Consider the following 51,755-nt stretch of genomic DNA (forward strand, 5'->3'; position numbering starts at 1 on the left):
CCAGAATTCTGGGTACATATCATTTCTACGAAATCACGATTTTTGAGTCACTCCCATTTATATTTTATAATTGGTAGACCTAAGTTCTGTAATTTTTAATGGCTATCTATGGACTAATTCATGAAAATTTTATACAATAGTATTTGCATGAATTATTTTAATCATGATAGGAAATATATGGCTGTTAGACTTTAATTTTTAATAGTTTAATAGTATAATTATAGTTGGAAAAAATTGTATAGATGAATGATTCGAATTTTAATCGAAAGGAATTTGATAATGAAAATAGGAATAGATAAAATTGGTTTTGCAATGCCAAATTATTATTTAGATATTCGTGATTTAGCCGCAGCGCGTGGAATAGAACCAGATAAATTTACAAAAGGTTTATTACAACTTGAAATGAGTATTCCACCGGTATCTCAAGATATCGTAACTCTTGGGGCACAAGCTGCATATGAAATATTAGATAAAGATGATTTAGAAAAAATTGACATGATTATCGTAGGAACTGAGTCTGGAATCGACCAAAGTAAAGCTTCTGCGGTATTTATTCATGGTTTACTAGATATTCAGCCATTTGTACGTGCTATTGAAGTAAAAGAAGCATGTTACGGAGCTACGGCGGCATTAGACTTTGCAAAAAATCATGTTAGAAACAATCCAGAATCAAAAGTACTAGTTATAGCTAGCGACATAGCGAAATATGGAGTTAAATCATCTGGTGAATCGACACAAGGTGCAGGAAGTTGTGCGATGTTAGTTAGCAGCAATCCTAGAATATTAGAGCTTAACAACGATAATGTTTGTTTAACTCGCGATGTTATGGACTTCTGGCGTCCTAATTACTCGCACTATGCTTTTGTAGAAGGAAGATTCTCTACAGAACAATACCTTGATTGTTTAACAACTACATGGGGAAGATTCTCTGAAAAATCAAAACAGAATCTTAATGATTTTTCTGCAGTATGTCTACACTTACCATATCCTAAATTAGGATTAAAAGGTCTAAGTTTATTATTAGAACAAGCTGAAGAAGATAAAAAAGAAGAATTACTTGCTCGCTTTAATGAGTCTATTTTATATAGTCAACGTGTAGGTAACATTTATACAGGATCACTATTCTTGGGACTGTTATCTTTACTTGAGAACAATGCTACTTTAGAAGCGGGTAATAAGATTGCATTATATAGCTACGGAAGTGGTGCTGTTGCCGAAGTATTTAGTATGACTTTAGTTGATGGTTATAGAGAACAACTAAGAAATAATCGTTTTGACGATTTTGACAGTAGAACACGTATTTCAATTGATGAATATGAGAAAATGTTCTTTAGAGATACTACAGTTGATGAAGAAGGAAACCTAGATATTTCTGATATTCAAGATGAAAGCAGATTTGTTTTAGAAAAAATTGAAAATCATAAGAGAGTTTATAAAAAACAATTTTAATAGAGGGAACTATGGAAAAAATTTGGAGTGGATTTTATAAAAAAAATATTGATGAACGCTTAGGAGTTATTGAACAAGCTGATATTTTAAGTGAAGAGCATCTTGAACTTCTTAAAAATAATGAGGTTTTGGACTTTGATACGGCTAATAACATGGTAGAGAATGTAATAGGAACTTTCTCATTACCTTTTAGCGTTGTGCCAAATTTTACTGTTGATGGAAAACAGTATGTAGTACCATTTGTTACAGAGGAACCATCGGTTGTTGCAGCTTGTAGTAACGCTGGGAAGATAGTAGCGAAATCTGGTGGTTTCAAAACAGAAATTCTTGATAGAAAAATGATTGGTCATGTTGCGTTATACGACATAGCAGATACTGCCGTAGCTGTAGAACGTATTCTTCAGAGTAAAGAACTTCTTATAAAAACAGCTAACGAAGCATATCCATCTATCGTAGCTCGTGGTGGTGGAGCTTGTGATATTGATGTCAAAGTTTTATCAGAAGAAGGTGTAGATTTTGTAGTTGTTTACCTTATCGTTGATACTTTAGAAGCGATGGGAGCAAATATGCTAAATACAATGCTAGAGGCCCTTAAAGTTTCGTTAGAATCATTAACTGAGAGTGTAGCTCTTATGGCGATTTTATCGAATTATGCGACACGTTCACTAGTTACAGCGAAATGTTCTATTCCATTTGAAGACTTAGGAGAAAATGGAGAGTATCTAGCTAAAAGAATTGAGCTTGCGAGTAAATTTGCTAAAGCAGATGTTTATAGAGCTGCTACACATAACAAAGGTATCTTTAACGGAATTGATAGTGTTGTAATAGCGAGTGGTAATGACTGGAGAGCTATAGAAGCGGCATGTCAAAGCTATGCAACTAAAGATGGTAATTATAAAGGGTTATCTACTTGGCGTTGTGATAAAGAGGCTAAGGAACTTGTTGGAGAAATCACGTTACCGATGCCTGTTGCTAGTGTAGGTGGATCTATCGGAATCAACCCTACTGTAAAAGTAGCGAGAGGACTATTGAACAATCCAGATGCGAAAACATTAGCGAGTATACTCGTTTCAGTAGGTTTAGCTCAAAACTTAGCAGCACTAAAAGCGTTAGTAGGAGACGGAATTCAAAAAGGTCATATGAAGTTACATGCTAAATCTTTAGCGATTTTAGCAGGGGCGACTAATGAAAATATTGAATTAGTTGTAGAAGAGTTAAGAAAAGAAAAACATATGAATTTAGCTAGTGCTAAAAAAATAGTAGAAAAATATAGTAAGTAAAAAATAAAAAGTGATTAGGATGAAAAATTACCCTAGTCACTTTTTTAGTATTGTTGAAATATTAAATTAAAAAACATCGCCATATGAAATGACGATGTTCCTATGTTCTTTTAATATAATTCGAATCTTTCTACGTAGTACATTGTTCTATTAGCTCCGCTAGTATAATTTTTATTGTTCAAGCGAAGTATCATCATACCTACAGGTTTTCTTGTAGCAACATTTACGTATGGGATAAGAACTCTATCACCTTTAATATCCCATTTTTCTACTGGTATAAAGATTGCATCAGTAGCACCACCGTAGCCAATATCACTTTTTGCTAGGAATACTTGATCTTTTGCGAAGTATACTACTTTATTTTTGTGATTCATTAATTTTTCTAAGTTTTCTTTATTGTAATCAGCAATATGATTGTTTAATTGTACAAATTCAATTTCTTTGTCATTTTGTAATCTTTGCAACACATCTTGTTTTTGGAATGTTTGAGCATTATATGTATTTAGTAAATCTAATACTTTAGTTAAGTTTATTTGTTTTACTACATTGTCGCTACCATCATTACTAGCGATGTATCTTACAACATTTGCAGTGCTGCTTCCTTGTAAGTTTAACATGCCATAAGCCATAGGTTGTAAAATTTCCCCAGCTTTAGCTAAATCATGTTTATAAGCTTGAGTATTATTGTTTTGAATAGTTTGTTTAGAAGGAGTAGTTACTTTTGGTGTAATTTTTTTATTTATACCATTATTAGTATTGTTATTATCTTTAATATTATTGTTATTGTTAACTTGAGCAACATGTTCAACTTCTTTTTGTAAATTAGCTAAAGAAGCTGGACTTTCTTCAGTAGTTTTTACCTCAGTAGTAATATTATCATTAGTATCTACTTTTTTTGCTACTTTATCTGTGCATCCTGTTAATAATCCAATTCCTAAAATAAATATACCTGTTGTTTTTAGAAGTTTGTTCATGTTATTCACCTTCTTTTTTATATAACTTCTTTATATTTATATTATACATTTAAAAATTACAAAAATCAATATTTTATTACAAAAATATTACATTTATATTACAAATAAATTTAAGAAGTATTACAAAATTAAATTTTCGATAAATATAGTCTTGTGTAGACAATATTTGAACAACGTTAGTTTTTATAGTAAAATATACTAGAAAATCAAATTAGGAGATAAAATACATGAATAGAGTTGCTATTGTAAGTGCAAAAAGAACTGCTATAGGAAGTTTTGGAGGGAGTTTAAAAGATGTTTCTGCTGCAAAAATCGGTGGAGAGCTTGTGAAACAATCATTAGAAAGTATAAATCTTAATCCAAATCTAGTTGATGAAATAATATTCGGTAATGTTTTGCAGACTGGTTTAGGACAAAATGTAGCACGTCAAATCGCAGTTAATGCAGGTATTCCAAAAGAAAAAAGCGCCTTTGTTGTAAATAAAGTTTGTGGATCAGGACTGAAAAGTGTTGTTCTTGGGGTACAATCAATATTATTAGGGGATAATGATGTAGTAGTTTGTGGTGGTGTTGAGAACATGAGTGCGGCACCTCATTATACAAAGAATGCTCGTTTCGGACAAAAATTAGGCAGTTTAGAATTAGAAGATACTATAATAAATGATGGTCTTACAGATGCGTTTGAAAACTATCATATGGGTATTACTGCTGAAAATATCGCAGAACAATACAATATAACAAGAGAAGAGCAAGATGAATTTGCTCTTTCAAGTCAGAATAAAGCGGCAGCAGCTATTGAAAATAATCAGTTTGCTAACGAAATAGCATCGATAGTTATTAAAACTAGACGAGAAGAAATTATTTTTGATACAGATGAATTTGTTCGTCCGAATACAACGTTAGAAAGTTTAGCTAAATTACGACCAGCTTTCAAAAAAGATGGAACTGTAACAGCAGGAAACGCATCAGGAATAAATGATGGTGCAGCCTGTGTTGTTTTAATGAGTGAAACTCGTGCTAAAGAACTAGGATTAGAAGTTCTTGCTTATATTGATGGTTATGCTTCGGCAGGATTAGACAATACGGTAATGGGATTAGGTCCAGTTCCAGCAACGCAAAAAGTACTAGAAAAATTAAGTTTAAACATAGAAGATATAGATTTATTTGAAATGAATGAAGCTTTTGCTGCACAATCTATAGCTGTAACTCGTCTACTAAATCTAGATCAAAACAAAGTAAACACACGTGGAGGAGCTATTTCGCTAGGACATCCAATCGGAGCTAGTGGATGCCGAGTTTTAGTTACTTTAGTTCACGCACTAATCAATGATAATAAAGAAAAAGGTGTCTGTTCCCTTTGTATAGGAGGAGGACAAGGGATAGCTATGGTGATTTCTAGAAAATAGTTATATGATTTATATAAATATATATTTATAAGAAAAGCTGAATATCTTATTAAAATTAAAGTTATTTATGAAAATAATTGTCTATTAGTAAAGAAAGTGTTAAAATAGATAAGTGATTATTTTTAAGGAGAAATATTGTGAATAAATTCATAAAAGAACATGGACAAGTTATTTTGTGGTTTATCTTTTTAGTGTTTATGCTAATATCACTTAGTATGGTTTTTACACATGGCATTAGATATGCAGTAATAGTCTTTGTACTAAGTTTTATATTATTATGTCCACCTATTGTAAAATTAATTCAGCGCAAAACGCGATTGAAAAAAGTAGTATTAGGTGTTGTAAGTGGGCTTGTAATGATGTTAACTATGTTAATGACGAATCATTTCAGTGAAGCTAGAAAAGAAGAACAAAGAAAAACTTTCCAAGAGAAAAAAGAAGAACGTGATAAAAAATTAGAAGAACAGTCTTCAGAAGAGAAAAAAGAAGATAATTCTGATGAGGATAAAGAACAACAACAAGTTCTTCCCCCTCCTGCTTCTAAGAAAAAAATTGACGAACAGGATGGAACAAAAAATGAGACTGTTCAATTAACTCAAACTCAACAAAATAAACAGCAACAACAACCTAAAAAAGTAGTTGTAAGAGCTAGTAAAAAGAGTGGAGTTTATTACACACCGACACATCCTTCTTATAACAATGTTGCAGCGAGAAATCTACTAGTCTTTAGTTCAGAAGAAGCCGCTCAAAGAGCAGGTTATAGAAGAGCTGCATAAAAAATCTCAGACATTTATGTCTGGGATTTTTTGTTTAAACATAGAAATAATATAAAATAAAAAAACGTGTTTGGGGAACACGTTTTTTTAGTGAACTAAATTAAGTTCTAAGCAATTTCTTGCTTGTTTATATCTAATCTTATATACAAATAACAAAAGAGTCTCTCAACTCTTTAAAAGGGAGAATGGCTTGCCTAGGGAGCGACAAGCCACATTATGAAAAAAATTAAAAAGTTTTATTATCTGTTAATATCATAAAGAATTAACCGAAATATTGGTTTAAACAAAAATAATTTCAAACTTAAAAGGGAGAAACGACAAGTGTCGTTAAGAATGAAATATTATTACTTTTGTTTAGATAATTATTATATACCTTAAACTTAAAATATACTTAAAATTTTTCATGTTTTTTAAAAAATGAAATTTGCTCGTTTGTTTTCATTTTTAATTCAAAATTTATAGTTTCTCTATCATTTTCAGCTAAATAACTGTTGATTTGAGAGAAGACTTTGCTTCCAAAAAAGCCACGGTATGTGGATAGTGGACTTGGATGAGCTGATTCGATAATTTTGTGTTTTGAAGAATCAATTAGTTTATTTTTGCTTCTTGCATAGGTTCCCCATAAAACAAAAACTATGTTTTCATTTTTTTCTGAAATTTTTTCAATTATGTAATCCGTAAAATCCTCCCATCCCATTTTACTATGACTTGCTGGAGAATTTTTTTCTACCGTTAGTACAGCGTTAAGTAAAAATACACCTTGCTTGAACCAAGATTCTAGGTTTCCTGTTTTTGCTGGTTTAATACCTAGGTCATCGTGTAGTTCTTTATAGATATTTATTAAACTTTTAGGTAGTGGTATGCCATCATTTACTGAAAAACTTAACCCACATGCTTGATCAGGATTATGATAAGGATCTTGTCCTAAAATTACGACTTTAATATCTTTTAATGGTAAGTCGAAAACTCTAAAAACCTGTTCCTTTGGCGGATAGATAGTTTTAGTAAGACGTTGTTCATCAATTTCTTTTATCATGTTATTTAATTCATCTATTCTTGGATAATTATTGAATATTTCTTCCCAACTGCTGTGCATATAAAACTCCTTTGAATAACTACTTGTTATAAAAGTATAACATAGTTAAATTGTTATTAAAATAGTTCTGATTGAACTTATCTAGGACATAAGTGTTTTGAGTATGATATAATGTTATTAACAAATACTCAGGAGGAATATGTATGAAATTAGGTTTTATCGGTGTAGGAAATATGGGAAAAGCTATCTTAGAAGGGCTACTTCGAAGTGATAAAGTTAGTAATATTGATGTTTTTGTGAGAAATTCTTCGGATAAAAGTACTAGAAATGTTGCTGAAGAAACAGGTGCTGTATTCTGTAAGAGTCTAGAACAAGTCGTAGAAAACAGTGATATTGTATTTTTAGGGGTGAAGCCATATTTAGTAGGAACAGTACTGGATCAAGTGAGCCTTAGTTTGAAGAATAAGATTGTTATTTCAATGGCAGCAGCTGTTGAAATAAATGATTTAGAAAAGAAACTTCCAAGGACTAAAATAGTTAGAATTATGCCGAATACACCCGTAAAAATAGGGAGTGGTGTAATAGGTGTTGTATTTAATTCTTTAGTAAATGCTGAAGAAAAAATATTAGTATTAGACCTCTTAAATAATTTAGGTATTGCCGAGGAAATATTGGAAAAAGATATGGCTGCTTTAACAGCTTTAAGTGGTTCAGGTCCTGCGTATGGATATTTATTTATAGAAGCATTAGCTGACGGTGCCGTACTAAATGGATTAAAACGTGATATAGCTTATAGACTCGCTGCAAGTACAGTTTTAGGTGCTGCGAAGATGGTTTTAGAGACTAAAGAACACCCAGGTAAGTTAAAAGATGATGTATGTTCACCAAGTGGAAGTACTATCGAAGCTGTGAGAGTTTTAGAAGAAAAGAATTTCCGCAGCGCAGTTATAGAATGTGAAAAAGCCTGTTTCGATAAATTAGATAGAATGAAATAGAATATAAGATTAAAGCTTCAACCAAAGAAATTTAGCTGAAGCTTTAAAATTTTCTATTTATTTAATTCATCTGTTAAGTTATAAAGTTCGTCTACTAGGTGACCAACATAAGCGATAGCTTCTTTAAGTGGCTCATCAGTACTTACATCACAACCTGCAAGTTTAGAAAGATCTAGTGCTGACATGCTGCTTCCTTTAGAAAGAACATTTAACCAAGTGTCGGCATAAGAACTGTCATTATCGATCTTATTAGCAATAGCTGTACCGATTGTTAATCCTGCAGAGTAAGTGTATGGATATAGTCCCATGTAGTAGTGAGGTTGTCTCATCCAAGTAAGTTCCGCACCTTCATTAACTACTAAACTATCTCCGAAGAACTCTTCCATAACATTGCGTTTAACTTTAGAAAGAACGTCAGCGTTAAGCATTTCGTTGTTATCAACCATTTTGTAGATTCTATCTTGGTAAACAGCTTCTAAGTAGTGTGTTACCATATTGTGGAAGTATGTTCTACTAATCATGTTGCTGATAACCCAACGTTTGAAACGAGCATCAGTGTTAGTTTTTAGTAGGTAGTTAGATACGATAACCTCGTTACAAGTTGATGGAGCTTCAACGAAGTAAAGTGGGCAATCGTTGTTTAACATTGTTTGGTGTTTACCTGTACTCATGAAGTGATATGCATGTCCAAGCTCGTGAGCAAGAACGAAAACTTCATTCATTTTTCCAGTCCAAGAAAGTAGGATAAACCCTGCTACATTAGGAACTGTTGCGCAGAATCCACCAGTGCTTTTCCCGATATTTTGAGGGAAGTCAGTCCAACGTTTGTCATAACTTTCATCGATCATTTTAACGTAGTCTTCACCAAGAACACCAAGTGCTTTTTTAAGGTAAGAACGAGATTCGTCGATAGTCATATCAACTTCGAAATCTGGATCAAGGTTAATTTTACAGTCTGCAAACTGCATATCTTCAATTTTGTGCTCGCGCGCTAGAAGTTTGATGTAACGGCGAATATGAGGTGCTAAATCTGTCATAAGAGTACGGATTTGACGGTCATATAATTCACGGTTACCATCTTGAGCAGCTAGTAGGTAGTCGATAACACTATCATAACCACGCATTGTAGCAAGCATTTTTTCTTTTTTGATTTGTGAAATATATTCATTTGCTGAAGTATTTTTATAAGTATTTAGAGTTTTATAAAAACTTTTCGCAGCATTGCGGCGTACCTCAGTATCATTATCCATTTCATGTAAGTTTTCGTATAGTACGAAGCTATTTTCGAAAGTTTTTCCATTTGCTTCGAAGCTATCGAATTGCATATCTTCGTGCTTAGTTACCTCATATAGATTGTAGTAACCAGGAAGACTCTCGTAGTTTGCGATTACCTGTTCAGCTTCTTTTGATAATGTGTGTTTTTTCTCCTGAACGATTTTTTCGAAGTAGTATTCTAAATCAGGACGATAGTTTTTTACGAAATCTTTAATGAATTGTTCATCTAGTTCTACAAGCTCAGTATCGAAGAAACTTAAATTCCCCGCCCATAAAGTAGAAACATCTTCAAAAAGTGTTACATTTTGTACTACATTGTCATTAAATCTATCCACCGCCATTGGTAACTCAGCGTAGTGAGACAGTTTATAGTATTCTTCATAAAGTTCTTCGTATTTTTTAACGGCAGTATCTAAAGTAACGTGATCCGTTAATTCCCCTTCGTAAGTAGCCTTGAAATCTAAGATCTCTTTTTTAATATTATCAAGGCTCGCTTTAAAATCTTCATCAGTTTTGTATAGAAGAGTCATATCCCAAGTATATTTCTCTTCGACTTCATTTCTTGGTATTAATTTCATTTCAGTCATAGTTTACCTCCTGTGTAATTTAGTCGAATTATATCGATTGATAGTTGCCTATGAGCAACTTAGTAATAATTATAATACATAAATGTGGTTTGGTAAATATAAAAAAATGGATATATTGCTAAAAAATCTAGCCAACTCAAAAGGTAAGCTAGATTTTGTTATTAATTAAATTTTATTTGATCTATTTTATCGATTTTTCTAATGATTGAAATCTCACCTTGTGTGTCTTTTAAAATTGATTCCATTAATGTTTTGGCAGTAGTGTATTCGAGTTGACTCATAGAGTCTTTTTCTTTTTCTAGTTGTTTTTTAGCCATATCTTCTATAAATGATTTTAAATCAAGGGTAATTGTTAAGACTTCATTTGTAGTAGTATCTATTGTTGCGATAAATGATAGAGGCATGTTTGAAAGGTCACCAGCTTCTTCACTAGAAAAAGTACCTGGATTTAGGTAAAATTTATTTCCGATGTCCGATAGTTTTATTTTTCCACTAAAAGTTAGTTTATTATCTGATTTTTCATAGTTTTTATCAGTTATAGTGTTAAAAAGTGTATTTCCATTGAAAAATACTTGGATTGCAGATAAAACTTCTAAATCGTCTGTAATTATATCGGGAACTAATTTTCCATTTTCAACATTGAATTTATCGTATCCAGAATTGTTTTTCTTAAGGAAAATATGTTCTTCTATTGTTGTAGTTTTGCCTAGTTCAGTTTCTTGCTCTGAAAATTTCTTTAAAACATTGCCACTATCGTCTATTTTAATATTAGATAATACGTTAACTGAGTAACCCTCTACCATAAGGTTAGATTTAATGTTAACCTTAGTATCTAATTCTAAATTTTTTTCTTTTGAAAAGTTGCTAAGGGATGTTTTAACAATTTCTTCATTTGATAATTCTTTTTTCGCTTCTTGTGATGTAGGTTGATTTGCATTTTTATTTTGAGAGCAGCCTAGTGTCGTTCCGGCAAGAACAGCAATTGCGAAAGTTAGTAGTAGTTGTTTTTTCATTTTATACCTCTTTAAGTTATCTTAGTTAATAATTATAACTTAAAAAGATTTTTATGTAAATAAAAGATCTAGGAAAATTCAGTATATACTATAAGAAGTTTACTAGTATTTTTTTTTGATGTATAATTTTAATTAGTAGATTTATTAAAAAAAGCGAGGTATCTTATGAAAATAGCAGTAGTAGGTGGGGGAATAGTAGGAGCTACATGTGCTTATTATTTGTCAAAAGAACAACGAAATGAAATAGTAGTTTTCGATTATGGTGTAGGTCAGGCTACTAAAGCGTCGGCTGGAATTATAAGTCCGTGGTTTTCTAAAAGGCGTAATAAACCGTGGTACAAGATGGCAAGACTAGGTGCTGATTTTTATTTGAAATTAGTTAAAGACTTAGAAGTTGATGGTTATAATACTGATTTTTATTCACAATGTGGAGTATATTTACTGAAAAAAAATGAAGATAAGTTACCTGAATTAAAAGAACTTGCTGAAAGTCGTAAAGAATTATCGCCGATGATAGGGGATTTAGAGATAATCTCAAAAGAAGAGGTTCAAAAAATTATTCCTAGCTTCGATAATAATGGAGACGTACTGTATGCGAGTGGTGGTGGACGATTAGAAGGGGAACGATTCGTTAATACTTTACTTTCTGCTTCAAAAGCTAATGTCGTTAAAGAAAAAGTTAGTTTAAAGGTTGTGGGAGATAAGTATGAGATTAATGGAACGATTTTTGATGTAGTCGTACTTGCGACTGGTGCGTGGTTAAAAGATATACTAGAGCCCCTTGGATTTGATGTTGATGTTCGCCCACAAAAAGGTCAACTAAGGGATTATAAAGTTTCTGATGAAAATACGGGATCTTATCCAGTTATTATGCCTGAGGGCGAATTGGATATTATTCCATTTGAAAAAGGTGTTGTTAGTGTTGGAGCGACACACGAAAATGATATGGGCTTTGATTTAACTGTTGATAAACATCAACTTGATGCTTTTGGTGAAGAAGCAGAGTACTTCTTAGGTGAATTAAAAACTGCACAGACAATAAATGAACGTGTTGGAATTAGGGCTTATACTAGTGATTATTCTCCGTTCTTTGGAGAGGTTCCAACATTGAAAAATGTTTATGCGATTAGTGGTCTTGGTTCTTCAGGTTTAACTACAGGTCCGATAATTGGCTATAGTGTAGCGAATATAATTTTAGGAAACGATATAGAACTAGACCCGCAAGATTACAATATTGCAAACTATATAGAAATTAAAGATAATTAGAGCATTTTTTAGTAGTATATTATTGATTTTTATAAAATCTGTAAATTAAATATAAGATATTTTACAATAATGATATTGTAATTTTGATATAAATAAAAGACTATGTAAAATAATAGTTCTAAAATTTCAGGAGATATTTATTGAAAATATCTTCTTTTTCTTTTGTAAAAAATAGCACAACGTTTGTATTTTATGATATAATTGAATGTGGACTATTGTACGCATTAGATGTTGTTTTGCGTGCTGATGATATTAATCAAAGGAAGGAGATTATTTATGATAGCTGAATACTTATCAGGAGTAAGTACTCTTACACTAATTATTCATTTATTGGATATATTATTAGTTTGGTTCTTAGTTTATAAATTGCTAAGTTTATTAAAAGGTACTCGTGGTATGCAACTTGTTAAAGGTATATTAATCGTTATTGGATTGAAAATATTCTTTAACTTTATTGGATTTAAAACGATGACATATATATTTGAACAAGTGGTTACTTGGGGAGTTCTAGGAATAATGATTATATTCCAACCAGAATTAAGACGCGCTCTTGAATATATAGGAAGGGTACAGCTATCGAATATCTTCAATATTAATTATAAAGATGTACAAAAAAACTCTACTGAACATATAATCAAAGCTGTTGTTGCTTCATCAAGACATATGGCACGCCGAAGAATAGGTGCACTTATAGTTTTAGAAAATAATACAGGACTTGATGAATATGTAGAGAGTGGTATTACAGTTAATGCTGAGGTTACAAATGAACTTATAATTAATATATTTATTCCGAATACACCGTTACATGATGGTGCAATGATAATTGATGAAAATAAAATTCGTGCTGCCAGTTGTGTGCTTCCTCTATCGGATAATAGATCTATAGCTAGTAGCTATGGGACAAGGCACCGTGCAGCTCTAGGGTTATCTGAAGTGACAGATGCTATAGTAATTGCTGTGTCAGAAGAAACAGGAAAAATTAGTGTATGTCAAAATGGTGTTTTAACTTCAGATTTTTCTACAGAAGATTTAGCGAAATATTTAGCTAAAAACTGGAAACAGCAAGATAAAATAATTAAATAAGAGGTGATATTATGCAACTAAAAGAAAATAATAAGTTAAAGTTAATATCATTTTTAATAGCGATACTATTGTTCTTATCAGTTAATGAAAATTTCAAGAATTTCTCAGTTCTTGGAGGTGATACGAACGATAATGCTACTGCATGGGTTAGTGATATCCCACTTGAAGTTGATTATGATAAAGATAAATTGTATGTGGTAGGTATTCCTAATACAGTATCTGTTAAATTAACTGGATCACAGACGAAAGTCCAGAAAGAAAGTGTTGCTAAGAACTTCAAAGCGAAGTTGAATCTTAGAAATGCTCAAATTGGTGATGATCAAAAAGTTAAAATTGAAATAAATGGACTAGAAAAAGGTGTAGATGGAACTGCAGAACCTTCTACAATAACTATATCTATTAGGGAAAAAGCAACTAGAGAGTTTAGAGTTACGCCGATAGTTAAAAAAGAGCGACTATTGATTGGATATGAAGTAGATAAACTTAGCGTTACAAATGAGACTGTCAAAATTTCTGGAGCTATCGAAAGCCTTAATAGAATAAATGAAGTCCGAGCTGAGAGTGATACTCGTACGAAAATTAATAGAAACACTAGAGAAGAGGCTAAATTAGTAGCTTACGATAGTGATTATAATAAAATAGAGGATATTCAAATAGAGCCGAACTCAACTCTTATGAGTATTGAATTAAAAAACATTGAAAAAGAAGTGCCATTAGAAGTAAATACTATAGGTAGCCTACCTTCAGGATATGAGTTAGTTAGTGCTACTGCTGATGTTTCTAAGGTAACTATTAGGGCGGAAGATGCTAATGAATTAGCAAAAATTAATGAAATGTTCGTTGATGTTGACTTGAGCGATGTTAAAGAAGAAACAGAAGAGCGTAGTAATCTAAAAATATATCCAAAAGAAAATATAAGGATAGCGACAGATACGCCGATTGTTAAAGTAACGATCAAGATAAGGAAAAAATAAAGATGACAGACAAAAAATTGATGTTTTTAGCTATTAATATGCTTATAACGGTTTTTAGCTTAGCTATAATAATAGGAACCATGTTTATAGAAAACCAAAGTGTCAAAAAAACAGCTATTTTTGTGGCGATAACGATATTAATAGTTCAGAAGTTAGTAGAGATAAAAGTAATTGAAGAAACTCGAAAAGTCAGTATTGTTATATTACTTATAATTATTGCAGCTGCAGGGTACTTCGGTTATAGATTATATTAAAATATAAAGAGCTTGGGGGAAGATTTGGAAACCTAATTAGAATTCGTGTTTTCAAATCGCCCCCGCAAAGTTTATTAGATAAGTAAAAGCTATTACTTCGTAGTGTATTTATTTGTAAACTATTGCGACATAGTATGTAGACAAGTTTTATCTTGATTATATAAATTAACCCCTTTGCTCATTTAATGAATTTAGTAGGAGATGTTATGGATAAATTATTTTCATCAAAAATATATATAAATCATAGATTTAAGCTAATTATGGTATTGGATTTATTGACGGTAATATTTGGAGTAGTAGCATCTATATTTTTAGGTAAGGCTTCGGATCCATTTTCTATGTTGAATGACCATCACGTAGAAATAGCCGAATTTTTAGTGATTTCACTTGTGGTTTATACAATTAGTTTTTATTTATTTGGTACTAATAAATCACTATGGTCTTACTTAGGTGTAAATGAAATAGTAAATATCTGTTTTTCAGTAGTATTAGGGGATTTAATCACTAGTATTTTATACCAATATATGCTACCTGATACATTTTCAAATGTTAGATTTGCGATTTTTTCACCGTTATTAATAATCGCAGGAATGATGTTTACGAGAATGCTTTATCGTGCTTTAAGAGAAAGAGAAGCGGGTAAATATGGAGCTACTTCTTATAAGAATACATTTATAATAGGTGCAGGAGATGCTGGGTATATCTTGTTAAAAGAACTATCTAAAAATAATATTTTCCGTGCCAATGTAGTTGGGCTTATCGATGATAACAGAAAAAACTCTGTAATTAGTGGGGTTACTGTTGTTGGAACAACATATGATATGCTGAAACTTATTCCGAAATATGAAGTAGAACAAGTATTTTTAGCTATTCCTTCAATTGGAGCATATGATAAAAATAGAATATTAAACGTACTAAAAGAAGCGAATGTTACTGTTAAAGTAATGAGCTCAGGTATAGCTGTAGAGGATGGAGAAAGTATTTCTAAACACTTAAAAGACGTCTCTATTGAAGATTTATTAGGACGTGGTGAGGTGAAACTATCTCAAGGTGAAATTCGTTCATATATTAAAGGGAAAAGTATCCTTGTTACTGGTGCTGGTGGTTCAATCGGAAGCCAAATTGTTCGAGAAATATTCAAATTCAAACCTAGTCAACTTGTTTTAGTAGATGTTAACGAGAATGCATTATACATGTTAGAACGTGATTTAGATTTTGAAAAATCACATAGTAAAGAATATAACGATATACAATATATTTCAGAAATAGTAAGTATTCGTGAGAAAGCAGCTTTAGCTGAGGTGTTTGATAAGTATAAACCGGATGTAGTGTTCCATGCGGCAGCACATAAACACGTTCCTTTAATGGAACGCCGTCCACAAGAAGCTATAAAAAATAATGTTTTTGGAACGAAAAATGTTATGGATGTGGCGATTGAAAAAGAAGTAGAAAGATTTATTATGATTTCTACTGACAAGGCGGTAAATCCTACGAATGCGATGGGAGCTTCGAAACGTTTAACAGAGATTATCTTACAATCAAAAGGTAATAAGTATAAAACAAAATTTGCTGCGGTTAGATTTGGTAATGTATTAGGTTCTAGTGGTTCTGTAATTCCTATCTTTAAAGAACAGATTAAAAAAGGTGGACCTATCACAATTACTCATAGAAATATTATTCGTTACTTTATGACGATTCCAGAAGCGGCACAATTAGTACTACAAGCTGGGTATTACGCAAGTGAAGGGGAAATTTTCTTATTAGATATGGGAGAACCTGTAAAAATAATAGATCTAGCGACAAACTTAATCAAACTATCAGGATTAGAACCATATAAAGATATTGATATCGAAGAGATTGGTTTAAGACCTGGTGAGAAAATGTATGAAGAGTTATCACTTGATTACGAAAGTAGTGAAAAGACTGATAACCAAATGATTTATAAAAATACAACTTTAGACATTGATGTAGACGAATTAGATAGAAAACTAAACGAATTAAAATCAATGTTAGGACATTCAACAAATGAAGAAATACGTAGCAAGTTGTTTGAGATAATAAATTGTTATAATGGATAAAAAAAGAGAGCGATTCAAAGATGATTTTGAATCGCTCTTTTAGCTATGGGAGTGACGAAAAAATCGCGATTTCTAAGAAACAAGATTTTGTCGGATCACTCTCTAGCTAGTTTTAGAGAGTGTTATTTTTTATTTTTCTACGTTTTTAGTTTTTTTAGCTATATAGTTATTTATAACAAACGCTAACACTATAGGTAATTCCATATAGGTAAGTTTGAGTACAAATAATAAAGTTTTGTATTTTTGTTCAAAGTCTGGACTGACTGCATTATCTAAGATTAATAATAGTGCAGTACCAAATAACAGATAGAATACTAGAGATATGTAAAATCTTTTTTTAAGTTTTTCTGCGTTTAACATAGTAACCTCCTTGAAATCGAGTATTGCGTATTTACTATTAATATGGAGTGGCTCAAAAAGTATAATCTTTTAAGAAACAAGATTTTGTCGAGTCACTCGCTAGCTAGTTTTAGATAGTGTTATTTTTTATTTTTCTGCGGTTTTAGTTTTTTTATCTATATAGTTAGTTAGAATCCAAGCTAATACTATAGGTAAGATTGAACAAAAATATTTAAACACTGATATTATGGTTTTATATTTTTGTGTAAAATCTGAACTAACTACTTCATCAAGCAAGAAAATGATTATAGGAGCAAATAAAAAAACATGGAATACTACAAATATGTAAAATCTTTTTTTGAGTTTTTCTGTGTTTAACATAGTAACCTCCCTGAAATTGCGTATTGCGTATTTACTATTAATATGGAGTGACTCAAAAAGTATGATCTTTTAAGAAACAAGATTTTGTTGAGTCAGCTCCTTTAGTAACTTTAACATAACACAAAATATTAAAAAATAAAAGACTTATAAAATCATTGTTTTTATGGTATAATAAAAGTTAATGATGTTATTTTTAGAGATAGTTAACATAACATTACTTAAAAGAATATATAATGATTAAGTGCTGATTTCAAAAGAGTAAATTTTTTGAGGTTGGTATTTTTTAGTTATCAAAGTTTAGATTCTATTTGTTGGTGTATTATTATCTCGGATTATCTTTGATATTTCAATAGATGAATAGAGTGTGGTATAATATTTAAGTGAAACAAATAGGAATGATTTACGAGGTTTAAACTATTAAGATTATATAGTTTACATCTAAATTGATAGCGAGGTGATTGAATGAGTAAAGTTTCAGGTAAGGTAACAAAGGTTGAAAGTAAAGGGCTGTATATAAAACTAGAAAATGGTAAAGATGCATTTTTACCGAAGGAAAATATGTTTATAGGTAAAAAGAAGAAGCTAGAGGAAATTTTTTCAGTTGGTTTTGTTATTAAAGCTGAGGAAAAAAGTACAAAAGATTCTTTAGTGATCTTAACACAAAAAGAGTTAAAACAAGTCGAAGGTGAGAAGAAAAAAGTAGAGAAAAACTCAAAAGAAAAACAGAATAAAAAGAAAAATAAATCAAAGCCACCGATCAAAAAAGAAGTTAAAGAACAACCAGAGGTTCTGAAAAAACAAGAAGTACAGGAAGAAAATCAGGAACCTAAACAGGAGACAAAAACTTTAAAAGACTTGAAAAAACTTCAATTCATAGGAAACATGAAGATTTCTGTAGGAAAAGGTAAAAAGAGTAATATTACCGAACTGTCTGAGGAAAAAGAAGAGAAAAAAGAAATTTTACCAGCCCCAGAAGGGTTGCTAGAAAATATAATCTCAACGACGAAGCAAGCTGAGGATAAGTTTGAAAAAATAAAGAAAGGTCTTCAAGAGAGAGGTTATCTAGATGGACATTAATATTTTATGGCAAAAAACTGATAAAATAGCACTAGGTCTGTCAGGAGGGGTAGACTCTATTGTTCTGTTTCATCTACTTGTAACGAAGTATAAAGAAAGCTATAAGGAACTGGTAGTATTCCATATAAATCATGGTTTAAGAGAACAATCCTATGAAGAAGCTGAATTTGTAGAGAATTTTGTTAAAAACTATAACGTGAAGTTCTACAAAAAAGAGCTAAATATGAATGAACTGGCAAGAGATAGCCACACATCAGAGGAAATGCTCGCAAGAAAACTACGTTATGAAGCTTTTGAGGAGATGTCTTCATTAGAGGGTGGAGTGAAGTTAATAACTGCTCATCACAAAAATGATCAGGTAGAAAATATTCTTATGAGACTCCTTAGTGGGCGTAGTATGGATTATAACTTAATGATAGAAGAACAGACTACTATTGGAGAGTTAGAGGTTTATCGCCCATTATTAAGTGTTTTAAAGGTTGAACTTGAGCAGTACGCTGATGAAAATAACTTGAAATACTACGTTGATTCAACAAACTTCGATACAGACTACACTAGAAATAATATAAGGCACAACATCGTACCTCTATTAAAAGATGTGAATGCTGCAAGTTTTGATAATTTAATCAATTTTTCTAGTTATTATAAAAACGTTAATACTGAATTAAGAAATAAAGTATTAGAAGACAAAGCTAATTATGTAATTTCTGAAGAAGAAGGTAAAGTCGAATTAAACAAAGAAAAATTATTAAAAAATGCTAAAGAAGAAATTTACTTCTTGTTAAGAGATATATTAGCAAATAATTTTAGTATTTTCGATGTGAAACAAAGAACGCTATTTACAATAATAGAAGACTTAAAAAGTAGAAATAACAACAAAAGTTATGATTTAAAAAATAATTTAAAAATAATTAGCGAATATAATAGTATTTATATTCATAAAATCGAAAAAAAATGTTATAATGATAGGATAGAATTAATAATAGATGAAGTAGATATTAATAAAGTTTATACATTTCATCAGAGTAATTTTCTAATAACGACAACTAATAACTCATCAGAAGTAGGATTTAACAAGGAAGACTTGCCGCTCGTAGTTACGACTAAGAGAGATGGAGATAGGATTCAAAGAGGTAAGGTTAGTAAAAAACTTTCACGTCTTTTTATCGATGAAAAGATTCCTAAGGAACTTAGAGATAAACTTCCAGTAATTCGTAATAAAGATAAGGTGTTAGGAGTTTTAGGAATAAATACTAAAGTTAACAAAAATAAAAAATATGATTATTATATAAACATGAAAGGATAAAACAGTGGAAAATTTATTAAAAGATATCGAGAAAGTTCTATTTACACACGAGGAAATCGTAGTTGCTAGTAAAAGAATCGCTAAACAAATTGAAGAGGATTATAAAGATAAATGTCCTGTTCTAATTTGTACATTAAAAGGTGCATTACCTTTTATGGCAGAACTTATGAAACATATTGATATTCATGTAGTTACTGACTTCATGGATGTATCTAGTTATCACGGAGGAACTGAATCTTCTGGTGTAATTAAAATCAAAAAAGATTGTGGAATGGATATCGAAGGTCGTCACGTAATTATCGTTGAAGACATCGTAGATACAGGAAGAACTCTTAAAGCTCTTATTGAAAACCTAAAAGGAAGAAATGTTGCTTCTGTAGCATGTGCTTCACTAGTAGATAAACCTGAAACTCGTGTAGTTGATGTTGAAGCAGATTACATCGGAATAGTTTCACCAAATGAATTCCTAGTAGGGTTTGGTTTAGACTATGATGAGAGATATAGAAACTTACCTTATATCGGTGTTCTAAAAGAAGAAATTTACTCATAATAATATTTTAATCAAAAAAGGTCAAAATATTAGTCAAACTTTAGTTACATATGGTAAAATAAATTATGTTTAGAAAAATGATAGGAGGAAGATTGTCTATATGAATAATAAAAAAAGGCAGAACCCTATCCTTGGTATGCTTGCATTAATCGTAATCGCGATTGGATTATTTGCTTATTGGCAGCAAGATTTACCTGGGACAACTGAAAAAATAGACTATGCTAAACTTGTTCAGACTATTAAAGATGACAAGGTTAAAGAAATAAGTCTACAAAGAAAAGATGAGAACTACAATGTTAAAGGTACATACTCAGAAGGAAATAAAAACTTCGAGAGTGTAGTAGCGGCATCTGATTCTGAAGTACAAAAACAAATTAACGAAAAAGCTAAAGATGGAAAATTAAGTGTAGTAGAATATAAACCAGCTGAAAAAACTGGAGCAATTCTATCATTCTTAGGTAATATTATTCCATTTATCTTAATGATGGGGCTATTAGTTTTCTTTATGTCACAAATGCAAGGTGGCGGTGGAGGTAAAGTAATGAGCTTCCAGAAATCTAAAGCTAAAAAAATTGATGGTGGAGAAGCAAAAGTTACATTTAAAGATGTAGCTGGAGCTGATGAAGAAAAACAAGAACTTGCAGAAATGGTTGAGTTCTTAAAAGATCACCGTAAATTCACTAAAATGGGTGCTAGAATCCCTAAAGGTGTCCTACTTGAGGGTCCTCCAGGGACTGGTAAAACTTTACTAGCTCGTGCTGTAGCAGGTGAAGCAAAAGTACCATTCTTCTCAATCTCAGGATCTGACTTCGTTGAGATGTTCGTAGGGGTTGGGGCTAGTCGTGTTCGTGACCTATTCAAAGAAGCTGAAAAGAATGCGCCATGTATCATTTTCATCGATGAGATTGATGCTGTAGGACGTAAACGTGGAAGCGGAGTAGGTGGAGGAAATGACGAACGTGAACAAACTCTTAACCAACTTCTTGTTGAAATGGATGGATTCGATGGTGAAAAAGGTATTATCGTAATTGCAGCTACTAACCGTGCTGACGTATTAGATAACGCTCTTAGAAGACCAGGCCGTTTCGACAGACAAATTAAAGTTTCTACACCTGATGTAAAAGGTCGTGAGGCTATTCTTAAAGTACATGCTAAAAATAAACCACTTGCCAAAGGTGTTGAACTTCGTTCATTAGCAGAAAAAACTCCAGGATTCTCTGGTGCGGATCTTGCTAACATTCTTAACGAAGCGGCGTTATTAGCAGCTCGTGAAAACAAATCTAGTATTGATAAAGAAGATCTAGATGAAGCTATGGACAGAGTAATCGGTGGTCCAGCTAAACGTAGTAGAGTATACACTCCAAAAGAAAAACGTTTAGTAGCTTATCACGAAGCAGGTCACGCAATCGTAGGTATGGTACTTGATAGTGCTGATAAAGTGCAAAAAGTTACTATTATCCCACGTGGTGATGCTGGTGGATATAACTTAATGATTCCGGAAGAAGAAAAATACTTCCAAACTCGTACAGATTTAATCGACAAAATCTGTGGATTACTTGGTGGACGTGCTGCAGAGCAAATCTTCTTTAACGAAGTGTCTACAGGTGCTCACAATGACTTTGAACGTGTAACAGCTATTGCACGTGCGATGGTTACAGAATATGGTATGAGTGAAGCTGTAGGTCCAATGCAAGCACCATTCCACGATCCATATGGTGGACGTCAACTTTCAAGTATCGGTAACTATTCAGAAGAAATGCTGAAAGAAATCGATAAAGAAGTTCGTAAAATTATTAACGAATGTTACTCAAAAGTTCTTCACATTATTGAAACTCACAGAGAACAATTAGAACTTATTGCACAAACTCTTATCGAAGTTGAAACAATCGATAGAAAAGAAATCGTTGCTCTTTACCAATTTGGTAAAATGCCAAAAGACTTAGACGAAAGAGAAGCAGAACAACTAGATAAAGTAGTTAATAAGAAATATTACGAAGAACAAGCTCGTAAAGCTAAAGAAGAAGCTGAGAAAAAAGCTCAAGAAGAGGCTGAAGTAGAGAAAGAAAAAGCTGTCTCAAAAGAGGATAAATCTTCAGACGAAGAATAATAAAGAAACCCTAGATTTGGAACTAACCAAGTCTAGGGTTTTGTTATATTCTTTTGAAAAATTATTATATCAATGTTGATATTCATAATCCAAAGTGAGCGATAAAAGCTGCTGAGTTAACTCTATTTAAAACTTCAGGTAATGTTTACGTAAAAATCTTGACGCTGTCAAAAATTACAATAAAACATCTTATACACATTTACTCAAAAGATATTATTTTGAATAACTCGTATATGGAAGATTATTTTAAATTATATTACTTGATTATATAAAAGTTGTATTGTTGTACAGAACTATGCTTGTAATCTATATTGTATATATTGATTCTATTAATTTTTTATTCTGTTTAACGTTTCGAATACTCAACAGCTCGTGCTATTTTTGGTTTTGCTGGATTTTTATCTATATTATTTTCTTCTAATAGTTTCTCAAATGCGGCTAGTCCTGATTCGTAATCTTTTGTCTCGAATTCTAATTCATAATCGACGATATCATTGATAAATGTTGTTTTATCAAGAACTAGCAATCCTTCTTCTAATGTTACTTCGTGCCTTAATGTTTCTATTTTTTGAATTAGCATCGGAGTTTTAATTTTCACATTCATTCGCTCTAATTCTGCGATAATCTCATTTGGTAAAATCGGTAGTACCGTTGGTTCTTTTGGATATCTTTCATCAAGCGGTACGTTGATTTCGATATTTTGAGTTTCACCTTTTATTTTCAGAGTCATCTCCGTTTTTTTGTTAGTATATCGAATTCTTAGTGCAGCTCCAATTTTTTTGAAACTCTCATTTGCATCATCATAGTAGAAATTTTTGTTAATTATTTCTTCAAAATTACTTAGGTTATACTTTTCGTATAAATCCTCATATTGATCTTTTGCTAGTAAGTTTTTAAATTCTATTTCTATTTCTCGCATGAGATTTCCTTTCTTTTTTCAATCGCAATAATAAATGGAGCGTTATTTTTCTGATTTATAAATTGATAAATTAGAACTTCGGCTTCTTTTTGGTCAAGATTTTGAAGTTCATTTAACAATGCTTCTTTTTCTAGTTTGCCATTTTTATGTCCCCAGTAGACAACGATAACGATTCTACCACCGACTTCTAGATGTAGTAAGAATTTTTTAATAGTCGCAAGTGTTGTTTCAGCCATTGTTGTAATCTCGTGATCAGCATTTGGTAGGTATCCTAGATTAAAGACAACAGCACGAATTTTCTCATCTATATATTTATCGAATTTGAAGTGAGAATCAAGAATAATCTCACATTTATCGCTTAAGTCTGCTTCTTTAATGAGGTTTGTAGTATTTTCTATTGCCAATTGTTGAATGTCAAATGCATAGACCTTTTTAGCTGAAGTTTTTGCCAGAAACAATGTATCATTTCCATTTCCAGCAGTAGCGTCAACAACGATTGAATTTTTATCTATAACTTCTTTTAATAATTTTTTGCTAAAAGCTAATACCTTATCCATATTATTATCCTTATTATAAAATTATTTTTGTCTATGTACTTTCATTTCTGAAAGAATGTCGCTAAGTTCGTAGTAGTTGTCGCTTGCGATTGTAAAATCAAGTGATGTGTTGATAATTTCGGCTAGTAGTTTTGAATTATCGCTTGTATAGTCTTCTTCTCTATCTAAGTTTGCTTTAAGACCAGCCACAAGTTTTTCTAATTTTTCTACTAAATCTGCCTCTGTAGTATCATCATTTTCATCGAAATCTTTAGTGTAATCTTTAATATTAAAGCTAAGGCCGCCTTTTAATGGTACGATATATAAAGCACGTAGGTTATTTATGTCTTCGCCAACTGCAGCTGAAAGTTCATGTAGAGGCGCTGTGTAAATTTTCTCATCTTCAGCACCAGCTTGTTCGATAACTTTAACCTCATGGTCGTAAGGATAGAAAGACATAAGCTCATCCGATACATTCGCCGCAGTCAAATCGTCATAACATTGTGTAATAAGTAGATGTTGTAGAGGATTAACCTGTCTTAATGTTTCTAATGCAGTAGCATCTACAAGAGAAAATCCTTCTACAGGATCGAACTGTGCAGCATTGAAGCAAGAATCTAAAAAGCTCTCTCCACCAACAATTTTAACATCTTTTCCGCTATTTATAAGAAGTTGAGTAGTTAACTCGGCAACCATCGGATGCCCTGGAACAAGATACATTACATCGCTATTTTCAGAAAGTTCAAGAACATAATTTGCAATACCGTTATAAGTATTCTCGAAATTTTCGCTTTCTGTATAAAATCTATCACAAGTTTCAAATGTGATGTTGTTTTCTTCTAGGAAAGAAATCGCAGGATGCTCCTTAGTACGCGCAATAACCTTTGCATTCGTGTTATTTAGTAAAAGTTGTTTGATATTTTCTTTAATGTTTGAACTATCATTTGGTCCAAGTCCGATAATATAAATCATAAGTTTCTCCTTATTATAGATTTAGTCTATTTTTCTAATCTTAAAGAGGGTAGCTTGAAAATCGTGATTTCTGAGAAATCGATTTTGCCTAATTACCCTCATTCTTTAACATAGTTATTATAACATAAATAGCCTATCGATTGATTAAAAACATTTCTAACATAAAATAAGAAGAGAGAGAACTGAACTTTTAATGTTAAAAAAAGATAGAAAATATAAATAATAATTATATGTTTTACATTGATGAACAACTATGTTTACTACAGTATAGAGAAGAAAAATTCCCGTGGTGAGCAAAGTTGCCTAAGGAAATGTTAGAAAATAGATAATTTTAGAGTTAAATTGTATAAAGAAAAAGATAAATATGTGCCTAAATACTGTAAAAACAAGGGTTGTAAAATTATCGGCAAAAAAACAAAACATTAAATTTTTGACTATACAAGAATAATGAAAAGTGAAAATATTTTTGAGTTAAATGGTTTTGGAAATATTAAAAATAAGAGGTGAAAGCTTGATATGTTTAGATTTACATATAATTAGCAAAGTGATATAATTGAATTATAATAATTTATTTATAAGGAGGAATTGAATATGTCAATAAAAGCGTTAAAAGTTGCTAAAGCAGCACTTAAAACACCAGGGGTATTTGCAGGAGGAGTAGCATTCGGAACTTTCGGTCTTAAACTTTTATCAAGCAAAGATGCTAAGAAAGGTTACTCAGTTGTTTTATCAAAATTATATAAAGCAAAAGATGGAGTAGAAGGAACTGTTTCAAACATCAAGCAACATGCTGATGATGTAGTGGCAGATGCTAAAGACTTATACGAAAAAGAAAAAAGAGAAAGCAATCTTCAAGAATTAGAGGCGAAATAAGATGGATTTTAAAATACTGCATCTGTCAAGTGCCAGAGCTAGGGTTAGAGCTGATTTTCGCTTAACACCAGATGTGAAAGTATATTTAAAAAAACGAGCAGCCAAAATCGAAAACATACAAAAAGTGGACTTTTATCAAGATGAGTACACTTTTGTTGTTATTTTTAAAGAAGGAAGTAGCAGTTGTTTACAAGAATTCTTTAAATTAATTGATAAAGAAAAAGTAAAAAACTGTTATGAGAATCCAGTAGCTAAAGCTGAGGAAAGTCCTTATTCGATAATAATGGATGCTATGTTTTGGCGTGCAATGTCGAAATTATTCGTACCACTTCCACTAAGAGCGATTCATACATGGTGGAAAGCTTCAGGATATTTGAAAGACACATTAAAACTACTAGCACGTAAGCAAGTTACTATGGAAACACTTGACTCCGCGGCAATTCTTGTATCATTAGCGACGGGGGCTCGTGAAACGGCAAGTTCTATTATGTTTATTTTAGAACTAGGAGAATCACTTAACAATTGGTCTGAGAAAAAATCTGTAAAAGTTCTTGAACAAAGTTTGACTTCTATGGATAAAGAAGTATGGCTTGTTGAAGAAGAAGGAAATAGAAAAGTAACTTGTTCAGAAGTTAGGAAAGATGATGTAATACTAGTTTCAGAAGGAAATGAGATTCTATTCGATGGTATTGTGATGACTGAGGGCGCTAGTGTTGATGAAAGTTCATTAACAGGAGAAAGTTTCCCAATTGTCAAAAATATCGGAGATAAAGTTTATTCTAATACGATAGTTGTTAACGGTGAAGTTAAGATTAGAGTCGAAAACCCACAGGTTAATGGTCGTATTCATCACCTTATCCAATTGATGAAAGATTCTGAAAGTAGAGAAGATACATATCACTACAAATATATAAAATTAGCGGATAGTATTGTAAAATATAACTTCTTAGCGATGGGACTAACGTATTTATTTACTAGATCATTTGCTAAGGCGATTTCGTTCTTGTTAGTAGATTATTCATGCGCATTGAAATTATCAACACCGGTGGCATATCTAACTACTATTAAAAACTTAATCGATAAGAAAATCGTAGTTAAGAACTCTGTAACACTTGATAAATATGAGGATATCGATACATTTGTTTTTGATAAAACAGGAACAATAACGGTGTCTAAACCATATATTCAAGAAGTGCTACCATTTTATGGATATTCTTATGAAGAAGTACTAAAAATCGGAGCGTGTTTAGAAGAACATATCTATCATCCGATTGCTAGCGCTGTTGTGAGTAAGGCAGAGGAAGATGGAATTGAGCATGAAGAAATGCATACAGAGTTATATCACATTGCCTCAAAAGGTATAGTTTCTCATATTGATGGAGAAAAAGTTGTTATCGGAAGCAGACAATTATTAAAAGATGAAAATGTAGTCGTCACAGATGAACAAGAACAACTAATTGCTGAAAAACAAGAACAGTATAACCTATTATTCTTAGGGTATAAAGGGAAATTGATTTCAATTTTCTGTGTAGATATACCGCTAAGAGATGAAGCGAATGAGGTATTAACTGAACTTAGAAATAATGGTAAAAAAGTTGTCTTATTAACAGGGGATAACGAAGTAAGAACGAAGAAAATTTTAAATGATGTAACTTTTGATGAAGTACATACAAGTATGACTCCAGTTACGAAATTTGAGTACATTAAGAGTGAAAAAGAAAAAGGACGTCGTGTACTTATGATAGGTGACGGTCTAAATGATTCGGCTGCACTATCGGAAAGTGATGTAAGTATCGTTATGAGTGAAAGTGCTGATCTTTCGAAACAAATCAGTGATGTCGTTTTAAAATCAGATTCACTTAACTCGTTATTACTATTATCGGATGTTTCTAAAAAATTACGTGCGCAAATGAGTAACAATGTTAAGAGTACGGTATCTATTAATAGTTCATTAATATTCCTAGGACTGATAAACGTATTGCCATCTAACTTACTAGCGTTACTGCATAATTTAACTACATTTAGTATTGTACTGAAAAACTTTAATATTAAGTAGAGAAAGTCAAAAGATGCTGAGATAATTATGAAAGAAGGTACCTATCTCTTTTACTTTTGAATATGTAAACTAAATAACAATAAAACTCGAGTCTGGGATAATCTGGATTCGAGTTTTTTGTATAGATAACCCGGTTTTGAAAATACATATTACTAATTTGAAATTTCCTTTATTATTAAATTTGAAAATGTATATAATATATAGTGCTATATCAATATAATGAAACAAAGGAGAGTGTATTAATGAATGAAAAAGAAAATTGTTAAGTATTGTGGAGGTTGCGTCATTAGTAGAAGGTATAGGAGTAGTAGCAAGTTCACAGGCACAAGCAATTATATTTCATAGCTGAAAAGAAACGTGGAGATATAAGAGTAGGCCAAGATGTTTATTCAAGACATCTAGATAGAGATGGTGATGGAATAGCATGTGAAATCAGTAAATCAAATGGACAATATAAACCACGTGCTCAACACGCTCAACATGGTCAAAATGGTTGGGTAAAAAGCGGTGGATCTTGGTACTACTATAAAAATGGTTCAGTAGTAAGAAATACGTGGGCGGGAAATTACTGACTAGGATCAGATGGAAGAATGGTAACAAACAGCTAGGTAGATAACAATCGTTACTACGTAGGAAATGACGGATCATGGGTCCCAGGTAAATAGATTCATGTCTGTAATTTAGTTATCAGTCGCGATAGGTAATATAATAATAAAAGCTTTAGTTCACAGGTGAGATGAGCTAAAGCTTTTTGTGTATGATATGAAAATATGATGATAAGAATCTTGAAATCTTGAAGTATAGTAAGTGTATATTTATGTATTTAAATAGAGTTTGAATCTATAGTGATTCTGCGTGGAATTTTTATAGTAGTAATATGTAAATAAGAAATTATTATTTCAACTGAAAAATGTTTGAATATATGTTATACTAGTGAGTAAATGAATACATTCTTTAAGGAGAGAATAAGTGAAATTAACTTTTTTTGAAAAACTAGAACAGTATAGAAATAGTTCTAAAGAAGTATATATTAATAATATATATCAGAATGAAAATTTAACATATAAAAATTTAATAGAGTATTCGGATAAACTTGCGTTTTATCTAGAAGAAAAACTAGGGGAAGATAAAAACCCTATAGTAGTATATGGACATAAACATCCGTTTATGTTAGTGTACTTTTTAGCGTGTGTAAAATCGGGAAGAGCATTTTGTCCAGTAGATATAAACACACCTAAAGACAGAGTGGAAGAAATAGTAGAAACAGTAGAATCAAAACTAGTACTTGTCACAGAAGAAATAGAACTGACTAGAAAAATGCTAGATGTAGAATCTGCTAAAGAAATACTATCAACTACACAAAATACAATATCAAAAGAACACTACGTAAAAGATGAAGATTTATTCTATATTATATTTACATCAGGAAGTACAGGAAAGCCAAAAGGTGTGTGTATTACATATAACAACTTGAATAATTTTTTACATTGGTATACAGGATATTATGATGAAAAAGAAGAACTAGTATTTTTAGGACATCCACCATTCTCATTTGATCTATCGGTAATGTCATTATGGCCAAGTATTTATCTAGGGGCATCTTTAGTACAAATAGATAAAAAACATCAAGAAAACTTCAAATTAATGTTCGAGGAATTGAATAAATCAAATGCTACAATATGGATTTCAACACCATCATTTATTGAAATGTGCTTTATAGATAAAAACTTCAATCAAAGCTTAATGCCAAAAGTAAAACAATTTGTATTTTGTGGAGAAAAACTTTTTAGTACTACTGTAGCCAAAATCCACGAAAACTTTGAAAATGCTCAAGTAATAAATACATATGGACCAACAGAATCTACAGTAATGGTCACATGGGTGGAAGTAACAAAAGAATTAAACCAAAAATACTATGAGAACCTACCAGTAGGAGAAGTGAAGTGGGGTACTAAAGTATACCTAGAGAATCCTGATGAAGATGGTAAAGGTGAGATAGTAATTACAGGAAATACTGTCGCAAAAGGCTATTTCAAAAATGATGCTATAACAAATGAAAAATTTGGATTAGGCGAAGTAGACGGAAAAGAAGATAGAAGCTATCTTACTGGTGACTTAGGATATTTCAAAGATGGCATGTTGTTTTGTGAAGGGCGCATAGACTTTCAAGTGAAACTTCACGGGCATAGAATCGAACTTGAGGATATAGATAACAATCTACTTAAAAACAAAAAAATACGACAAGCGGCAACAGTTCCAAGTTATGAAGATGGAAAAGTAAAATCACTAACATCGTTCATAGTATACAATGGTGAAATAGAAAAACGCTTCGAAGTTACTAAACAGATAAAACATGAACTTAAGAAATTAGTACCGGAATATATGATACCTAAGAAGATTGTCTTTATAGATGAGATGCCATTAAATAATAACGGTAAAATAGATAAGAAGAAGTTAAAGGAGTTAGTATAAGATGAGCTACTTTGAAGGAATAGAATTCTTCTTTTTCTTAGCTATAGCACTAATTATAGGATTTATAATAAACTATTTAGGTAGGAGAATCGAGTATTACATCTTAGCGTTGTCGATAATTTTTGCCGTAGTTATATATGGAAAAAGTACGATAATGCTAGTGTACCTAATAGGTTTTATCCTATATGAATATATATTGGTATTAATAGCACAAAAAACAGAAAACAAAAAATCCTTAAAAATATTAGTAGTATTATCAATATTACCATTAGTAATAAATAAAATATTCGCGATAACGCATTTTCATTTATTAGCCTTTATAGGAATATCGTATATGTCATTTAAAACGATACAAATTATGATAGAAATATCAGATGGTTTAATAAAAGAAAAAATCAGTGCTGTAGAATATGTACAATTTTTACTATTTTTCCCAACAGTAAGCTCAGGTCCGATAGATAGAAGTAGAAGATTCATGAGTGATATAAAAGAAAAAATGCCGAGAGCCGAGTACTTAGAACTAGCAGGAGAAGGAATATACAGATTAATATTGGGATTATTATATAAAGTAGTATTCTCAACACTAAGTTATCATTACCTAGTTGGTTTAACAAACCATGGAGCCTTTATGTATTCGATAAAATACATGTATCTATATACACTATATCTATTTTTTGACTTTGCAGGATACAGTTTAATGGCAGTAGGAAGTAGTAATATCTTAGGAATAAAAACACCTATGAACTTCGATAAACCATTTTTAAGTATAGACATAAAAGACTTCTGGAATAGATGGCACATGACGCTATCAACATGGTTAAGAGACTTCGTATTCTCAAGAGTCTTTATGGAAGCAACAAAGAAGAAAAGATTTAAGAAGAGATTAAATACAGCGATGTATGCCTATATGGTGAATATGGTGCTTATGGGATTCTGGCATGGTTTAACTATAAGTTATATAGTCTACGGATTCTACCACGGTTTATTAATGGCGGGATTTGAATATTACCAGAAGAAAAGTAAATTTTACAAGAGGAATAAAAATGAAACATGGTATAAAGTTCTTAGTTGGTTCATAACGATAAACCTAGTAATAATAGGTTTATATATTTTTTCAGGAGAACCATATAAACTAATAAGCCATGTACTAAAAAAATAATATAGCGTTAGGAGAATAAACATGATAAAAGAACAGATATTAGAAATGTTAGAAGAAATCTGTGAAGATGAAGTTGTAAGAGAAGATTTAGACATAAATATGAAAGAAGAAGGTCTAATGGACTCATTAGCTTTCGTAGAAATGTTAGTGAAAATCGAAGAAATATTTGGACTAAGTATAGCACCAACAGAAGTAACATATGAAGAAATAGACACACCTAATAAAGTAATTGCATACATAGAAAATAGGAAGTAAAGATGATAAGATTAAAAGCATTTTTAATATCAATAGTATTGGTATTAATTACACTTGTAATTTTAAATAAGACGTATATAAAAAAAATAGAAGACTATTATAAAGTAAATGATAATAGTGTCAGATATAGTACTGCTTATGAGAAATATAAGAGTAAAGACATAATAACAGAAAATATAACGCCAAATACTTTGGTGTTGTTAGGATCTTCAGAGTTGACTGCAACAATTAATGAGAAATATCATCCTAATAAAATATTTAATTATGAAGACTTTAATATTATGCAGATTGGAACAGGATATTCGCAAAATATTATTCAAGCTTCGACGTTGGGTTCTATAGAAGGTTCGATGGAAAATAAAAAAGTTGCAATAGTAGAATCTGTCCAATGGTTTGCTAAGGGCGGTTTGCAAAAGGATGCCTTTCTAAATAAAGCTTCGCAAGAACATATATATAATACTATGACTAATGATAAAATCAGTAAAGAAACAAAAGAAAAACTTATTAATAGAGTAATTGAACTAACAAGTAATAACAAGGGACAGAACGATATATATAAAAAGTATAAAGAGTACTTTATTGAAAATAAAGGGAGCTTTATAGGAAAGAAAGTTTTAGAGTTAGATAAGGATATATATTCATTTAAGAATAAGATTCAGTTTTATACAAATAAAGGAAAAATAGATTATCCTCTTTTTGGACAAAATACTCCTAATTATGATTGGGATTCTCTTACAAATGATTTTGTGGAAAAAATTAAGGGAACTACAAATAATAATGATTACGTAGTGGATAATAAATATTATGATACATATTTAGCTAAAAATTATCCTTCTTTTAAAAATTCAAATAAGGAATTAAGTTACTTAGATTCACCAGAATACACTGATTATGAAATATTTCTTGATGTTGCGAAAGAATTAGGAATGGAAGTCGAAATAATAATTTTCCCTGTAAATGGAAAATGGAATGATTATACTGGAGTCTCTAGGGAAATGCGAGAGCAAACGTATAGAAAAATTGAAGAAGTAGCGAAAAAATATGTTAATGTTAAAGTTTTAAACTATGGTAATCGTGAATATGATGACTATTTCCTATTTGATGTAATGCATGTGGGTGTGAAAGGATGGATGGAAGTTGAAAGAGAGCTTTACAAATTTGCAAAACAAAATTAGTGATAACTTAAAATTAATTTTATGGGTGATATTCTTTTATGTGTTAATTATGGGAATAATTATTTATTGTTTTGTAACTGATTTTTCAAATGTTCAAGAATATGTTTATAGTGAATTTTAGTTAAGTACTAGGTAGTTTCATAGATAGTAATACTGGGTTGTATCATACATCATATGTATGGTGCAATCTACCTATATTTGGAAATTAAGGAGAAGTCATGGATATTTTTATATTGTTATTGATAGGAATATTAGTATATCTATTACCGATAAATAATGATTATCTAAGTGTGAAATCCACAACAGGATTAAAAGGATTTTTATCTTTAGGAATAGTGTTTCATCATTTATCACAGTCGGTAAGTACAGGGGGAGAATTTATTAACTTTAAATATATGGGAACATATATAGTTTCGATTTTTTTCTTTTTGTCTGCATATGGATTGTATACACAAAATGAAAGGAAAGAGAATTATTTAAATAATTTTTTAAGAAAACGGCTATCTAGAATTATTATTCCAGCTTTATTTGTTTCAGGGATATATGTAGTTTATTTTATATTTAATAATCAAACTTTACCGATTAGTTATTTTGTTGACCTATTTGTAAAAGGGGGGACGATAATAGCGAATGGTTGGTTTGTGGATGTAATCATTTTATTGTATATATTCTTTTATATGTCGTTTAAAGTTTTCAATGACAGAAGAAGAGCGATATTTTGTAATATACTTTTAATAATAATTTATATTATTTTAGCTATAATTTTAAAATATGATTTTTGGTGGTATAACAGCACTTTACCTTTCATGGTAGGTTTAGTTTGGGGGAAATATAAAGCAGAAATCGATGATTTGTTAAATAATAAGTATTTTATCCTGTTAATGATATCAACAGTATTATTATTTATATCTCATCATTATGATTTTTTACTGAGAAAAATGTATATATTGAATAAATATAGTTTGGCGTTAGCATCAAATTTAGATAATGTTATTTTCACTATTTTCTTTGTTCTGATAGTAAGGAAAATAGATTTCACCAACAAGTACTTATTGTTTTTAGGTAAAATATCATTTGAGTTATATATGATTCATGGACTGGTGATATCAATATTTGGAAAATATTTCGTGACATCTAGATTAAATGATGTTATATTTACAACTTCAGTTTTAATTGTTAGTATTTTCCTTGCGTGGTTAATCAATGTAATAATTAATAAAATTAGTATTAAGACAACCTAATTTGGTTGTCTTTTTTACTGGGTTTTCTTCTGTTATATCTAGAAATATGTTATAATAAAAAGATGGAATAAATTTGAAAACTGTTTATAAATATTCAGTTAAATAAGTAAGGTGAAAGATGAACATTGATAATAGATTTGAAACAGAAGCGGTAAAAAAGTATAGAGCTTCGATAGAAAAGAAGAAGATATCGTTATTTCTGAAATTACTTTTTGATAAGGTGCTGGCATTAATTTTGCTTATTCCTTTATCACCGATAATTTTAGGAATAGCTATCTGGATAAAACTTGATAGTGAAGGCCCTGTATTTTACAGGCAAGAACGTATTACAACCTATGGCAGAACTTTTAGAATCTTTAAGTTCAGAACTATGGTTAAAGATGCGGATAAGCTTGGAACAGCTGTAACTCAGCAAAATGATCCTCGTATAAGTAAGGTAGGACACAAGCTTCGTAAACTGCGTCTTGACGAACTGCCGCAACTTATCAACGTACTTGTAGGTGATATGAGTTTTGTTGGAGTAAGACCTGAAGTAGCGAAGTATGTAAATAAATACACAGATGAAATGAATGCTACATTGCTACTTCCTGCTGGTATAACTTCTCCAGCGAGTATTGAATACAAAGACGAAGATGAAGTTATCGAGAAATTCAAAGGAAGCGGACGAAGTGTAGATGAAATCTATGTGGAGGAAATTCTTCCGGATAAGATGAAATTTAACTTAAAGTACATTGAAGAATTCAGTGTTATAAATGATATTAAGATAATGATAAAAACTGCTATAGCGGTTGTTAAATAAAATTGAAGTATTAATTGAAAGTAATTAAAAATAATTAGGAGTTTGAGATGAAAAAATATAATATACCATTTTCTCCACCAGATATTAGTGATGGAGAAATTAATGAAGTAATAGACACTTTAAAATCAGGTTGGATTACAACTGGACCTAAGACAAAAGAATTAGAAAGAAGATTGTCAGAATTTACGAATACACCGAAAACTGTTTGTCTAAATTCTGCAACTGCAGCGTTAGAATTAACATTACGTGTTCTAGGTATTGGTGAAAGTGATGAAGTTGTCGTTCCTGCGATGACTTACACAGCTTCTTGTAGTGTGATTTACCATGTTGGAGCGAAGGCTGTTATCGTTGATATCGCTGAAGATAGTCACGAGATGGATTATGATGCTTTAGCTGATGCTATTACTGAGAATACTAAAGCTGTTATTCCTGTTGATTTAGCAGGTATTCCATGTGATTATGACAAAATTTTCGAAGTTGTTGAAAGCAAGAAACACTTATTCAAAGCTAATAGCGAATATCAAGAAAAACTTGGTAGAGTAGCTGTTGTAGCCGATGGAGCACATGCTTTAGGAAGTACTTATAAAGGTAAGAAAATTGGTTCTGTGGCTGACTTTACTACATTCTCATTCCACGCTGTGAAAAACTTCACTACTGCTGAAGGTGGAAGTGTAACTTGGAAAGAAAATGAAAACTTTGATAATGAAGAGTTATATAAAGAATACCAAATATATTCTCTTCATGGGCAAACTAAAGATGCTTTAGCAAAAACAAAAGCTGGATCTTGGGAATATGATATAGTTATTCCTGGATATAAATGTAACTTAACTGATATTGCGGCCTCAATTGGATTAGTTCAATTGGATCGTTATCCTAAACTTTTAGAACGTCGTGATAATATTATTAGTCAGTATAATAAAGGATTCGAAGGGACTAGAATTAAAGCTCTAAGTCACAGTTTAGAAGACTATAAATCTTGTGGACACCTGTATATAACTCATGTTGAAGGTGCAACATTTGAACAACGTGGTGAAATAATTGTAAAAATGGCAGAGCGCGGAATTAGCTGTAATGTTCACTATAAACCACTACCATTACTAACTGCGTACAAGAATTTAGGATTTGATATTGAAAACTATCCTAATGCGTATAATTATTATGTAAAAGAAATAACATTACCTTTACACACTAGACTTAGTGATGAAGATGTCGCTGTTATTATTGAAAACTTCAAGGAAATAGTTGAGGAGGTAGTAGGTGAGTAGTTGTGGGAATGAATTAATAAGCATAATAGTACCTGTATATAATGTTGAACAATACTTGAGAAAATGTGTAAATTCAATAATTAATCAAACATATAAAAATTTAGAAATAATTTTAGTGGATGATGGAGCTACTGATAATAGTGGTAAAATGTGTGATGAACTAGCTAAAACTGATAATAGAATAAAAGTCTATCATAAAGGAAATGGTGGTTTATCGGATGCAAGAAACTACGGTGTAGAAAGGGCGACTGGAGAATATATAGGATTTGTAGACAGTGACGATTATATAGATGAAGAAATGTATGACAAATTATATGAAGCTATAAAAAAAGAGGATACTGACGTAGCTGAATGTAATTTTAGATTTATTTATTCTAATAGAATTGCAAATTATACAGAGGGTAACTATTATTTAGTATTGAATAGAGATGAGTATACAAAAGAATATGTAAATATGAATAGAATTTTTGGAGCTGCGTGGACAAAATTGATAAGGAGCAGTTTAGCTAAAGAAATTAAATTTCCAAAAGGTAAGTTGTTTGAGGATGGTTTTTATTCGTTAGAGTTAATGAAAAAAGCTAGAAATTTTGTTATATTTGATAGCCCTTATTATAATTATGTAATGAGAGAAAATAGTATTACAAATTCAAAATTTAATGAGAAAAACTTAGATTTAATAGAAATTGCTGATGATATTTACGATTATGTTGTATCGACATATCCTTATCTAAAAAAAGAGGCTGCCAGACGAAAAATGTATTCTTATTTTAATACATTAGATGCAATAATTGTGAGCCCGGATTATAGAAATAAAGATTATTATAATAATATAAAATCATATTTTCATAAAAATTTTTTACAGTTACTTATAAATAATAAAATTTCGATTAATAGGAAGATAAGATTATTGATAATGTTAATAAATAAAAAAATGTATAAAAAAATATTACTTAAACATCATAGAAAGCTGATGGGGAAATAAATTATGTTAAATAAGGAAACATTGTACATTTTTAATACTCAATATCAATTTTTAGTAGCGTTGATAAAAGTAAAAGAGGATGGAACAGATTCATTAGCGATTGTTAATAGAAGATTAGATGAACGTACACAAAGAATATTGATTACAGAAAAAGTTGTAAAAGACATTATACATATAGATGAGAGTATTTTTGCTTTTTGTAAATCTATACCTAAAAGGCGTGAATTGAAAAAAAAATTAAAAAAATTTGATACAGTAAATATATTTATTGATCATTTTACAATAGGTGCTTATTTAGATAAATATAAGATTTCATATAATACAATTGAAGATGGCTATAATTTTTTTATGTATGAATATAGAGATTTTAGGGACAAACTTTTCACAAAAGAAGCAACTATTCAAGATTATAAAGAATTTATTAAACATAAGATTTTTCTCAAAAAATATAAACCCGGTTTTGGTAAGTATTGTCAATCAATAGAGATAAATGATATCTCGGTCGTCCCAAAAGATGAAAGATATCATAAGTTTAAAGAAGTTCCAAGAAAAAACTTATTTAATAATATAAGTGAAGAAAGAAAACAATTAATATTAAAAGTTTTTGGTGTAGAAGAACTTTCTGGAGTAACTGATAAATCAGTATTGATTTTAACACAACCACTTAGTATGGATGGTCTTTTGAATAGTAGTGAGAAACAATATGGATTTTATAAGAAGATTTGTGATAAATATTTATCTGAAGGTTATGGAGTATACTTAAAACCACATCCAAGAGACACTATTACTTATGAGAAAACGAATGGAGTAAAATTAATTGCACAGACTGTGCCTATGGAACTAATTGAGATGGTGAGTGATGTTAAATTTGAACGAATAATAACACATTCATCAACAGCCATAAACTTCTTAACATGTGGTAGAGAAAAAGAAATATTTTTTGATTTCAATACGAGAGAGTATGATGAAAAATTATTAGAAAAATACAATATAAATAAGGATGAACTGTAATGAAGAAGAACAAACTATTAAGTTCTAGTTTGGCTTATACAATAGGTAATTTATTAATACAAGGATTAAGTTTCATAACACTTCCAATATATACAAGAGTAATGACTCAAGAAGACTATGGTAATTATAATTTATATAGTTCTTGGGTGGGAATATTTTCTATATTCATTGGACTTCAAATAACAGGAAGTTTCAGTATAGCGAAAATAAAATATGAAAATAGGTTTAAAGAATATATTGCCACAAGTACAAGTGTAGCCACAATATTTTTTGTATTATTTTCTTCAGTTTGTTTGATGCTTAGTACTTACTTAGAAAAGATATTAGGATTTTCTACGGGAATATTACTATTTATATTAATCCAAGGATACTTCAGTCATTTACAAGGAAGTTTATCACAATATTATATTCAAACACAAGAAACAAAAAAACAACTTATATTGTCATTCTTTATGTCATTCGGAAATGTAGTATTATCACTTTTATTCCTATTCACATTAAAAAATGATTTTCTAGCTAGAGTACTAGGTGGAGTAATACCTGGGATAATTGTAGGTGCAATTTTCTTAATATTCATTTACAAGAATAGTAGTGTGATATTGGATAAGATATATGTTAGATTTATATTGATTACATCAATTCCTCTAGTATTCCACATTTTAGGACACAACTTACTAAGTCAATTAGATAGAATAATGATAGGAAGCTATATGACAGCTAAGGAAGTTGCGATATATAGTTTCGGGTATTCACTAGGAAGTATAGTGTCGATAGCGTTAATGAGTATGAATACTGCATGGATTCCATGGTTTTTTGAGGAAAAGAAAAAAGGAAATGTTGATCTGATTAATAAATATAAGGAAAGATATCTATTAATAGGGGTATTTTTAACAATAGGATTTTTATCTGTCTTTCCAGAATTAGTGTCAATAATGGGTAGTGCGGATTATAAAAGTAGTAGAGATTTTGTGGTATTAATAGTGATAAGTTGTTTTATAGTATTTTTATATACATTCCCTGTTAATATTCAATTTTATCATGAAAATACAAAATTTATCCCAATAGGAACTCTTTTGGCTGCCGGTATAAACTATATATTAAACTATATATTAATCCCGAAAAGTGGCATATATGGAGCTGCGATAGCTACAGTAGCTTCGTATGTATTATTATTGGTGTTTCATCATCTAATAGCTAAAATAAAATACAGATACAATGAGATAAGCTTTATCCAATATATAATTCTGACAGGAGTAGTGAGTATTTATGGTATATTTGCAAATATATTTATTGATAATTTACTAATAAGATGGGGTGGATGTTTAGTTGTATTTATAGTACTAGTTTTATACTATAAAGAAGATGTAGAAGAGTTAATGAAAAAAGTAAAAAATAGGAGAAAATAATGGTATATATAATAGCGGAAATAGGATGTAATCACAATGGAGATTTTAGCCTAGCAAAAAAAATGGTAGATGTTGCAGTTGAATGCGGAGTAGATGCCGTTAAATTTCAAACATTTAAGGCTGATTTATTAATATCTAAATACGCACCAAAGGCAGAATATCAAAAGAAAACAACAGGAACAGAAGATAGTCAACTTGAGATGACAAGAAGATTAGAACTTAGTTTTGAAGAATATCTAGAGCTTAGAGATTATTGTTTAGAAAAAGGGGTAGATGTATTTTCTACACCATTTGACGAAGAATCATTAGATTTTCTAATTAGTACTGATATGCCAGTATATAAAATACCGTCTGGAGAAATTACAAATCTACCATATTTAGAAAAAATAGGAAAACAAAATAAAAAAGTAATTTTATCAACAGGTATGGCAACTTTAGAAGAGATACATGCAGCAGTAAAAATATTAGAAGATAATGGAACAGAGGATATTTCAATCCTACATTGTACTACAGAGTATCCAACAAAATATCCAGACTTAAATTTAAACGTAATTTCAACGTTGAAAAAAGAATTTCCAAATCAAAAAATTGGATATTCAGATCACAGTATAGGATATGAAGTACCTATAGCGGCAGCGACTTTAGGAGCTGAAATAATAGAAAAACACTTTACATTGGATAATGATATGCCAGGTCCAGATCATAAGGCTAGTGCGACACCTAATATATTAGAAAGACTAGTAAAAGGTGTAAGAATAGTAGAAATGTCACTTGGAAAATATGAAAAAGAGCCAGTAGAGGCTGAAATAAAAAATAAAATAGTGGCGAGAAAATCAATAATAGCTAAAAAGGCTATAAAAAAAGGAGAAGTATTTACAGAAGAGAATATCATAACAAAACGCCCAGGAAATGGGATAAGTCCGATGAACTGGTATGATATTCTAGGAAAAGTTAGTGAATATGATTTCGAAGAAGATATGTTAATTAAACATAGCGAATTTAAAAATCAAGATTAAGAGGTAAAATATATGAAAAATGCATGTGTAGTAACTGGTTCACGAGCAGAATATGGAATAATGAGAGAGTTACTTTTAAAACTAAATAAAGAACAAAACATAAGACTTGATGTAGTAGTTACTGCTATGCATTTAGAAGAAAAGTATGGTAATACATACAGACAGATAGAAGAGGACGGATTAAGTATTATAAAAAAAATCCCGTTAAACTTAGAAAACACATCAAAAAAATGCGTAAGCAGATCGCTAGCTATTTTAACAGCAGGGTTATCAGAGTTATTTGAAGAAGTTAAGTATGATTTAATTATTATACTTGGAGATAGATATGAGATGCTTCCAGTAGTTAATGTAGCATTAATATATAATATACCAGTATGTCACTTACATGGTGGAGAAAAAACATTAGGTAACTTTGATGAATCGATTAGGCATGCGATAACAAAGATGAGTCACCTTCATTTGGTAGCTAGCGAAGAATTTAAAAAAAGGGTAATACAACTAGGTGAGGAAGAACATAACGTACACAACATAGGGGCTATGGGTGTAGAGAATGTAATAAAGCAAGATTTTCTAACAAGGAAGGAATTAGAAGAAACTTTAAAAATAGAGTTAGAAGAAGAGTATTATGTAGTACTCTTTCATCCAGTGACGTTAGAGGATGGAGGAGCATTAAAACAAATCCAAACGCTTCTAGAAGTATTATCAGAACAGACAAAGCAAGTAGTATTCATAGGATCAAACTCAGATACTGATTCAGATAAAATAATGAGCGAGATAGAAGAATATACTGAAAAACACAACAGTTCAAAAATATTCATTTCCTTAAAACCAAGGGAATATCATTCATTGGTGAAATATTCAAAAGGATTAGTAGGGAATTCATCTTCAGGTTTAATAGAAATTCCATCGTTAAAAGTTCCAACATTAAATATTGGAAATAGACAATTAGGAAGATTACGAGGACCAAGTGTAGTAGATGTAGATACGACAAAAGAAGGTATACAAAAAGGATTAAAAGAATTATCAAATATAAGAGATTTCTATAATCCATATGAACAAGAAAATTCAATAGGAAAAGCCAAATTAGCAATATTAGATTATTTATCAAAAGACAAAAGTATAATTAAAGAATTTAATGATATGGAGGGGAGATAATGAAGCAAAGAGTAGCATTTATAGGAGCAGGAAGCCATTCAGATGCAGTAAAACCCCATTTAGATATATATAACTATGAATTTGTAGGATATTTTGATGATAAGGATATCGAAGAATATAAAGGATATCCAATACTAGGAAAAACAAACGATGTATTAAAATGTCTTCATGAGAAAAAAATAGATAAAGTCTTCATAACAATAGGTGATAATAAAAAAAGAAAAGAATTGTTTGACTTAGTGAATGGAAAATATCCAGATGCATTTATAAACATAGTAAGTAGAGAAGCAACTATACTAACGGATTCAAGTATAAAAGGAAAAGGAATATTTATAAGCAGGTGTTTTATAGGATCTGAAGTAGAAATTTATGATAATTCAATAGTAAATACAGGAGCAATAGTAGAACATCATACAATAATAGCCCCACATTGTAACATCACCCCGGGAGCGATACTTAATTTTTGTAAATTAGGAGAAGGAGTTTATGTAGGTAGTGGAAGCACAATAATACAATTAGTAGAAATAGCACCATATACAATAATAGGAGCAGGGGCAACGGTAGTAAAAACAATAAAAGAAAGTGGAACCTATGTAGGAGTACCTGCGAGAAGGATCAAATAAGGAGAAGGATCAAATAAGGAGAAGAGAAATGAGAGCAGTATGTTTAATACCAGCACGAAGTGGATCAAAAGGATTAAAAAATAAAAATATGTTATTTTTTGATGGCAAACCATTAATATTCCATACAATAGATGCAGCAATAGAATCAGGATGCTTTGCCAAAGAAGATATATATGTAAGTTCAGATTCACAACTATACTTAGATATATGTAGAACAAGAGGAATAAGCACAATATTAAGAGATCCAGAGCTATCAAAAGATACGACACCGTCAAATTCAGTAGGATTAGATTTTCTAAGTAGGTTTGATGAAGATGTAGTATACGTACTATTACAGTTAACATCACCATTAAGAAGTGCAAAACAAATTAAAGAAGCGATGAAACTATTTGAAGAATCAAGAGAAGAAGGTGTGGAGAATGTAGTAAGTTATGTAGAATTAGATAAATCACCAAGGTTATTTACAAGTTTAGATGATAACAATTATATCCAAGAAAGTTTCGCTGCAGACAGAGGATATAGAAGACAAGATGAGAAGAAGTTATACAGAACCAATGGAGCGATTTATATAACTACTAAAAACTTCTATGAAAAAAATATAAGTTATTTAACACCAAAAACAAAAGCTTATATAATGGATAAAGAAAGTTCATATGATATTGACGATAGAAGTGATTTTATAGGAGCAATAGGAAGTAGATACTTTAACTATGAACTAAGAGAACAAAGAAATAAGAAATTTTATAAAGAAAAATATAAAGAATTCAAAAATACTGAATTAAAAGAGAATATAATTTTTGGTGATTCAAGACTAGTTAATTTAGAGTTAGATGGATATAGCAACTTAAGCTTAGGTGGAGTAACATTAGCTACTCTATTAGAAAACCTAGAGCAGTATAATGATGTGAAAATTAAGAAGATGTTAGTATCATTAGGTGTTAATGATATAATATCAAATTATAATAAAGAGATAATAAAAGAGAATTACAAAAAATTATTATTAGAAACAAATAAAAGAAATATAGAACTAGTTCTAACAACAATTGGGTATGCACTATTTAGAGATAGTGTGGATAATGAAATAGTAAGAGAGTTAAATGAATGGTTAGAAGACTTTACAAGAGAGAACAAAATAAAGTTAATAGATATAAATAAAGATCTTTCTGAAGATTATCATTTGAAGTATAAATACACAAATGATGGGTTACATTATAATGATGAAGGTGAGAAAGTGTTGTTTGAAGAAATCAAGAAGAGAGCAATAAAGTAATGAATATTTTATTAAGTAAAGAGAAATTTGTAGAAGTAATATTTAAATATCCAATAGCTTATTTTTCTATATTTTTCTTATATTCTACAAGATCGCAATATTACGTAATAGACAATATAGCAACTTATGATTCTATCATTCATAATCTTTTAATTTTTTGGGGATTGGCGATAATTTTTTATTGGTTTAAAGCTAATAGAAGGGTATTTAATTATAATAAAAGATTCATATTCTTTTGGATAGTATCAAGTGTTATAACGATTATTGTAAATATATTTCAAATTCGTTTTGATTCTATTAGATCAGCGATATTAACTATTATAGTTATTGTAACTTTTTTATATGGCTATAATATACTTAGAGAACGATATACAGATGCTGAAGTGTTTAAGTATGTTTTTTATCCAAGTATTTTTTTAAAATTTATAAGTAGTCTAATTTCATTGAGTATGTATTTTTATAATATGAGTATATTTGTAATTTCAGAGTTGCCAAATCCGTATACATATGGATTACGTTATGTATCGCTGGGAAATGGTACTTATAATTTATTATTATACGGAACATTTTTTAGTCCGAATAAAGAAGTAATGCAGGCAATACCACTAATGTTGGTTACTACGTATATACTATTAAGTAAAAAAATAGCAGTAAATAAATTTGAAAAAATAATATTATATGTATTTTTTGTTCTTGAGTATATTGTTGTAGCTTTGTGCAATTCTAGAGGAGCTTTATACTCAATAACTGTAGTTATAATACTATTTATCGTTATTGTTATAATTAGGAAGAATAGAGGAAATAGTAATATATCAATAAAAAAAGTTTTATTATTGGTAGCCTCACTGTGTATTATGTTGCTAGGATATAGTGAAGTGAAAGTAATTTCGGCAACTATAGTTAGTAAAATAGATTATAAACGTCATATTTATGAAAATCATAAAGGAAGTATTATTAAAATTAGTGAAGAAGATATAAGAAACAATGTTGACTACGATAAATATAGGGGGAAAATATTTGAATATAATCCGGAAGATAAAAAAGATAAAACAGAGAAAGAAATAAAGGATAAAATTGTAATAGATAAGGAGGATTCTGGAGAGGAACTAGGGAATGGAAGGGTTTCAATTTGGAAAGAAACGTTAAGAATGTTTATAAAAAAACCTATTTTTGGGATAGGACAAGGGATGAATACCGAATTTGCCAAAAAATTTGAATCAAGTAAATTTCCTATATTATATAATGGGGTAGCTATTCATAATAGTTACTTAGCATTATTGCTATTTCAAGGTGTGGTAGGAGCATTAGTAGTATTTTTATGGTTGTTTAAAGTATTAATTAGTTTTTTAAAATTTGAGTTGAAAAATAATAATAATATTGAATTTTCAATAATGCATATGAACTTATATTTTATTTTGATTGTATCTTTATTTTTAGATGTTATTTTTATACGTGATGAATTTACACAATTAATGATGTTATTTAGTATAGGATATTTAATGCAGATAAAAGGAGATTAAAATGTCAGAGATGTTAAGTATAATAGTACCAGTCTATAATGTTGAACAATATTTGGAGAGGTGTGTAAATTCAATAATTAATCAAACATATAAAAATTTAGAAATAATTTTAGTGGATGATGGAGCTACTGATAATAGTGGTAAAATGTGTGATGAACTAGCTAAAACTGATAATAGAATAAAAGTCTATCATAAAGGAAATGGTGGTTTATCGGATGCAAGAAACTACGGTGTAGAAAGGGCGACTGGAGAATATATAGGATTTGTAGACAGTGATGATTATATAGACGAAGAAATGTATGAAAAACTATATGAAGCTATAAAAAAAGAAGATGTAGATGTAGCTGAATGTAATTTAAAGATAATATATCCAGATAGGATAGAATTATTTACTGAAAAAGATTATCATAAGGTGTGTTCAAAGAAGGAGTATTTAGAAGAATATTTAAAAATAGAGAATATATTTGGTTCAGCATGTGTAAGATTAATTAAATCGGATGTTGCGAAAAAAATTAAGTTCCCAGTTGGAAAGCTATATGAGGATACTTATTATGCTTATGATTTAATAGAAAAAGTTGATAGGTATGCTATAATGAATAACCCATATTATAACTATCTTATGAGAGAAAATAGTATAACAAATGCAAAATTTAATCCTAGAATTTTTGATCTTATTGAAATAGTTGACAAATTTCATGGTACTGTTTATAAAGATTATTTTAGTTTGAAGGAAGCTGCAGATTGTCGTAAAATGTATGCATATTTTTCAGTTTTAAATAGTGTATTGTTAGAAGAAAAATTCAAGAATAATAGTTACTATCAATTAGTAATGAATTATTTTAAAGAAAATTATAAGGAATTATTGAAAAACAAATACATAAATCGTAACAGAAAATTAAGTATATTATTAATTAAAATGAATATTAATCTTTATAAAAAAGTATTGATGAGATATAAAGCAGTTTTAGCAGGAAATTAGGTGGTTTTTTATGAATAATGAATTAATAAGTATAATAGTTCCAGTATATAAAGTAGAGAAGTATTTGGAAAAATGTGTAAAGTCCATTTTGAATCAAACTTATACGAATTTAGAGATTATTTTGGTGAATGATGGATCTCCTGATGAATGTGGACGATTATGTGATGAACTTGCCAAAGTAGATGATAGAATAAGAGTTTTCCACAAAGAAAATGGTGGATTATCTGATGCACGAAACTATGGAGTAGAAAGAGCAAGTGGCGAGTATATAGGTTTTGTTGATAGTGATGATTATATTCATGAAAGTATGTACGAAAAATTATATGAGGCGATAAAGAAATCAGGAACAGAAATCTCTGAATGTGGAGTTACAAGGGTTTATAAAAATATGTTAAGACCACATTATGAGGGAGAAGATTATTTCTTAATTTTAGACAAACAAGAATACTTAGAAGAATATTTGGAGAATAGACGTTTGTATGGATCAGCATGGTGTAAATTAATTCAAAGGGATTTAGCAAAAAAAATAAAATTCCCAACTGGGAAAATTTATGAGGATGCATTTTATACTCTCGAGCTATTGGGAAATGTTAATAAATTTACTATTATAAGTGGTAATTATTATTATTACTATATTAGAGAGAATAGTATAACAACAAGACCATTTAGTTCAAAGGATATGGATTATGTTGAAATAATGGATCGAATACGTGATTATACTTTATCTAACTTTCCGAAATATAAAGACCAATTACTTGTTAGGTTAACATATGCTTATCTATCTATATTTAACCAATTAATAGAATTGGATAATTATAAAACAAAAAAAGAGTATAAAGTATTGAAAAATAAGTTGAAAGATAGTTACTTTAAAGTTTTAGCTAATAAAAAAGCACCTAAAAATTTAAAGTTAGCATTAGTGTTATTAAGTATTAATGAAAGATTATATAAATTTATATTATCAAAATATAAGAAATATGAGAGTAATGAATAAAATGAGAAGGGGAAGTCAATGAAAAAAGTACTAATAGTCATTCCATCTTATTCTAAGGGTGGAGGGGCTGAAAAAATCTTATCAAATATCTTGAATAATGGTGATTTCTCTGAATACCAAATAGATATAGTGGAAATTGATAGAGGATATAATGGACTAGAAGATTTGCCTGAAAATATAAAGGTGATTAAAAGTTATTATTATGAAAAGTACCCAACTGTAATACGTCTTATTTTAGAACAATTTGGAAAAAGGTTCCCAAGAGTACTGAGGAAATATCTGGTGAAAAAAGACGATTATGACGTAGAAATAATGTTTGAAGTTATGTACCCAGATATTCCATTTTCAAAGAGAGATATAAAAAAAATATATTGGGTTCATGGAAGTATAGAAGGATTTTCTAATACTTGGAGAGAATCTAGATTTGGGAAATATTTTCGAGATGCAACAAGAATTGTATCAATCTCTAATAAAACAGAGAAATCTATAATAGATTTGTATCCAAATCAAAAAGAAAAGTTAATTCGTATATACAATGGGTATAATTTTAAGAATATACTAGAAAAATCAAAAGAAGAAATTTTTGATAACATACCTGAAAATTCTATTTGTTCTATAGGTAGAATTGAAGAACAGAAGGGTTCAGATAGAACGTTAGAATTGATTAAAATTTTACATGAAAAAGGATATAAATATCACATGTATTATATAGGAACAGGCAAATTAGAAAAGAGTTTGAAGGTAAAAGCAAAAGAGTATGGTTTATCTGAGTATGTTCATTTTTTAGGGTATCAACATAATCCATATAAATATTTAAAATATATGAAATGTCTTGTTTCAATGTCGAAACAAGAAGGTTTTCCAGGTGTTTATGTAGAGTCTTTATCATTAAGTGTCCCTTTTGTTTCGACTGATGTAGGTGGAGCAGAGGAGCTTTCTCGAGATGGGGAATTTGGTAAGATAGTAAAAGATAATATGGAAGCGATAAGAGCTATAGTTGCCTATGTAGAAAATTCATCGGAAATAAAAACAAGTGATTTTCTAATGGATTTTAGTTTGGAGAAACAAGTGAAAAGGTTTCAAGAAATAATAAACTAGTAGTAGGAGTTTGTAAATAGAAACTAGCTTATTAATTTTGCAAAAGTAGTTGTTAATACAACTTTGGAAAAGGATACGAAGATTTATAAATCATACGAGTTAAGGATATTTATTGATATTTTTCTTACTTCTAATTTTGTCAATAAGAGAATTATTTATTCATAATTATAATCTAAAAGTTTTAAATTATTATTATTATTATTTAGCAAGAGAAAAAATATTATATATGGAGATAATTTCTTAAAAGAAAATATTAGAAGTTCATTTTTGAGATAATTTTATAGAGACTGTATGAAATTACCTACATAGGAAGAAAGATATTATACTCATGAATTCAGTGATTATAAATTACTTTAATATTATTGTAATAAAATAGTGCTATTTATTACTAGATTGTAATTTTAATAATCTCTAGTGGCTATTAATGTTTTAATAATTCCTGAGTTTTTATTTGACTTGTATGAATATAACTTTTATTAATAATACCTCTGTATTTACCATATTTTGTGTTACAATGATAAATGCTGAAGAATTAAAAGAATATTTTTATGGAATTCCAAAGAATATGAATTTTAATTCAAATGATATTTTTAAGATGTTAAAAAGGAGAATATAGTGGATATTTTTATATTACTATTAATTTCATTATTTGTTTATCTTATACCGAGAACAGATGTCGACTATTTAAGTAATAAATCAACGAAATCCCTAAAAGGTCTATTAGCTTTACTAATAATTTTCCATCATGTCTCTCAAAAAATTACTACTGGTGAAAATTTTTCGAATTTTGAATACATGGGTCGATATATCGTTGCATTGTTTTTCTTTCTGTCTGGTTATGGACTGTATTTCCAGTATAGTAACAATGAAAATTACATGGGAAATTTTTTAAGAAAAAGATTAGCTAGAATACTTATACCATTTTATGTTTTTATACTTATTTATGTATTTTATAGAGCGACATTAGGCGAAGTTGTTAATGTAGACTTTTTCATATCTTTTTGGAAAGACCACAGCAATATAATTTATAATGGTTGGTTTGTCAACAGTATAATAGTTTTATATGTTATTTTCTACGTTTCTTTCAAAAAGAAAGATTCAAAAACTTCGTTTTATATGCTAACAGTTTTAACATTAGTTTATATTTTTTGGAAAGTGTATCAGAATCATGGGGACTGGGAATATGTTAGTATAATGGCGTTCTTATTAGGTGTATTTTGGATGAAAAATAGGATTTCTATAGATAAATATATAGAGGAAAATTATTTTGTTTTTCTCATTTCATTTAGTATACTGATGTACGTATTTCGTCATTATGAAGCTATTATGAAAAATATAGGTATTACAAATAAATATGTTTATTACGGAATAGTTGGAAATCTGTGTACAATGATCTTTGTAGTTTATTTTTTATTATTAACAAATAAACTCAATTTCTCAAATAGATATCTGGATTTTTTAGGAGATATATCATTTGAAATATATATGATTCATGGTTTAGTTATGCATTATTTTGGTAAGTTTTTGTTTCATCACGAGTTAATGATGTAATCTATACTATTGTTGTATTCCTTGCTAGTATTATTTCTGCATACTATATAAAAAAATTAATAATTGTTATTGAAAAGAAGCTTATAAAAGCTGTTTAATATATTTTATAGTTTATGTTTAGGATAGAATGTTTATTTTATCCTAATTTTCAGGTTGTTGACAAATGCAAAATATGGATGAGTCAACAGCCTATTTTTAATGAGAAAAAACGCTAAAAATGTTATAACTTAAGTATATAGAGGAGGTTTTTAGTATGTTTAATAGAGAAGAAAATATAAAAGATGAAATAATATTAATGACATTATCAGAAATAGTTCCTAAAAATCATTTTTTGAAAAAAGTAGCCGAAGCAATTGATTTTAAATTTATTTATGATTTAACAGAAAAATACTATAGTCTCATATCAGGTAGAAATAGTTTAGACCCTGTTGTGCTATTCAAATTGGTATTTTTAAAAGATTTTTACGGAATAAAATCTATGAGAGAAATAATAAAAAGAATAGAAACAGATGCTGCATTTAGATGGTTTTTAGGGATACCATTCTCTAAAACAGTTCCTCACTACTTTACATTTTCACAAAATTATATCCGACGATTTCAAGGAACTGACGTATTCGAGCAAATATTTATAAATATAGTAAACCAAGCAATTGATAAAAAATTAGTAGGTGGTACAGAGTTATTTACTGATTCAACACATATAAAAGCCAACGCAAACAAAAGAAAATTCAACATAGAAGTAACTACAAAAGTAAAAGAAAGAAAATTAGACTTAGAAAAAGAAATAAACGAAGAGAGAGAAAAAATAGGAAAAAAGCCTTTTGAATATAAAGAAAAAGAAGAACTAAAAAGACAACGAGTTAACACAACTGATCCGGATAGCGGTTATTATCACAGAGATCATAAAGAAGAAGGTTTTATGTATTTAGACCATAGAACAGTAGATGGGAAAAATAATATAATCATGGATTGTCACATAACTCCAGGAAACGTTCATGATAGTGGTCCATATATAGATAGATTAAATCAGATAGAAAAAAATTTCGGATTAACCTCAGGGAAAGTTGTGTTAGATAGCGGATATTATTCTCTAGACATACTAAAACAATTAGATAAAAAAACATATTTTCAGTAATAGGATATAGAAGATTCTCAAAATTAAAAGATAAAAAATATTTCAAATACTTACCAGAAAAAGATATATTTGTAGATAAGAGAATAGGAGAAATATTTAGATACAGAAATATCGATAGAAATGGATATAAACAATATAAAAGTGATGATAAAAATGAAAAAAAATAATAAGACGTCATATAAACGCAAATTATTATGATGAATCCAGATTGAGACGTTTATCTAAAGAAGGAAAGATACTGTATAAAAGAAGAAAAGAAACAGTAGAACGTAGTTTTGCAGATTAAAAATAAAATTATGTATGTAGATATTCGCAATATAGAAGGGAAACCAAAGTACAGTCGTACGCTTGGTTGTCTTGTTGCGTTCAAAGTATGAAAACAATAGCACTAAGAGAGGTATAATCTTTCCTTAATACTAATGATACTTGGTTATATGGCTTATTTTTTTGAAAAATGACCAAAACATCAATATTTCAATTGATATTTTGGCTATTTTGTCAACAATCTGTGAATTAGGATAGAATGTTTATTTTATCCTAATTTTATTAATTTTGTCATTAACTTGTAATGAAGTTTATTGGAGGGAAGTGGTATAATAAAATAGTGAACATTAATTATTAGGAGATTATAAAAACATGGGATATAAATTAAAATGGGGGTTAGGAATACTGGTGGTATTGGCAACACCAATTACAGTAAGTACTGTAACTAGTAATGATGTGCATGCTGAATATAAAGGATCAACTTTTTATCACAACAATAAACAAGCCAATTGGTGGTATAATGATGGGACAGGTTGGTATTTCTTCCAAAATGGTAAGAAATATACAGGATATGGAAGAGATAATGCAGGAACACATTACTTTGTAAATGGGAAATATGCAGAAGAGAAAAAAGCTCCAACAAGAGGATATGTGAATGGAGTATTCTATGTAAATGGGAAAGCAGCAAACTGGTGGTATGATGATGGAACAAACTGGTATTTCTTCCAAAATGGTAAGAAATATACAGGGTATGGAAGAGATAATGCGGGAACACATTACTTTGTAAATGGGAAATATGCAGAAGAGAAAAAAGCTCCAACAA

General features: G+C 30.0%; 46 protein-coding genes and 1 pseudogene. 38 read left to right on the forward strand and 9 right to left on the reverse strand.

All coding sequences use genetic code 11. The features are described from left to right. The first annotated feature begins 279 nt into the window (after positions 1–279). Both RYK99_RS02615 and RYK99_RS02620 read left to right on the forward strand, forming a co-directional pair. Complete coding sequence (locus tag RYK99_RS02615; RefSeq protein WP_314989862.1) at positions 280–1,449, forward strand: hydroxymethylglutaryl-CoA synthase; 1,170 nt, start codon at positions 280–282, stop codon at positions 1,447–1,449. Positions 1,450–1,460: 11 nt separating this feature from the next. Continuing rightward, a complete protein-coding gene (locus RYK99_RS02620; protein ID WP_314989864.1) occupies positions 1,461–2,729 on the forward strand; it encodes a hydroxymethylglutaryl-CoA reductase, degradative in 1,269 nt (422 codons plus the stop codon). Between the two features lie 110 nt (positions 2,730–2,839). On the opposite strand, the gene RYK99_RS02625 is transcribed toward RYK99_RS02620, so the two are convergent. Continuing rightward, a complete protein-coding gene (locus RYK99_RS02625) occupies positions 2,840–3,703 on the reverse strand; it encodes a hypothetical protein (RefSeq protein ID WP_314989865.1) in 864 nt (287 codons plus the stop codon). Positions 3,704–3,930: 227 nt separating this feature from the next. Between RYK99_RS02625 and RYK99_RS02630 the strand changes: the two genes are divergently transcribed. Next, positions 3,931–5,109, forward strand: a complete 1,179-nt coding sequence (locus RYK99_RS02630) for an acetyl-CoA C-acetyltransferase (RefSeq protein ID WP_314989867.1) — start codon at positions 3,931–3,933, stop codon at positions 5,107–5,109. Positions 5,110–5,246: 137 nt separating this feature from the next. Beyond that, positions 5,247–5,885 carry an O-antigen ligase family protein gene (locus tag RYK99_RS02635; protein ID WP_271966274.1) on the forward strand — a complete coding sequence of 213 codons (639 nt, stop codon included), beginning with the start codon at positions 5,247–5,249 and terminating at the stop codon, positions 5,883–5,885. Between the two features lie 391 nt (positions 5,886–6,276). Here RYK99_RS02635 and ung read toward each other — a convergent pair whose 3' ends face one another. Beyond that, entirely contained in the window at positions 6,277–6,981 is a 705-nt protein-coding gene (ung, locus tag RYK99_RS02640; RefSeq protein ID WP_314989871.1) for a uracil-DNA glycosylase, read from the reverse strand. 143 nt (positions 6,982–7,124) lie between these two features. Here ung and proC point away from each other — a divergent pair, with 143 nt between their 5' ends. Continuing rightward, the gene (proC, locus tag RYK99_RS02645; protein ID WP_314989873.1) at positions 7,125–7,916 is read left to right on the forward strand and encodes a pyrroline-5-carboxylate reductase; all 792 of its coding nucleotides are present in this window, start codon (positions 7,125–7,127) and stop codon (positions 7,914–7,916) included. Between the two features lie 53 nt (positions 7,917–7,969). Here proC and pepF read toward each other — a convergent pair whose 3' ends face one another. Together pepF and RYK99_RS02655 are read right to left on the reverse strand one after the other, a co-directional pair. After that, a complete protein-coding gene (gene pepF / locus RYK99_RS02650) occupies positions 7,970–9,778 on the reverse strand; it encodes an oligoendopeptidase F (RefSeq protein ID WP_314989874.1) in 1,809 nt (602 codons plus the stop codon). A gap of 161 nt (positions 9,779–9,939) precedes the next feature. After that, positions 9,940–10,791: a hypothetical protein gene (locus RYK99_RS02655; RefSeq protein WP_314989877.1), complete on the reverse strand. Its 852-nt coding sequence runs from the start codon at positions 10,789–10,791 to the stop codon at positions 9,940–9,942. Positions 10,792–10,956: 165 nt separating this feature from the next. Between RYK99_RS02655 and RYK99_RS02660 the strand changes: the two genes are divergently transcribed. From RYK99_RS02660 to RYK99_RS02680, 5 genes are all read left to right on the forward strand, one after another. Next, on the forward strand, positions 10,957–12,057 hold the full coding sequence (locus RYK99_RS02660; RefSeq protein ID WP_314989879.1) for an FAD-dependent oxidoreductase: 1,101 nt from the start codon (positions 10,957–10,959) through the stop codon (positions 12,055–12,057). Positions 12,058–12,333: 276 nt separating this feature from the next. Beyond that, positions 12,334–13,140 carry a diadenylate cyclase CdaA gene (cdaA, locus tag RYK99_RS02665; protein WP_314989881.1) on the forward strand — a complete coding sequence of 269 codons (807 nt, stop codon included), beginning with the start codon at positions 12,334–12,336 and terminating at the stop codon, positions 13,138–13,140. An 11-nt stretch (positions 13,141–13,151) separates the two neighbouring features. Then, positions 13,152–14,114 (forward strand): YbbR-like domain-containing protein, encoded by a 963-nt coding sequence (locus RYK99_RS02670; protein WP_271987279.1) that lies wholly within the window; start codon positions 13,152–13,154, stop codon positions 14,112–14,114. Positions 14,115–14,116: 2 nt separating this feature from the next. Continuing rightward, positions 14,117–14,368: a hypothetical protein gene (locus tag RYK99_RS02675; RefSeq protein WP_003147579.1), complete on the forward strand. Its 252-nt coding sequence runs from the start codon at positions 14,117–14,119 to the stop codon at positions 14,366–14,368. Positions 14,369–14,574: 206 nt separating this feature from the next. Further along, positions 14,575–16,446, forward strand: coding sequence for a nucleoside-diphosphate sugar epimerase/dehydratase (locus RYK99_RS02680; RefSeq protein ID WP_314989885.1), 1,872 nt, complete (start codon positions 14,575–14,577; stop codon positions 16,444–16,446). A gap of 129 nt (positions 16,447–16,575) precedes the next feature. Here the strand turns inward: RYK99_RS02680 and RYK99_RS02685 are convergent, their stop codons facing one another. Both RYK99_RS02685 and RYK99_RS02690 read right to left on the reverse strand, forming a co-directional pair. Then, positions 16,576–16,806 carry a hypothetical protein gene (locus tag RYK99_RS02685; RefSeq protein ID WP_314989887.1) on the reverse strand — a complete coding sequence of 77 codons (231 nt, stop codon included), beginning with the start codon at positions 16,804–16,806 and terminating at the stop codon, positions 16,576–16,578. 126 nt (positions 16,807–16,932) lie between these two features. Further along, positions 16,933–17,166, reverse strand: coding sequence for a hypothetical protein (locus tag RYK99_RS02690; RefSeq protein ID WP_314989889.1), 234 nt, complete (start codon positions 17,164–17,166; stop codon positions 16,933–16,935). A 462-nt stretch (positions 17,167–17,628) separates the two neighbouring features. Here RYK99_RS02690 and RYK99_RS02695 point away from each other — a divergent pair, with 462 nt between their 5' ends. The 4 genes from RYK99_RS02695 to ftsH all read left to right on the forward strand — a co-directional run bounded on the left by RYK99_RS02695 (position 17,629) and on the right by ftsH (position 22,206). Continuing rightward, on the forward strand, positions 17,629–18,243 hold the full coding sequence (locus RYK99_RS02695) for a S1 RNA-binding domain-containing protein (protein ID WP_314989891.1): 615 nt from the start codon (positions 17,629–17,631) through the stop codon (positions 18,241–18,243). Next, positions 18,233–19,549 carry a tRNA lysidine(34) synthetase TilS gene (tilS, locus tag RYK99_RS02700; protein ID WP_314989893.1) on the forward strand — a complete coding sequence of 439 codons (1,317 nt, stop codon included), beginning with the start codon at positions 18,233–18,235 and terminating at the stop codon, positions 19,547–19,549. Before RYK99_RS02695 ends, tilS begins: the two co-directional genes overlap by 11 nt. 4 nt (positions 19,550–19,553) lie before the next feature. Continuing rightward, positions 19,554–20,099 carry a hypoxanthine phosphoribosyltransferase gene (hpt, locus tag RYK99_RS02705; protein ID WP_003147592.1) on the forward strand — a complete coding sequence of 182 codons (546 nt, stop codon included), beginning with the start codon at positions 19,554–19,556 and terminating at the stop codon, positions 20,097–20,099. 100 nt (positions 20,100–20,199) lie between these two features. Next, complete coding sequence (gene ftsH, locus RYK99_RS02710; protein ID WP_314989895.1) at positions 20,200–22,206, forward strand: ATP-dependent zinc metalloprotease FtsH; 2,007 nt, start codon at positions 20,200–20,202, stop codon at positions 22,204–22,206. A 346-nt stretch (positions 22,207–22,552) separates the two neighbouring features. On the opposite strand, the gene RYK99_RS02715 is transcribed toward ftsH, so the two are convergent. From RYK99_RS02715 to RYK99_RS02725, 3 genes are read right to left on the reverse strand one after another with little or no spacing between them, the layout of a single operon-like run. Continuing rightward, complete coding sequence (locus tag RYK99_RS02715) at positions 22,553–23,125, reverse strand: CYTH domain-containing protein (RefSeq protein ID WP_314989897.1); 573 nt, start codon at positions 23,123–23,125, stop codon at positions 22,553–22,555. Beyond that, entirely contained in the window at positions 23,113–23,682 is a 570-nt protein-coding gene (locus RYK99_RS02720) for a class I SAM-dependent methyltransferase (protein ID WP_314989899.1), read from the reverse strand. Before RYK99_RS02720 ends, RYK99_RS02715 begins: the two co-directional genes overlap by 13 nt. 21 nt (positions 23,683–23,703) lie before the next feature. Continuing rightward, positions 23,704–24,633: an SAM-dependent methyltransferase gene (locus tag RYK99_RS02725; RefSeq protein ID WP_314989901.1), complete on the reverse strand. Its 930-nt coding sequence runs from the start codon at positions 24,631–24,633 to the stop codon at positions 23,704–23,706. A 591-nt stretch (positions 24,634–25,224) separates the two neighbouring features. Here RYK99_RS02725 and RYK99_RS02730 point away from each other — a divergent pair. The 24 genes and pseudogenes from RYK99_RS02730 to RYK99_RS02840 form a co-directional block, all read left to right on the forward strand. Next, entirely contained in the window at positions 25,225–25,506 is a 282-nt protein-coding gene (locus RYK99_RS02730; protein ID WP_003147734.1) for a DUF6110 family protein, read from the forward strand. A 1-nt stretch (position 25,507) separates the two neighbouring features. After that, positions 25,508–27,562 (forward strand): heavy metal translocating P-type ATPase, encoded by a 2,055-nt coding sequence (locus RYK99_RS02735; protein ID WP_314989904.1) that lies wholly within the window; start codon positions 25,508–25,510, stop codon positions 27,560–27,562. A 365-nt stretch (positions 27,563–27,927) separates the two neighbouring features. Next, positions 27,928–28,134: an excalibur calcium-binding domain-containing protein gene (locus RYK99_RS08840; RefSeq protein ID WP_399544018.1), complete on the forward strand. Its 207-nt coding sequence runs from the start codon at positions 27,928–27,930 to the stop codon at positions 28,132–28,134. 397 nt (positions 28,135–28,531) lie between these two features. Next, a complete protein-coding gene (gene dltA, locus RYK99_RS02740; protein WP_314989906.1) occupies positions 28,532–30,034 on the forward strand; it encodes a D-alanine--poly(phosphoribitol) ligase subunit DltA in 1,503 nt (500 codons plus the stop codon). Position 30,035: 1 nt separating this feature from the next. Beyond that, positions 30,036–31,193, forward strand: coding sequence for a D-alanyl-lipoteichoic acid biosynthesis protein DltB (dltB, locus tag RYK99_RS02745; RefSeq protein ID WP_314989908.1), 1,158 nt, complete (start codon positions 30,036–30,038; stop codon positions 31,191–31,193). A gap of 21 nt (positions 31,194–31,214) precedes the next feature. Continuing rightward, complete coding sequence (gene dltC, locus RYK99_RS02750) at positions 31,215–31,448, forward strand: D-alanine--poly(phosphoribitol) ligase subunit DltC (protein ID WP_314989911.1); 234 nt, start codon at positions 31,215–31,217, stop codon at positions 31,446–31,448. 2 nt (positions 31,449–31,450) lie between these two features. Continuing rightward, a complete protein-coding gene (gene dltD, locus RYK99_RS02755) occupies positions 31,451–32,623 on the forward strand; it encodes a D-alanyl-lipoteichoic acid biosynthesis protein DltD (RefSeq protein WP_314989913.1) in 1,173 nt (390 codons plus the stop codon). Positions 32,624–32,841: 218 nt separating this feature from the next. Next, positions 32,842–33,864 carry an acyltransferase gene (locus RYK99_RS02760; protein WP_314989915.1) on the forward strand — a complete coding sequence of 341 codons (1,023 nt, stop codon included), beginning with the start codon at positions 32,842–32,844 and terminating at the stop codon, positions 33,862–33,864. Positions 33,865–33,982: 118 nt separating this feature from the next. Further along, positions 33,983–34,663: a sugar transferase gene (locus RYK99_RS02765; RefSeq protein ID WP_314989916.1), complete on the forward strand. Its 681-nt coding sequence runs from the start codon at positions 33,983–33,985 to the stop codon at positions 34,661–34,663. 47 nt (positions 34,664–34,710) lie between these two features. Continuing rightward, positions 34,711–35,928, forward strand: coding sequence for a DegT/DnrJ/EryC1/StrS aminotransferase family protein (locus tag RYK99_RS02770; protein WP_314989918.1), 1,218 nt, complete (start codon positions 34,711–34,713; stop codon positions 35,926–35,928). After that, positions 35,921–36,910, forward strand: a complete 990-nt coding sequence (locus RYK99_RS02775) for a glycosyltransferase (RefSeq protein ID WP_314989920.1) — start codon at positions 35,921–35,923, stop codon at positions 36,908–36,910. Before RYK99_RS02770 ends, RYK99_RS02775 begins: the two co-directional genes overlap by 8 nt. A 3-nt stretch (positions 36,911–36,913) precedes the next feature. Then, complete coding sequence (locus tag RYK99_RS02780) at positions 36,914–37,921, forward strand: glycosyltransferase family 52 (RefSeq protein WP_314989922.1); 1,008 nt, start codon at positions 36,914–36,916, stop codon at positions 37,919–37,921. Continuing rightward, positions 37,921–39,327 (forward strand): oligosaccharide flippase family protein, encoded by a 1,407-nt coding sequence (locus RYK99_RS02785; RefSeq protein ID WP_314989923.1) that lies wholly within the window; start codon positions 37,921–37,923, stop codon positions 39,325–39,327. The genes RYK99_RS02780 and RYK99_RS02785 overlap by 1 nt, the downstream gene beginning before the upstream one ends. Beyond that, the gene (neuB, locus tag RYK99_RS02790; RefSeq protein ID WP_314989925.1) at positions 39,327–40,343 is read left to right on the forward strand and encodes an N-acetylneuraminate synthase; all 1,017 of its coding nucleotides are present in this window, start codon (positions 39,327–39,329) and stop codon (positions 40,341–40,343) included. The genes RYK99_RS02785 and neuB overlap by 1 nt, the downstream gene beginning before the upstream one ends. A 12-nt stretch (positions 40,344–40,355) precedes the next feature. Next, a complete protein-coding gene (neuC, locus tag RYK99_RS02795) occupies positions 40,356–41,498 on the forward strand; it encodes a UDP-N-acetylglucosamine 2-epimerase (protein WP_314989927.1) in 1,143 nt (380 codons plus the stop codon). Further along, the gene (locus RYK99_RS02800; protein ID WP_314989929.1) at positions 41,498–42,121 is read left to right on the forward strand and encodes a NeuD/PglB/VioB family sugar acetyltransferase; all 624 of its coding nucleotides are present in this window, start codon (positions 41,498–41,500) and stop codon (positions 42,119–42,121) included. The genes neuC and RYK99_RS02800 overlap by 1 nt, the downstream gene beginning before the upstream one ends. Before the next feature lie 28 nt (positions 42,122–42,149). After that, positions 42,150–43,391: a cytidylyltransferase domain-containing protein gene (locus RYK99_RS02805; RefSeq protein ID WP_314989931.1), complete on the forward strand. Its 1,242-nt coding sequence runs from the start codon at positions 42,150–42,152 to the stop codon at positions 43,389–43,391. Further along, positions 43,391–44,911 (forward strand): O-antigen ligase family protein, encoded by a 1,521-nt coding sequence (locus RYK99_RS02810; RefSeq protein ID WP_314989932.1) that lies wholly within the window; start codon positions 43,391–43,393, stop codon positions 44,909–44,911. The genes RYK99_RS02805 and RYK99_RS02810 overlap by 1 nt, the downstream gene beginning before the upstream one ends. Before the next feature lies 1 nt (position 44,912). Next, positions 44,913–45,890 (forward strand): glycosyltransferase, encoded by a 978-nt coding sequence (locus RYK99_RS02815; protein WP_314989933.1) that lies wholly within the window; start codon positions 44,913–44,915, stop codon positions 45,888–45,890. Positions 45,891–45,900: 10 nt separating this feature from the next. After that, positions 45,901–46,884: a glycosyltransferase gene (locus RYK99_RS02820; RefSeq protein ID WP_314989935.1), complete on the forward strand. Its 984-nt coding sequence runs from the start codon at positions 45,901–45,903 to the stop codon at positions 46,882–46,884. Between the two features lie 18 nt (positions 46,885–46,902). Further along, positions 46,903–47,982, forward strand: coding sequence for a glycosyltransferase (locus tag RYK99_RS02825; RefSeq protein ID WP_314989936.1), 1,080 nt, complete (start codon positions 46,903–46,905; stop codon positions 47,980–47,982). A 615-nt stretch (positions 47,983–48,597) separates the two neighbouring features. Next, positions 48,598–49,533 carry an acyltransferase gene (locus RYK99_RS02830; protein ID WP_314989938.1) on the forward strand — a complete coding sequence of 312 codons (936 nt, stop codon included), beginning with the start codon at positions 48,598–48,600 and terminating at the stop codon, positions 49,531–49,533. 253 nt (positions 49,534–49,786) lie between these two features. Next, on the forward strand, positions 49,787–50,668 hold the full coding sequence (locus RYK99_RS02835; protein WP_314989939.1) for an IS1182 family transposase: 882 nt from the start codon (positions 49,787–49,789) through the stop codon (positions 50,666–50,668). A 636-nt stretch (positions 50,669–51,304) separates the two neighbouring features. Further along, positions 51,305–51,755 (forward strand): annotated as a pseudogene (locus RYK99_RS02840) (hypothetical protein); the annotation flags it as partial.

Source organism: uncultured Gemella sp., from assembly GCF_963537375.1.
Taxonomy (GTDB): Bacteria; Bacillota; Bacilli; order Staphylococcales; family Gemellaceae; genus Gemella.

Excerpts from the sequence above, each read along its gene's own strand:
- RYK99_RS02800 (WP_314989929.1), top strand. The coding sequence starts at position 41,498 with ATGAAGCAAAGAGTAGCATTTATAGGAGCAGGAAGCCATTCAGATGCA.
- RYK99_RS02725 (WP_314989901.1), bottom strand. The coding sequence starts at position 24,633 with ATGATTTATATTATCGGACTTGGACCAAATGATAGTTCAAACATTAAA.
- RYK99_RS02770 (WP_314989918.1), top strand. The coding sequence starts at position 34,711 with ATGAAAAAATATAATATACCATTTTCTCCACCAGATATTAGTGATGGA.
- RYK99_RS02655 (WP_314989877.1), bottom strand. The coding sequence starts at position 10,791 with ATGAAAAAACAACTACTACTAACTTTCGCAATTGCTGTTCTTGCCGGA.
- proC (WP_314989873.1), top strand. The coding sequence starts at position 7,125 with ATGAAATTAGGTTTTATCGGTGTAGGAAATATGGGAAAAGCTATCTTA.
- dltC (WP_314989911.1), top strand. The coding sequence starts at position 31,215 with ATGATAAAAGAACAGATATTAGAAATGTTAGAAGAAATCTGTGAAGAT.
- pepF (WP_314989874.1), bottom strand. The coding sequence starts at position 9,778 with ATGACTGAAATGAAATTAATACCAAGAAATGAAGTCGAAGAGAAATAT.
- RYK99_RS02680 (WP_314989885.1), top strand. The coding sequence starts at position 14,575 with ATGGATAAATTATTTTCATCAAAAATATATATAAATCATAGATTTAAG.
- RYK99_RS02660 (WP_314989879.1), top strand. The coding sequence starts at position 10,957 with ATGAAAATAGCAGTAGTAGGTGGGGGAATAGTAGGAGCTACATGTGCT.
- RYK99_RS02690 (WP_314989889.1), bottom strand. The coding sequence starts at position 17,166 with ATGTTAAACACAGAAAAACTCAAAAAAAGATTTTACATATTTGTAGTA.
- RYK99_RS02675 (WP_003147579.1), top strand. The coding sequence starts at position 14,117 with ATGACAGACAAAAAATTGATGTTTTTAGCTATTAATATGCTTATAACG.
- RYK99_RS02735 (WP_314989904.1), top strand. The coding sequence starts at position 25,508 with ATGGATTTTAAAATACTGCATCTGTCAAGTGCCAGAGCTAGGGTTAGA.
- RYK99_RS02825 (WP_314989936.1), top strand. The coding sequence starts at position 46,903 with ATGAAAAAAGTACTAATAGTCATTCCATCTTATTCTAAGGGTGGAGGG.
- RYK99_RS02620 (WP_314989864.1), top strand. The coding sequence starts at position 1,461 with ATGGAAAAAATTTGGAGTGGATTTTATAAAAAAAATATTGATGAACGC.
- RYK99_RS02715 (WP_314989897.1), bottom strand. The coding sequence starts at position 23,125 with ATGCGAGAAATAGAAATAGAATTTAAAAACTTACTAGCAAAAGATCAA.
- RYK99_RS02835 (WP_314989939.1), top strand. The coding sequence starts at position 49,787 with ATGTTTAATAGAGAAGAAAATATAAAAGATGAAATAATATTAATGACA.
- cdaA (WP_314989881.1), top strand. The coding sequence starts at position 12,334 with ATGATAGCTGAATACTTATCAGGAGTAAGTACTCTTACACTAATTATT.
- RYK99_RS02820 (WP_314989935.1), top strand. The coding sequence starts at position 45,901 with ATGAATAATGAATTAATAAGTATAATAGTTCCAGTATATAAAGTAGAG.
- RYK99_RS02765 (WP_314989916.1), top strand. The coding sequence starts at position 33,983 with ATGAACATTGATAATAGATTTGAAACAGAAGCGGTAAAAAAGTATAGA.
- RYK99_RS02615 (WP_314989862.1), top strand. The coding sequence starts at position 280 with ATGAAAATAGGAATAGATAAAATTGGTTTTGCAATGCCAAATTATTAT.
- RYK99_RS02685 (WP_314989887.1), bottom strand. The coding sequence starts at position 16,806 with ATGTTAAACGCAGAAAAACTTAAAAAAAGATTTTACATATCTCTAGTA.
- RYK99_RS02730 (WP_003147734.1), top strand. The coding sequence starts at position 25,225 with ATGTCAATAAAAGCGTTAAAAGTTGCTAAAGCAGCACTTAAAACACCA.
- RYK99_RS02695 (WP_314989891.1), top strand. The coding sequence starts at position 17,629 with ATGAGTAAAGTTTCAGGTAAGGTAACAAAGGTTGAAAGTAAAGGGCTG.
- dltD (WP_314989913.1), top strand. The coding sequence starts at position 31,451 with ATGATAAGATTAAAAGCATTTTTAATATCAATAGTATTGGTATTAATT.
- RYK99_RS02720 (WP_314989899.1), bottom strand. The coding sequence starts at position 23,682 with ATGGATAAGGTATTAGCTTTTAGCAAAAAATTATTAAAAGAAGTTATA.
- RYK99_RS02810 (WP_314989932.1), top strand. The coding sequence starts at position 43,391 with ATGAATATTTTATTAAGTAAAGAGAAATTTGTAGAAGTAATATTTAAA.
- RYK99_RS02780 (WP_314989922.1), top strand. The coding sequence starts at position 36,914 with ATGTTAAATAAGGAAACATTGTACATTTTTAATACTCAATATCAATTT.
- dltB (WP_314989908.1), top strand. The coding sequence starts at position 30,036 with ATGAGCTACTTTGAAGGAATAGAATTCTTCTTTTTCTTAGCTATAGCA.
- RYK99_RS02625 (WP_314989865.1), bottom strand. The coding sequence starts at position 3,703 with ATGAACAAACTTCTAAAAACAACAGGTATATTTATTTTAGGAATTGGA.
- ftsH (WP_314989895.1), top strand. The coding sequence starts at position 20,200 with ATGAATAATAAAAAAAGGCAGAACCCTATCCTTGGTATGCTTGCATTA.
- RYK99_RS02785 (WP_314989923.1), top strand. The coding sequence starts at position 37,921 with ATGAAGAAGAACAAACTATTAAGTTCTAGTTTGGCTTATACAATAGGT.
- neuC (WP_314989927.1), top strand. The coding sequence starts at position 40,356 with ATGAAAAATGCATGTGTAGTAACTGGTTCACGAGCAGAATATGGAATA.
- ung (WP_314989871.1), bottom strand. The coding sequence starts at position 6,981 with ATGCACAGCAGTTGGGAAGAAATATTCAATAATTATCCAAGAATAGAT.
- neuB (WP_314989925.1), top strand. The coding sequence starts at position 39,327 with ATGGTATATATAATAGCGGAAATAGGATGTAATCACAATGGAGATTTT.
- tilS (WP_314989893.1), top strand. The coding sequence starts at position 18,233 with ATGGACATTAATATTTTATGGCAAAAAACTGATAAAATAGCACTAGGT.
- RYK99_RS02805 (WP_314989931.1), top strand. The coding sequence starts at position 42,150 with ATGAGAGCAGTATGTTTAATACCAGCACGAAGTGGATCAAAAGGATTA.
- RYK99_RS02760 (WP_314989915.1), top strand. The coding sequence starts at position 32,842 with ATGGATATTTTTATATTGTTATTGATAGGAATATTAGTATATCTATTA.
- RYK99_RS02670 (WP_271987279.1), top strand. The coding sequence starts at position 13,152 with ATGCAACTAAAAGAAAATAATAAGTTAAAGTTAATATCATTTTTAATA.
- RYK99_RS02815 (WP_314989933.1), top strand. The coding sequence starts at position 44,913 with ATGTCAGAGATGTTAAGTATAATAGTACCAGTCTATAATGTTGAACAA.
- RYK99_RS02630 (WP_314989867.1), top strand. The coding sequence starts at position 3,931 with ATGAATAGAGTTGCTATTGTAAGTGCAAAAAGAACTGCTATAGGAAGT.